We start from the raw sequence: 54,435 nt of genomic DNA, 5'->3' as shown, positions 1-54,435 counted from the left end.
CGAAGGCCATACGTCGACGGACACGTTGTTTGCGCGCCGCACGGATGTCAGTTCCTGGGAAGCGTACGCGACCGCGTTTCACAGCGCATGGCGCTGGAATAAAAATGGTACCCCCAAGGGGACTCGAACCCCTGTTTCTGCCGTGAGAGGGCAGCGTCCTAGACCGCTAGACGATGGGGGCGCCGGCAGGTCGTTGGTAACGAGGCCGGTGTCTAACCCCTGCCTTGGGGGATTGCAAGCCCGTCGAACGGAAATTTGTCGACTTTTTTGCCGGCTGCCCGGGGACCGCGAGGAAGAGCCCGGGCGAAGCCGCGCGGATCCGCCATTTCCGCCCCGCCCTTGCCGCGTGGCAGCGCCTCGAAAGAAGGCCGCAACGGCAGTGGATAACCCGGGAAAACACCCCGGTGTCATTTGGCGTGGCGTTCGGGGCGACGCGCGCCCCGAACCGGAATCGCATCGTCGCCTAGCGCGAGACGAAGGTTGTCTCGCCGAGCACCTGTCCGGTGGCCGGATCGAGGTAAACGAGGCGGGCAGCCTCGCCGCGCTTGACCAGAAGCACCATGCGTCCGTCCTGCATGGCGAGCCCCTCGACGCGCTCGTCCTTGTCGAGAACGATGGTTGCCGCTATACCGGCGCCGTCCGGACGTGCGCCGCCCTCATTCAGCTTGTAGAGGATCGCGGCGAACACCGCGACGAAGCCGAGCCCCATCACGAGGCTCGAAATGGCGAGCAGACGCTTGAGCTTGGCCTGCAATCTCTGCGCCGCCGGATCGAGCGGCGGTTCTTTGTCGCGATCGTCGTCCAGGTCCGGGTGTGTCATGTCGATATCCATTGAAGAAGAAAGCCCGAACGCCGGGCGGAGCGAGATCACGGTCGGGGCCGACGAGGCCGGAGGCCGTCTCGATGCCTGTCTTGCCCGCCATGTGGAGGATCTGAGCCGCAGCCGCATCCAGTCCCTCATCCGCGCGGGCCAGGTCGGCGTCGACGGGCGGACCATAGTCGAGCCAAAATACCGGGTCAACGCGGGCGAAACACTGGTTCTGGAGCTTCCCGCGCCCGAGCCGGCGGAGCCCGAAGCCGAAGACATCCCGCTTTCCGTCGTCTTCGAGGACGAGCACCTGATCGTCATCGACAAGCCCGCCGGGCTGGTCGTTCATCCCGGTCCGGGCAACTGGGCCGGCACGCTGGTCAACGCGCTGCTGTTCCACTGCGGTGACAGCCTGTCCGGCATCGGCGGCGTGAAGCGGCCGGGCATCGTCCACCGCATCGACAAGGACACCAGCGGCCTGCTCGTCGTCGCCAAGACCGACGCGGCGCACAAGGTGCTGTCGGCGCAATTCGCCGACCACGGCCGCACTGGCCCGCTGGAGCGGGAATACACCGCCCTCGTCTGGGGCGCGCCCTCGCGCCTGAAGGGGACAGTGGAGGCCAATCTCGCCCGCTCCTCGGCCAATCGGCAGAAGATCGCCGTCGTCGGCGCCAACTCCGGACGCAACGCAATTACCCACTGGCAGGTCCGCGAACGCTTCGGCGCGCCGGACGCGCCGCCTCTGGCCTCGCTGCTCGCCTGCCGGCTGGAAACCGGCCGGACCCACCAGATCCGCGTCCACATGGCCCACATCGGCCACCCGCTGATCGGCGACCAGGACTATGGCGCGCATTTCCGCACCAAGTCGGCACGCCTGCCCGAGGATATCCGCGCGACCGTCGATGCCTTCCCCCGGCAGGCGCTTCACGCCGGCCTGCTCGCCTTCGCTCATCCCGAGACCGGCGAGACGCTTCGCTTCGAGAGCCCGCTGCCCGACGATCTGGCGACCCTCCTCGCTGCAATTCGGGCAATTCCCGCGACATAATTTCGAAATTCAGGCCGTGTTTTTGTCGCTTTCATCCCTATATTGGGAGACCGGCGCGCCGACAGGGCGCCGGTTTTCGGATGCCCGACGAGGGCACCTTTCGCCGCGAAACAACGCGACCGACGGTGCCGGAGGGATCGTCAGGCCCTGACGCAGGCACTTCGCTCCCGGGGAGGGAGGAAGCCGCAATCGCGTGGGCCGAAGCAAGGAAGGGGTGCAGTCATGGCCCAGAACATTCCGGCCCTGAGTTCCGGAGAAGGCGGCCTGAGCCGCTATCTCGACGAGATCCGTCGGTTCCCGATGCTGGAACCGCAAGAAGAATACATGCTCGCCAAGCGCTACAAGGAGCATGACGACCCGGCCGCGGCCGAGCGTCTGGTGACGTCGCATCTGCGTCTCGTCGCCAAGATCGCCATGGGATATCGCGGCTACGGCCTGCCGATTTCCGAGGTCGTATCGGAGGGCAACGTCGGCCTGATGCAGGCGGTCAAGCGCTTCGAGCCCGACAAGGGCTTTCGCCTCGCGACCTACGCCATGTGGTGGATCAAGGCCTCGATCCAGGAGTACATCCTGCGCTCCTGGTCGCTGGTGAAGATGGGTACGACCGCCAACCAGAAGCGCCTGTTCTTCAACCTTCGCCGCCTCAAGGGCAAGCTGCAGGCGCTCGAGGAGGGTGACCTGAAGCCGGAGCAGGTCTCTGAAATCGCGACGAAACTTGGCGTCAGCGAGAAGGAGGTCATCTCGATGAACCGGCGCCTGGCCGGCGACGCCTCGCTCAATGCCCCGATCCGCGCCGAGGCCGACAGCGGCGAATGGCAGGACTGGCTCGTCGACGAGAGCGACAACCAGGAAAAGATCGTTGCCGAACAGGAAGAACTCGGCCAGCGCCGCAAGATGTTGGGAGAGGCGCTAGACGTCCTCAACGAGCGCGAGCGGCGGATCTTCGAGGCCCGCCGCCTCTCGGAAGACCCGATGACGCTGGAGGACCTTTCCACCGAGTTCGGCGTCAGCCGCGAGCGCGTCCGCCAGATCGAGGTTCGCGCCTTCGAAAAGGTGCAAAAGGCCGTGCAGAAGAGCGCCCGGGAGCTGGATCGGCGCCCGGCCGAGCTTGCCGCGCCGAGCTGAGCGCGCCGAACCGGGCAACGCGACAGCAAGCCGGCTTGCCGCCGGCATGCCCCGTCGCGCCAGGCCGCCACGCCAGGCGCGCGAGCGGGCCTGCTTGCGTGGCCCGCAACCATTGCCTACCCTGAAGCCGCCGACGGGGAGCCCTCCGGCCGGAGTGCGGGAAGGCCTTGGAACCGGCCGGGGGAAACATGCGGATCACGCGGCGCAAGCGGCTTCTGATCGGCCTCGTGGCCGGCTTCTTCCTCGTCTTCGTCACCGGACTGCGCGCCTTTGATCCGGGCTTCGTCACCTCCATCCGCCTGCTCGGCTTCGACGGTTACCAGCGCCTGTGGCCGCGCGCCGAGGCCGACTATCCGGTGCGCATCGTCGACATAGACGAGAAGAGCCTGGCGAAGTTCGGCCAGTGGCCCTGGCGCCGCGACAGGCTTGGCGAACTGACCACCGCCCTTGCCGGAATGGGGGCCGCGTCCATCGCCTATGACGTGATCTTCGCCGAGCCCGACCGCCTGTCACCGCACCGCTATCTGCCGGAGCTGACCCGCGAGGGCGCGACCGGCACGGAACTTCCCGATGCCCTCGCCAAAAGCCTGCCCGACACGGACGAGGTCTTTGCCAGGGCGATTGCCGGTGCCCCCGTCGTTCTCGGCTATGCGGTCCTGTCCGGCGACGGCGGCTCGACGCCCGCGCTCAAGGCCGGCACCGCCTTTGCCGGCAGCGACCCGACCGACGCACTGCCCGCCTTCGCATCGACCCTGACGAGCCTGCCCGTGCTCGAGGCGGCAGCGGCCGGCAACGGCGCGGTGAGCCTGTCTGCCCGCGACACCGAGGGCATCGTGCGCCGGGTGCCGATGCTCTTCACCGACGGAACCAGGGTCTACCCGAGCCTGGCCATGGAGGCCCTCAGGGTGGCGCAGGGGGCGAGCGGCTTCATCGTGCGCACCTCCGACGCCAGCGGCGAGATCGGCGTCGGGCCCCCGAAGGTCACCGACATCAAGGTCGGAGACTTCCCCTTTCCGACAACGGAACGCGGTGAATTCTGGGTCTATTTCAACGCCGACCGCGCCGACCGCTACGTCTCGGCCGCCGATGTGCTCGATCCGCAAAAGCGCGCCGCAATCGCACCGCTCATCGAGGGGCGGATCATTCTCGTCGGCACCTCCTCGGTCGGGCTCTACGATATCCGCGCCACACCGCTCGGCGAGCTGGTGCCGGGTGTCTCGATCCACGCCCAGGCGCTGGAGCAGATCCTCTCCGGCGATTTCCTGTCCCGGCCCGACTGGGCCGATGGGGCCGAGATCATCGCCACTTTCCTGCTCGGCCTTGCGGTGATCGGCCTCGTGCTCGCCTTCGGCGCGATCTGGGCGGCGGCCATCGGCGGTATCCTCGCTGCGATCCTCTACGGCGGCGCCATCCATTTCTTCAGGAACCAGGGCCTGCTGCTCGACCCGATCTATCCGACCGCCGTCAATCTCTTCGTCGTCTACGCGGCGGCGACCGCCCTGCTCTACTTCCTGACAGAGCGGGAGAAGCGCTTCGTGCGCGCCGCCTTCGGCCAGTATCTCGCGCCCGAGATGGTCAAGCGGCTGGAAGCCTCGCCAGACGGGCTGAAGCTCGGCGGCGAGATGCGCGACATGACGATCCTGTTCATGGACGTGCGCGGCTTCACACCGATTTCCGAACAGCTCACGCCGACCGACCTCGTCGCTTTTCTCAACGCGCTGCTCTCGCCCCTGTCGGAAGAGATCCAGCAACGCGAGGGCACCATCGACAAATACATCGGCGACAGCATCATGGCGTTCTGGAACGCTCCCATGGACGTGGCCGACCATGCCCGCCTGGCCTGCCGCACCGCGCTCGACATGGTGCGCACCGTCGACAGGCTCAACGAAGCCGACGCCTTCCACTTCCGCGCCCGCGGACTTGCAACCCAGACGGTCAGGATCGGCGTCGGCCTCAACACCGGCGAGGCCTGCGTCGGCAACATGGGCTCCGACCGCCGTTTCAACTATTCGGTGATCGGCGATGCGGTGAACGTGGCGGCGCGGATCGAATCGAGCTGCAAGGCGGTGGGCGCCGACTGCGTCGTGTCCGAGGACACCGCCCGCGCCGCCGCCGACTTCGCCTTCCTGGAGGCGGGCGCGATCCCGCTGAAGGGAAAGACCACGCCGATCAAGCTTTTCGCCCTGGTTGGCGACGCCGACCACGCGGCGACCGAGGCCTTCCGGACGCTGGCCGACGCGCATGCCAGGCTCGTCGACGCCATCGACGCGAACGACGTGGCACGGGCCCTTGCCGGACTGGCCAGCTGCCGCGCCCTCGCCCCGGCGGCGCTTCACGACTTCTACGACCGCTTCGCCGAGCGCATCGACGCGATGGCCGTCGCCGCGCCGGCGTGAACCGCTCCACGAGCGCGAGGAGACCATGCAGACAACCGCCCTCACCGCTGCCGTCTATCTCGGTGCGGCACTTGCCGAAATCGCCGGATGCTTCGCCTTCTGGGCATGGCTCAGGCTCGACAAGCCGGCGTGGTGGCTGGTGCCCGGCTGCCTGTCGCTTGCCCTCTTCGCCTTCCTGCTGACGCTCGTGGAAAGCTCCGCCGCCGGCCGGGCGTTCGCCGCCTACGGCGGCGTCTATATCGCCAGTTCGCTGGTCTGGATGTGGGCCGTGGAGGGCATCCGCCCGGACCGCTGGGACGCTGCCGGGGCCGCCCTGTGCGTTCTCGGTGCAGCGGTCATTCTCGCCGCGCCAAGAACGCCTGTCTGAGGTTTGCGACCTAGCCGCGCGGAGGGCGACCGCCGCTGCCGAGAGGCGAAGGCAAGTGCACGACCGTCGAGCACGACAAGGCCGAGCAGCAACAGCGCCATGCCCGCCACCTGCGGCATCTCGAGGCGTTCGCCCAGAACCGAAATGCCGATGAGACAGGCCGAAACCGGAATGAGCAGGGTGACGAGCGAGGCGTTGGTCGCGCCCGCGTCCATCAGCAGGCGGAAGTAGATCAGATAGGCCAGTGCGGTGCAGGCGACGCCGAGGGCGATCACGCAGACCCATGCGACGAGGCCCGTCGCCGCCGGATCCCACGACATCGTTTCCGCTGCCCCCCAACTCAGCGCGCCCGTGCCCTGCAGCACGGCGAGCGGCAGCATCAGCAGGCTGGAGCCGGTGAGCTGACCGGCGGCGGAAACCAGCACCGGCATGCCCCGGAAGACCCGCGCGAAGGAGGCGGCGAAGGCGTAGGAGAGCGCCGCGCCCAGGCACAGCGCCTCCGCCCATAGCGGCGCCCCGCTGAAGCCCTCAAGCACCGCGCCATCCATGCCGGGAAGAAGCAGCACCGCGACGCCGGCAAAGCCGAGAACGATCCCGGCCACACGGTGGGCAGCCAGCTTCTCCTGGCGAAAGAGCAGCGCGGCGACGAGCACGGTGAAGATCGGCGTGGTGGCGTTGAGGATCGAGGCGAGGCTCGCCGGCAGCACCGTCTGCCCCCAGAAGATCAGCGAGAAGGGAATGGCGTTGTTGAGAAGCCCCATCAGGCAGAAGGCGGCGAACAGGCGCGGCGTCACCGGAAAGCGGATACCGCGCACGATCAGCAGAAGGTGCAGGCACAGCGCGGCGAGGAACACCCGCAAGAAGGTCAGAACCAGCGGCGGGATCTCCGCCACCGCGTATTTGGCGACAGGAAAAGTCGCTCCCCAAACGACCGACAGGGTCAGCAGCAAAAGCCAGTTTCGCAGTGTCATGGAAGCATTTCCGGTCTTGGGGCGTCGCTCCGCCGATCTGCGCGCAAGCTACAGGGGCAGCAACCCGGCCGACGACCCGAAAGCCGAGCCCGGCGGCGGACGGCGAGTGTCCCGCCCCTGCAAACCAGCGACCGCGGCCCGGAAACGCTTGCCCGGCCGGCCGCCAGCGGCCAGTCTCCGGGGAACGTCCACGCGAATCGTCCTCCGCCATGCCTGACGTCCCTTCCCACACCCCGACAGACGCGGCCGGCGCGACACGGCCGCTGCTGACCCGCCTCGTGCCGCTGCTGGTGGCGGCCGCGCTGCTGCTTGGCGCCAATGGCGTCGCCATGACAGTGATCGCGGTGCGCGGCCGGCTGGGCGGGCTCTCCGACACGACCATCGGCGTCTTCGGCTCCGCCTATTACGCCGGCTTCATTCTCGGCGTGCTCGTCACGCCGCTGCTGATCCGCCGGGTCGGCCACATCCGCGTGTTCTCCGCCTTCGCCGCGATCAACGCCATCGCCATCCTGTCGCTGGCGGTGACGCCGGCCGGCGCGGCCTGGGCAGTGTCGCGCCTTGTCAGCGGCATCGCCTTCTGCGGCACCGCGATGGTGCTCGAAAGCTGGCTCAATGCGCTCGCCTCCAACGCCGAGCGCGGCCGCATTCTCAGCGTCTACCGGATCGTCGACCTCGGCGCGATCACCGGCGGCCAGTTCCTGCTGCCGGCCTTCGGCGGCGGCGGGCCGGAGATCATCGTGATGATCGGCCTGCTGTTTTGCGCCGCGCTCGTGCCCGTGTCGCTGGCGCGCGAGGGCAACCCGCCGGTTTCCGACACCACACGGATCAACTATCTCTCCATCTGGCGCATATCGCCGGTCGCCGCCGTCGGCTGCCTGACCATCGGCCTGACCAACGGCGCCTTCCGCACGGTCGGCCCTGTCTATGCGGAAGGCGTCGGCCTCGACACCGACGGCCTGGCGCTGCTGATCAGCCTGTGGGTGGTGGCGGGCGCCATCTTCCAGTACCCGCTCGGCTGGGCCTCGGACCGCATCGACCGGCGCTGGGTCTTGATGCTGGCAACCGTCGGCGCCGGCGTCTCCTGCCTGTTCCTGTCGGGCATGACCGCGCCGGCGGCGATCTTCCTCGGCGCCTTCCTGTTCGGCGGCTTCGCGCTGCCGCTCTATTCGCTCTCCGCCGCACACGCCAACGACCACGCGGGGCCGGGCCAGTTCGTCGAGCTGGCCGCCGGCCTCAGCATGTTCTTCGCCCTTGGCGCGATGGTCGGGCCGCTGCTGGCCTCGGCGGTGATGGACCGCTTCGGGCCCTCGGCGTTTTTCCTCTACACAGGCGGCCTGCACCTGTCCTTCGTCGCCTTCCTCGCCGCCCGGCTCTTCACCCGCGACGCCGTGCCGGCCAGCCAGCGCAAGCGCTTCGTCTGGCTGCTGCGCACCTCACCGGTGATCTTTCGCCTCGCGGGCGGCCAGAAGCCGGCAAAGCCGCGCAAGGACTGAGCTCGCACGCGCCAAAGCCCTGCAAATCTCGGTTTCGACCCACTAGAGGGCTCGTCAGGGCGCGAAAGCGTCGTTATAGTCCGTTCGCAACGCCCCGGTCAGAAAGCCGGGGTTTTTCGTGTGCGCGAGCGCCCGGCGCCGCCACACTCGAGTTCATCTTTTCAGGGAAGACATGCCATGGCCAATGTCGTCGTCGTCGGATCTCAGTGGGGAGACGAGGGGAAGGGCAAGATCGTTGACTGGCTTTCGGAGCAGGCCGACGTGGTCGTCCGTTTCCAGGGCGGGCACAATGCCGGCCACACGCTGGTGATCGACGGTGTCAGCTACAAGCTCTCCCTGCTTCCCTCCGGCGTCGTGCGCGGCAAGCTCTCGGTGATCGGCAACGGCGTCGTCATCGATCCGCATGCGCTGGTCGCCGAGATTGCCCGTCTGGCGGAACAGGGTGTCAACGTCTCGCCCGAAACGCTGGCGATCGCCGACAACGCCACACTGATCCTGTCGCTGCACCGCGAGCTCGACGCCCTGCGCGAGACGGCCGCCGCCGCCGGCACCAAGATCGGCACCACCAAGCGCGGCATCGGCCCTGCCTATGAGGACAAGGTCGGCCGCCGCTCGATCCGCATCATGGATCTCGCCAACCTGAAGACGCTTCCCGCCAAGATCGAGCGCCTGCTCACCCATCACAACGCCCTGCGCCGCGGCCTCGGCGAGCCGGAGATCGAGCCGGCGACGATCTACGCGGAGCTGGAGACGGTGGCCGACAAGGTGCTGCCGTTCATGAAGGCCGGCTGGGCGCTGCTCGACACCGCCCGCAAGGAAGGCAAGCGCATCCTGTTCGAGGGCGCGCAGGGCACCCTGCTCGACATCGATCACGGCACCTATCCCTTCGTCACCTCGTCCAACACCGTCTCCGGCCAGGCGGCGGCCGGCAGCGGCGTCGGCCCCAATGCCATCGGCTATGTGCTCGGCATCACCAAGGCCTACACCACCCGCGTCGGCGAAGGCCCCTTCCCGACCGAGCAGGACAATGAGGTCGGCAACTTCCTCGGCACCCGCGGCCACGAGTTCGGCACGGTGACGGGCCGCAAGCGCCGCTGCGGCTGGTTCGATGCGGTGCTGGTGCGCCAGTCCTGCTGCATCAACGGCATCAACGGCATCGCGCTGACAAAGCTCGACGTGCTCGACGGCCTCGACGAGATCAAGATCTGCGTCGCCTATGAGCTCGACGGCAAGCGCATCGACCACCTGCCCGCCTCCCAGGGCGCGCAGGCCCGCGTCAAGCCGATCTACGAGACGCTGCCGGGCTGGAAGGAATCGACGGAGGGCGCGCGCAGCTGGGCCGATCTTCCGGCGCAGGCGGTGAAATACGTGCGCCACGTCGAGGAACTCATTGGCGCGCCGGTCGCATTGCTCTCGACCTCGCCTGAACGGGATGACACAATCCTTGTTCAGAATCCGTTTCAGGATTAAGCGTTGAACTCCGTTCCGGCGCCGCGTGCGCCGGTTCCATATGCGGCGATCACGAGTTGAACACATGGCAGATTATTATCCGGTTTTGAAGAAAACCGTGGCCGCGCTCCCTGAAAACACGGGAGCGGCCCGGCGCGAGATCTATCAGCGCGCCCGCAAAGCCATCGTTGCCCAGCTCAAGGCCTACGATCCACCACTCTCGCCCTCGGATATCACCTCCGAGCAGCTTCGTCTGGAAGAGTGCATCCGTCGCGTGGAGGCAGAGGCCGCCCGCGACACGCTCGGTGGCTATTCGAGCGCAAGGCCGGCGACACCGACCCCACCGCCGACGACCGCGGCCCAGCCGGCGGAGCCTCAGCCCGCGCCGCCCCCCGCCGCGCCGCCGCCCGTCGCCGCCCCCCAGGTCGCCGCACCGCAGCCGCCTGAGCCTGCCGCACAGGCGCCTCAGCCAGCCGCGCCGCGCGCAGCCGCTGCACAGCCGACCGCATCGCCGCGCGCGCCGGAACGCGAAAAACCGGCGGACGCCGATGCGCCGGCCGTCACCGGCAACAAGCGCGTCCAGCCGGGAGCCGACAGCACGATTGCCGCCGGCAACGAGGGCCTGCGCGCCACGCCGCGCCGCGACGATCCCCAGCCGACGGCGCGTGACGACAACCGCAGGACGGACAAGCGCGAGCCGAGCCTTGCCGGACCCGCCGCCGGCACGGACACGCCACGCACCAGGGCGCGCGGCCGCAACAAGGACGAAAACGGTCTGGGAGCCGGCCGCCAGCCGGCTCTTGCGGGCTATGAGGGCCATATCCGGACCTCGCGTCTCCCCGGCATCCTCGGTGGCGTCGCCGTGGTCCTGCTGCTGGTCGGCGCGGCCGCCGTCGGCTACTCGCAGCGCGAGGCGGTGATGAACCTGTTCGCCGGTGGCGACAGCACGGACGGCTCCGACACGGCTTCCACCGGCACCCCCGCGGACACGCAGACACCCGGGCCGCAGGACGGCGGCACCAATGCCGACACCCCGCGCAAGAACGCCGCCCGCCTGCTGGAGAACGGCGAAACCGCGGTCGCCCCCGATGCCCGCAGCGTCTCCACCACGCGCATCACCCCGTCGACCCCCGAGGGCGTGACCAGCGCAGCACCGCAGGCGAGCCGCGACGTGACCTCGCAGGCAGCCGTCCCGACGGGCCAGGAGCAGCCGGCCACGGCCACCGAGGCCCCCGTGGCTCCGGCCGACCAGCAGGCACAGGCTGAAACCCCGGCCGTCCCGGAGACGCCGGCGGCAAGCGAGACACCGGCAGCCCCCGCGACGACGCCGGCACCGGCACCGGCGGCATCCGCCAACGCCGATCAGGCGACCGCCGTCGCACAGCGGGCCATTCTCTACGAAGAGGGCGCGCAGCCCGGCAGCGCCGGCCAGGCCTCCTCCGGCCAGACCATCTGGAACCTCTCCGAGGAAACCGTGGATGGCCGCAAGGAGACGGTGCTGAAGATCCGCGTGCAGGTGCCCGAGCGCAACATCGACGCCAACCTGACGCTGCACCCGAATCGCGACAGCTCCCTGCCGGCAAGCCACCTGCTGGAGATCCGCTTCAACCTGCCGCCCAATTTCGCCGGCGGCGGCGTCCAGGACGTGCCCGGCCTCGTCATGAAGCCGACCGAGGAAGCCCGTGGCGAGGCGCTGATCGGCGCATCGGCCAAGGTCGACACCGGCTATTTCTGGGTGGCGCTGTCCAACCTCCCCGACGAGGAGGAGCGCAATCTGTCGCTGCTGCGCGATCGGGGCTGGATCGACATTCCGATGCTCTATGAAAACGGCAAGCGCGCCATCCTGACCCTAGAAAAGGGCACGCCCGGCACCCGCGCCGTCGATCAGGCGATCGACGCCTGGAAGGCGGGCTGACGCCAGCCCCGGCGACACCCAGCGTTGCAGACGCGGACATGAAAAAGGCCGGATCGGGAAACCGATCCGGCCTTTCTCGTCAGGCGGGGAAGAAGCCTGAGGGATCAGAAACGCAGACGCTTGGCCTGCTTGACCTGCGGCAGGGCAACGAGCGTTTCGAGCACGGCAGCCGGCACCTCGCCATCGACCTCGACGAGGCAGATCGCGTCGCCGCCGGCACTCAGGCGCCCAAGGTTGAAGGTGGCGATGTTGACGCCGGCCTCGCCCAGCAGCGTGCCGAGCTGACCGATGAAGCCGGGCTTGTCCTCATTGGTGATGTAGAGCATGTGGTCGCCGAGTTCGGCCTCCATGTTGATGCCCTTCACCTGGATGACGCGCGGCTTGCCGTCGGCGAAGACGGTGCCGGCGACGGAGCGCTCCTGGCGCTCGGTCTTCACCGTCAGACGGATGTAGTTCTCATAGGCTCCGGCCTGGCCGCGACGCACCTCCTCGACCTGGATGCCGCGTTCGCGCGCGAGGATCGGGGCAGAGACCATGTTCACTGTCTGAAGCAGAGGTTGCAGCACACCGGTCAGCGCCGCCGAGGTCAGCGCCCTGACGTTCATCTCCGCCACTTCGCCCTCATACTCGAGGCGAATGCCGGTGATGCTGGTCTCCGTCACCTGCCCGGCGAAGGAGCCGAGCTGCTCGGCCAGCTTGACGAAGGGCGTCAGGCGCGGCGCTTCCTCGGCGGAGATAGAGGGCATGTTGAGCGCGTTGGAAACAGCGCCCTTGGTCAGGTAGTCCGACATCTGCTCGGCGACCTGCAGGGCGACGTTTTCCTGGGCCTCGGAGGTCGAGGCGCCCAGATGCGGCGTGCACACCAGGTTGGGCGCGCCGAAAAGCACATTCTCCGTCGCCGGCTCGTCGACGAAGACATCGACGCCGGCACCGCCGACCTGGCCACTGTCGAGACCGGCGCGCAGCGCCTGCTCGTTGACGAGCCCGCCACGGGCGCAATTGATGATGATGACGCCCTTGCGCATCTTCGCGATGGCTTCGGCATCGATGATATCGCGGGTCTTGTCGGTCAGCGGCGTGTGCAGGGAAATGACCTCCGCGCGCGCGAACAGCGTCTCCAGATCCACCTTCTCGACGCCGAGATCCAGCGCCCGCTCGTCGGAGAGGAACGGATCGAAGGCAATGACCCGCATCTTCAGGCCGATGGCCCGTTCGGCGACGATCGAGCCGATGTTGCCGCAGCCGATCACGCCAAGGGTCTTGGAAGTCAGCTCGACGCCCATGAACTTCGACTTCTCCCACTTGCCGGCCTGTGTGGAGGCATCGGCGCTGGGGATCTGTCGAGCAACCGCGAACATCATCGCGATGGCATGTTCGGCGGTGGTGATCGAGTTGCCGAAGGGCGTGTTCATGACGATCACGCCGCGGCTGCTGGCGGCCGGGATATCGACGTTGTCGACACCGATGCCGGCGCGACCGACGACCTTGAGATTGCCGGCAGCGGCCAGAAGCTTCTCTGTCACCTTGGTGGCCGACCGGATGGCCAGGCCATCATATTTGCCGATCACGGACAGGAGCCTGTCCTTGTCCTTGCCGAGATCGGGTTCATAGTCGACCTCGACGCCGCGCGACTTGAAAATGGCGACGGCAGCAGCCGAAAGCTTGTCGGAAATCAGGACCTTGGGAGCCATTGGAATTCTCCGTGCTATGCCTCTGCGGCTCCGGATCCGGCGCGCGATGCGCGCCGGAGGGCCGTGAGGGATCAGCGAAACGTGACGATGGAAACGGATCAGGCAGCCTGGCCGAGCGCGGAAAGCTCGGCCTCGAACGCCCAGTCGAGCCACGGCAGCAGGGCCGTGACATCGGAGGTTTCGACCGTCGCGCCACACCACACACGGAAGCCGCTCGGCGCATCGCGATAGGCGCCGATGTCGAGCGCCACGCCGGCCTTCTCGAGCGCGGAGGCCATCGCCTTGGCGAAGGCCGCCTGCTTGTCGTCAGGCAGAGCCGCAACACGCGGATCGACGATCTTGAGGCAGACGGAGGTGTTGGAGCGGATCGCCGGATCGGCGGCCAGGAAGTCGACCCAGCCGGTGCGCGCCACCCAGTCGGAGATGGCTCCGGCATTGGCGTCGGCACGCGCGATCAGAGCGCTCAGGCCGCCGATGTCGCGCGCCCACTTCAGCGCATCGAGATAGTCCTCGACACAGAGCATGGAGGGCGTGTTGATCGTTTCACCCTTGAAGATGCCCTCGATCAGCTTGCCGCCCTTGGTCATGCGGAAGATCTTCGGCATCGGCCAGGCCGGCGTGTAGCTCTCGAGTCGCTCGACGGCACGCGGGCTGAGGATGAGCATGCCATGCGCGCCCTCTCCGCCCAGCGCCTTCTGCCAGGAGAAGGTGACGACATCGAGCTTGGCGAAGTCGAGCGGCTGGGCGAAGGCCGCCGAGGTCGCATCGCAGATCGACAGCCCCTCGCGGTCGGCCGGGATCCAGTCCGCGTTCGGCACGCGCACGCCCGAGGTGGTGCCGTTCCAGGTGAAGATCACATCGCGGGAGAAATCTGGCTCGGCAAGGTCGACGATCTCACCATAGCCGGCCTCGAGGACGCGCACGTCGGAAAGCCGGAGCTGCTTGACGACGTCCGTCACCCAGCCGGAGCCGAAGCTCTCCCAGGCGAGCACGTCGACGCCGCGCGGGCCGAGAAGCGACCACATGGCCATTTCCATGGCGCCCGTGTCGGACGCCGGAACGATGCCGATGCGATAGTCCTGGGGAACCTGAAGCACCTCGCGGGTCAGCTCGATGGCTTCGGCAAGCTTCGACTTGCCGATCTTGGCGCGGTGCGACCGGCCAAGCGGAGCGTCATCGAGCGCCGCGGCGGACCAGCCGGGGCGCTTGGCGCAAGGTCCTGAGGAAAAACGGGGATTCTCCGGCGCGACGGCCGGCTTTGCATGCTCGCTCATATGCTATCCTCTCAGATAGATGCCCCTCGTTGGGGAGGGGTGTCCCACTGACGTGGATAGCCGAGCGCCCAGAAAACCGCAAGTCCCGCCTGATTTTACCATGCAGGATCTTGCAGGAAGCGGCGGAACGTGTCGCGAACAGCCCGGTCTGTGTGGCACAAAACTGGCACAGAGCGTTTCACTCTTGTTCCGCTTCCGTCATACTCACACGCAGCCGATTGCACTGTCCGCCAGTTCATAGAAAATAGCGGCATTATGGAGCAAAATCACCAGATTCGATGATGCACGTCATCTTTAATGATGTCTTTGATTTACGCAGCAGACAAACGTTTTTGCCAGATTTCCATCATCCGAAAAGCGGCATCCAGAGAAGAAACCTTGCCTAATACAGATATGCCGCCAAGACCCTGTCGCTGGTCAAGGTCATGCGCATGTCGGATACGGAAGCCAGGAACGCTTTCCGCAAGATCCGTTGGTCTGAAACCGATGGCGAGCCAGTTTGCCCGGAGTGCGGTTGCTGCGATTCCTACGACCTGAAAACCCGTCAGATTTATAAGTGCAAGGGCTGCAGCAGGCAGTACAGCATCACGTCTGGCACGATCTTTCACAGCCGCAAGCTGGCCGTGCGTGACATCCTCGCTGTTATCGCCGTTTTCATAAACGGTGCCAAGGGCTACAGCGCCCTTCAGCTCTCCCGCGACCTCACCGTTGATTACAAGACGGCATTCGTCATGCTGCACAAGGTTCGCGAAGCCATAAAGCTTGCGCGCGACGAAGGCGCACTGTCCGGCGACGTGGCCGTTGATGGCGCATACTTCGGCGGTTACGTGAAGCCTGCCAATGAAGCCAAGGGCCGCAAGGACCGCCGCTTGAAGGCGCACCAGTCCGGCAAGCGCCAGTCCGTTATCGTCGCCCTCGATGCCAACGGCCACACGCTGACGCATGTCGCCGTTACCGAAGCCGAAGGCGTTGCTTTCATCGCCGCGAACGTCCAGCACGGTTCAACCGTCCATGCTGACGAGGCCTCCCATTGGGACAAGCTGGCGGCGTACTTCCCGATGAAGCGCATCAATCACAAAGAGGCCTATTCGAAGGACGGCGCTTGCACTAATGCCGCCGAATCGTTCTTCTCGCGCCTGCGCCGCGCCGAAATCGGAACGCATCACAAGATCGCCGGTCGCTATCTTAACGCCTACTCTACAGAAATGGCTTGGCGCGAATACAGCCGCCGGGAATCGAACGGCACCCAGTTCACGATGGTCATGAGTGCCGTGGCGGTTGCGCCGAAGTCTGATCAGTGGCGTGGGTACTGGCAGCGCTGATATCCAGCGCCAGCCACCTCGCAAGCGCTGCCCTATACCGATCTTCTGCTTCGGCCTCGGTATCGCCAACAACGCCGATCTTGATTCTTTCCGTGGACGGAGAAACGGCTAGCCAGCCACCGCATTGTCTCCGAATCAAAGTTGGTGTAACCATTCCCATCCGCCTCCTTCGCCTAGATTGCGCGTTCAGATTAGCACAGTCAGAGCCATTTCTTTAATTAATTCAGTGTTTTGCAAATTTCTTATGATTTGTACGTACGCTTCCTTGAAAATTGGCGCGTTGCCGCGTACAGTCATTGTACGAAATTTGGAGGTACGCAATGCCCCTATCGCAAGACACGCCTGCGCCCTACGCCCCGACAACGGCAATCGTAAGCTTGCTCGAACGGAACCGTACGAAGGGTCTTCCATCGACCATCGACAAGGATGCGCTGTTGCGGATGGGAGTTTCAGAGAGTCTTGCCCCCAGAACTCTCCAAGCGCTTCAAACGCTTGATCTTGTTACAGAAAGTGGAGAGCACACCGAAATTTTGGAGCGACTTCGAGTTGCGCCGGAAGCTGAGTACAAGAATCAGATGGCAGAGTGGCTGAACGCTGCCTATGCAGATATTCTCCAGTACGCGAACCCGGCAGACGGTGACGAATCTTCTGTTCGCGATGCCTTTCGGCCGTACAGGCCGCAAAGTATGCAAGGCAGAATGCTAACGCTGTTTACGGGGTTGTATGGAGCCGCCGGCATTTGGCCCGAAGGCTCTCAGAAGGCTCGGGGAGAGCGTCCTAAGGCCAGCGTTCCCCGCACAGAGAAAAAGCAACGCACTCCGCCTCCGCCTCCGCCTCCGCCTCCGCCTCCGCCTCCGCCTCCGCCGCGCCTGCCGCAAAATGAGATGAGCGAAAAGGCCCTGGAGTACCGATTAGTCGACCTGATGGGCGAAGCCGCCGGGAATCCAGAAGTGATGACCTCTATTATCAATGTCATCACCTTCTTGAAAACAAAGGACGCGAATAAGGCCGCGTACACCGCCAATGGAAATAGCCTTACAGAGGAGGATGAATGATGGAGCCCATATGACGGCCGCTTCCTGATCTAACGGGGTCTGACCACCCGGTTAGTTTCAGCAGCCGCCACAGGGCGGTAGGGGTCGGGGCGCGAATGCCTCGGCTCCACACTGGTCCGAAAATGGTTTCGGATCAGAACTTGTGACCGTAGACGGACACAAATCAGCAATCCGACAATGATTCATCTGAGAATCTGCGTCAACCCCGTTCTCGGTCACGTCATGCAGCGAGGTTAATTGCATGAAAGACCGCAAGCTTACGCCGGAAATGGTTCCGGTGATTAAGCTGGCTCGTGTTATGGATTATAACTACGCGCGCATCGCGAGTTATTTCCAGATCAATCAGGGCCGCATTGCCGACGTGATGAAGGGGCGCAAATTCCCTGATATCCCGCCTGCAACACATCTGCCTACGGACTTCCCGGCGGCATAATCCCGAATCGGGGCGGCTTCATTGTCCGCCCCTTTTCAGTTTCCATAGCTTGTACGGCCCAAACTCGTCGTGATCTTCGGTCCAACCGCATTCCTCAATAAGACCCTACCCGACACATGTCTTTATGCAGGCCCCGATACGCTTCCTTATCGTCGTGTACGTTGTGACGTGCTTCCCGTTTTTCGGAGCGTTCTGAGCTGGAATTTTCCAATTATGATCCCTGCTCTGGGAGAAGGAGAGTTCCATGAAGAAGTCGAAGTTTTCGGAGGCGCAGATCGCTTTCATTCTGCGCCAGGCCGATGAAGGCACGTCGGTCGCTGCGGTGTGCCGAAAGGCGGGCCTCAGTGACGCGACCTTCTACAACTGGCGCAAGCGTTATGGCGGGCTGACGCCGTCGGAGGTCAAACGCCTGCGCCAGCTCGAGGACGAGAACACCCGGCTGAAGAAGATCGTCGCCGACCTGACGCTCGACAAGGCCATGCTGCAGGACGTCCTTTCAAAAAAGCTCTGAAGCCTGCTCGCCGCCGCCTTCTTGTCGATGAGGTTCGTGAGGACTGGAAGGTGTCGATCCGTCGCGCCTGCGCCTGTCTGAGGATCGATACCTCGCTTTATCACTACAAGTCGAAGCGTGGCGACCAGGCTGCCTTGAAGGCAAGGATCAAGGAGATCACGGCAACGCGGGTGCGCTACGGCTACCGGCGTGTCCATGTTCTGCTGCGTCGAGAAGGCTGGGCCGTGAATGCCAAGCGAATCTATAGGCTTTACAAGGAGATGGGACTGCAGATCCGCAACAAGACACCGAAGCGACGCGTCAAGGCGAAGCTGCGCGAAGACCGGGTGGAGGCTGTGCATTCCAACGATGTCTGGGCAATGGATTTCGTTCATGACCAGTTGGCGACGGGTCGCAAGATCCGCGTTCTGACCGTCGTCGATACCTTCTCACGGTTTTCGCCGGTGGTCGATCCGCGGTTCAGCTACCGGGGAGAAGATGTCGTGGCGACGCTGGAACGGACATGTCGGTTGGTCGGCTACCCGAAGACGATCCGGGTTGACCAGGGCTCCGAGTTCATCTCCCGTGACCTTGACCTGTGGGCCTATCAGCGTGGCGTCGATCTCGACTTCTCGCGTCCGGGCAAGCCCACGGACAATGCGTTCATCGAGTCCTTCAACGGCAAGTTCAGGACGGAGTGCCTCAATGCGCACTGGTTCCTGACGCTTGACGACGCCCGCTCGAAAATGGAGGAATGGCGTAAGGACTACAACAATGTCCGCCCGCACAGCGCAATCGGCAACAAGCCGCCGATATCGCTCATGAAAGGCTCATCGGCACCTTCCGCCGCCTGAGCCAGACACCCCGGAAGTTCCCGTTCGGGGCGATCCAAAGACGGGGTGCACGTCAGTCCAGCTAGACAGCTTATGCCCCCTTCAGCCATACCACTCTCCAGAATAATCCACGCTCTGGCTGAACAATCTCGACGCTATCCCCGGCGCCGCGGTTTCGCACCTAGGTAGCCGAATTGAGCCAGAGCCCAAGGTGGAAGCTCGGGTCCGTAGAGCACCACAAACAGGGCGTGCATGCTCGGATCCTCAGCCTGGAACCGACGAGTGGCAGTTCCAAGCTCTTCAGGTGTCCATGGCATATCGCTATCCATCCGCCTTCCTCGCCTCGAGGAGAAGAGAAGCTTCCTGAAACGCCATCTCAATCAGGAAACATAGCAACGCGTCACGTTCGTTTGTCGCCTGCCTCGCGAGTTGCAAGGCATCCACGACATACGCCAGTCGCCCCACGTTCTCGCTCGCCTCGTCAATCATGCCCCCCCCTTATCCCCGCCTACGCCACCCCATGGTATTTACAACCTGATACAACACAACCACGGGGGGAATGCTGACATGCAGTGCGATTTCATCGAGGCCAGTATCATCAGCCTGCGGCGACGGCTGAAGCTCGTCAGCACAACGAAGCAGGCAGACCGCTTGAGGCTACAGATTGCGAAGCTGGAAGCGGCATTGGAGATAGCCAGACTTCAACGGTCTGCTCCTCTCCGCCCTACCAATCTTGACGGGACGCCCGGCACTGCGGGATGCAGCTCAAGTCACCTTTCGCGAGATGGAATTTCTCAGACTCGGCATTGAAATCACTGAGCGTGGCAGCGGCGATCTCGCGCTTGCCTTGAGGCACGCCACAGTTAAAAATGGCAGCTGACGGCTTTAAAACTCTGGGGGGAGTTTAATGAATTTTCGCATCGGAATGGCGTGCGCTTGTCTCTTGGTTTCGATTGGCGGTTGCGCGAAGTCACCAGAATCGATTGCACCGGCTTACGTCTCACCGCTCCAGTACAGCCAACTCGACTGCAAGCAGCTCTCACAGGAGTCCGCTCGCATCGAACAGGCCCTTTCCCAGGTCTCCGAGCAACAGCGCAACGCCCGCACCAACGACACTGTAGGCGTTATCCTACTGGGCCTGCCTGTGAGCTCTTTATCCGGCGCCAACGTGTCTGATCAGGTCGCCCGAGTAAAAGGTGAACAGGAGACCCTCCGAAAGGTCATGATCGAGAAAAAGTGCACCAAACAGTAGGAAACCAACTCCGGCCACACGGTCATCAAAATGACGAAATTCGAATTATCGCAAGATAATTTATAATCATAAATTAATCTTGCGTATTTTTATTTAAAATCAGAGAATCAAACATGAAACATAAAATTGGACTACTTCAACGAATCTCAAATGAGATAGACTGGAGAGACTGGCGTGTCCAATGGGTTATCGGATCAATTTCCGGCGCAGTCGCAATAACTATACTTATATACTTTATATTACCAAGCGCATCAAATGCATCAACCTTCTGGGGCGCGGCTTTTGCTTCTTGGATAAGCGGACTTTTATTGACATTAGTGATTACACTCGTCGTGACCATCGCTCAGTTTGCACGCCCGGAAAGAGCTGTTTTTGAGGCAAGGGCACGAAATCTCCTTCGGGGCCAATCCGGACCACATATCGACTATATCATCCCAGAATTACAAAAGCTTCTCCAGCCATACTGCGAAAAATGCGTAAAAGATTTTGTCGTAACCGAGTATGACGAAGAAACGCGTATGTTTCGTGTAAACCAAACAACAAATAACTACTTAAGAAGCTATCTCAACGACATGCCCGTGCTGTTTACTACGAAACTTAGATATGAGAATGGCAACGCAGCACCTGATGGCAAGCATTCCTGCACGTTAACCTACCTGAAAGTTAGTGGCGAAGAAATCGGCACAGCAGAGGATTTTGATCATTCAGTAGAACGCGATTTTGAGATACGAGTTCTTCCGAATGAACCGTGTCACATAGAGCACCGATTTGTGGTTTGGGTCCGAGCCTGTGACGAACCCAATCGGCACGTAGGGTCGAGATACACCCGAGAGCTACAACTCTCTGTAACCAACCACCTGCCGTCTCAAAAATTGTCCGTAGCCCTGTACAAGGATGATAGCCTCGAGTCCCGGATCCCAGTTGGAATAGGAGAAACCGTTAGCATCGTTCACCTTTTGGACATGGTTCCAGGCCATTATGTCTATGACTTCCGCTTGGAACTTGATTGAGTTTCGAGAGTTATGATGGTATCGCTATGCTCGAAATAATAAGGAGACGCGACATGCGATTCGGAGATGAAATCGGATTTTAGTCGCAAAAGGCCCCATCCATACAAGGTTGGGGCCTTTGTGTTTGCGTCGGTGGCTATCGTAGTGCGAAAGCTCACTATCGTATTCCCCAGCCCTTAATCGTGCCTAGGATTCGATCCCAGTTGCTGACCATGGTGACAACGGTCAGCATGATGCCACCGCCCAACCACCACACGGTCCGGGCCAGCCACCCCCCGGTCTCGAGCTGCACCTGGCGCCGGTTGTAGTCCTCGACAGCCGGCTCCATCCGCTCCATGCGTTCGGCCAGCGACCGGATATCTCCGGCCGCCTGCAGTTGCTACCGCCTCATCTCCTCTAACGCTTTGTAGACCCCCTTTCTGCTCTTCGCCGAAGACTCCCGCTCGTTGCGGAACTCCGTCACCATGGTCTCGAATCCGCCAGCCAGCCGCCCGACGGTCATTGTCAGTTCGGTCACTGCCCTGCGGAGCGCCTCGATCTCCGCATCGCTCACCGTCTCGCCTCCCTCGCCGCGTCGTGCCAGGCGCACTCGCTCCGGGTATACACGCGCGCGCCGCATAGGCCAGCGATGGTGTCGTCGATTGCTTCCTGGTCGCCCGCCGTCAGCCCCCGCGCGCCAACGAGCGATGTACCGATGATCGCCCGCGCCGAGCGGCGCAGGTCATCGCGCGTTGCACTAGTTGTCTGCGTTGTTCCACACGCGCCCATGCTCAAGGCAAGCGCGGCGCAGAAGACGCGCCCTGTCAGCCTGTGATGCCAGATCATTGATTGCCGCCTCCGTCTCTCGCCATGCCTTTTCGCGCGCCGCTGCCCCGCCATGGTCGGCACCGCGCTGGTATTGCCGCTCGCCGTGCAGCCACAGCGCCCCGGCCCCGATCGTCGCAGCCGCCACCACCACGATCACGATCCGCCCGGCGGAGCTGGAGGCCAGCCCGCCGAACAATCCCTTGATGAGGGTGAGAGCCGCACCAATCACCGGCGCACCACCAGCGCCACCAGCGCCACCAGCGCCAGCACCAGGAGCACCATTCAGGCGACACCAAGCCACGCCAGCATCGGGCGGCAGAACGCGCCTGCGCCGGGCGCCTATCCGGGCGTGGTGCCATTCCCGCTTAGCAATGGATGCGCAAAATTCGACACAAGCAGCTCCGCTGCCTCGGTCACCGCTCCAGCCGCGATCGAATAGGACACTTTGACCGGCGTAATCTCGAAGCCGGAAAACACCTCACGGATCTCTGGCACGTCGTTGATCGAGACTATCCAGCGCCCTCTATAGGCCGCCAGGCAATCGCGAAGCCGTGCGAAGTCCGATCGCGAGAACATGTTTTTCCCGTAGTCGTCCTCACAGCCCCAATAGGGCGGATCGCAATAGAGCAGAGCATCGCTCCGATCGTACCTCGGGATAAATTCCTCGAATGGCAAGTTCTCTAGTACGGCCCCGGAAAGCCGCTCATGAACCGCCTCGAGGGTCGAACTCAGCGTTGAGAGATCAAACCGGCTCCCGGAGTCCAGCGAGACCCCAAAGTTCCTCCCCCTCACCTTGCCGCCGAACGCCGTGCGTTGCAGATACAAGAAGCGCGCCGCACGCTCGAGGTCGGTCAAGGTCGACGGATCGCACTTTGCCAGACGGTCGAATTCGCGACGGCTCGTAATCTGGAATTTCAGGCAGTCCATGAACTGCGGATAGTGGCGCTGGAGAATCCGAAACAGGTTCGCCACGTCGCCCGAATAGTCATTCACAACCTCACATTTTGGGACAACGGATCGACGCAAGAAAACGCCTCCCATCCCGACAAACGCTTCAGCGTAAATGCTGTGATCGATGCTATCGATCAGGCGAACGATACGCCGCGCGAGATTGCGCTTCCCGCCGATCCATGGCGCGACCGGCGATACAGGCTTGATCTGCATTTCGCCGAAAAGATTTGACTCCATATTGATTTCTCTGACTTATTCGCCCCGCCGCGATGGCAGAGATCGAGCCTTGTGCTCGATCGCGGGGACAACGTTAAGTCATGTTGCGTTGGGCCGGGTTGGTCTTGGTCGATTCGTCCCGGCTGACCGGAGCTTGCTCCGGTCTCCTCGCGTCAGCGGGAACGACGCACCTAGGTGCGTCGCCCCTTCCAGATCTCGAGAATTTCTCGAACCGCCTTGGCCGGGTCCTTGCTGGCCCGGATGATGTAGACGGCAATGTTGCGGCCGGTCATGGCGATGATGCCAGCCATGCCGTAGCCCCAGCTGCTGCTGGCGCCGAGCGTCTCGCGCACCGGCTCGCCGAAGACCAGAGCCGCGACAAAGCCGACGAAGAAGGTCATCAGCCGCTGGCGCAAGGTGAGGTCCTTCGGCAACGCCGCCCCGATCCCCGCGAAGATTGCGACGATCGCCAGCTTGGGCGTGGCATGGGCCCAGACCCAATCCAGAACCCGCATCACGGCCGCCATCCGCAGGCCCGGGCCCCATAGCTGTTGAGCTTCAGGATCTGGGATCGGGTGCCCGACGTCATCCGGTCGTCGACCGAGGGCCGGATCGGCGATGCGACGTCGCAAAAGTCACCTGTCGCCGTCGCGCAGCCACTCGCGGTACCTGCTATCAAGATCAGCAGCCCCAAGCGCATCCACCTCATTGTCCGTCTCCTTTCGCGAGCGCATCGCCTCAAGCCGTCCCCGCGCCTCGCGGGCGCGGGCATCGGCGCGCTCGGAGCGCCGGCCGGCGAGATAGGCCGACGCCACCGCAACCGCGATGGCGCCGACGAAGAGCGCCCAGCCCTTGAGCCGGGCGCCGAGTGTCATCAGCCAGGTCACACGCCCAGCTCCCGCGCCTGGCGCAGCCGCTCGCGGATGATCCAGGCGGCAAAGCCGGCGGCAACGACGATGATCAGCGCGGCAAGCCAGGTCTCGAGCCCGGCGAGCGCGGTGGCGGCCGTCGTCGCAAAGCCGGCGCAGGCGGACAGGTTCGTGGTGCTGGTGAGCTTCTTGCCGCCCATGTCGCGCTCCTGCGGGAACGCCGGCTTGATCGCATCGGCCGTGGCGGGTGTGCGAGCGGGCACGGGCTTGCCGCCCTTGCGCACCATGTCGACGACAGGCTGATACTCCGGCCCCGCGTCGAAGCACGGGCAGGCCTTGGCCACGCCAGGGAAGTCGCGGTGCCCCCGGACGCTGCGAATGCCGGGATAGGTCTCGGCAAGCTCGGCGACGAGCGACGCCAGCGCTTCACGCTGCGCCGGCGTCCGGGTGTCCTTCGGATCCAGGCGCCCGTCATTGGTGACGCCGCCGACGTAGCAGACACCGATGGCCCCGGTGTTGTGACCTGCCACATGGGCGCCAACCAGGCCGATCGGGCGACCCTTGTGGACGTTGCCCTCCAGGTCGATCACGAAGTGATAGCCAATGTCGCGCCAGCCGCGGTCCAGGTGCCACTTGCGGATGGTGTCGACGGAGACCGCCCGCCCCTCCGGCGTGGCGCTGCAGTGGATGACAATTGTGTGGATGGTGCGCATGGTCTGTCCTTTCCCGAACGCCCGCTCGTGCGGGCATAAAAAAACCGCCTCGAGGGCGGCATGCGTTGGTGGTGGTGTGGCGGCAGGTGTCGGTCGTCAGACCCAGGGGGCGGGCCGGGCGATGGTCGCGGGCGCCTGCTGCCCGGCGATCTTCGCCGCGATCAGCGCCTCGAGCTCGGCAACGTCGAGCCGTGCCGTGATCCAGTCGACGACCTGCGCCTGCGTCAGCGCGCCGAAGGCGGTGAAGTTCTCGGCATCCGGGCCTTCCAGCGCTTCCGCGCCATAGACCTCGGCGGCAAAGCCCGCCGTCTCGCCGCGCAGCCGCCAATGGATGACGCGCACCACGTCGGCCAGGCCCTCGGCCTCCGGCGCGGTCTCAAAAGCGGGGAATGTCCAGGAGTATGTGATGGTCATGAGTGGTCTCCTCACCAGGTTGAAAGCGCCGCACGCTTCCATGTGTCGGTCGCGGTGCAGACGTAGATGTGATCGTCATCCCAGGCGATCTGGCCGGCCGTGCCGGTGTCGCTGGCGGAAGCCGGGGTTTTCGGGGTGTTGATCTGGAGGCTGTCGTCGTTGACGACGAGCTTGGACGCGCCGGAGACCGAGGTGCCGATCAGCAGCGCCCCATTTTCGGTCATGCGAGACCGCTCCGAACCGTTCGTGTAGACCACGAACGGCCGCGCGCCCCCGGAATCGATAAAGGAGATCGTCGACGAGGCGCCCAGCTGCGAATACGTCGACCCGTTCGGATAGAGCGTCATCCGGACATCGTCGTCGCCCTGGGTATCGCGAAGAGAAAAGCCGGAAGCATCGAACTTGGCCAATTCGAGCCCACCGTCGGTGGAGGATGTCGCTCCAATCCGCATCGTGATCGCGTCAGCGCCACCTCCCGCGACAAGTGTCGTCGACGAATTCCCGACCACCACCTTCGCAATCCCGGAGCCACCCTTGATATTCAGGAACGCGGACGGAGACGCCGGCTTGATCAGGTTGTCGTTGCCATAAGCGGTTCCGACCGATGTCCCGACGAGCAGTGACGAGGAAGCGCGAGCGCTGCCGGTGACGTCGAGATCGTAAAGAGGGTTTGTCGTGCCGATAGCAAACCGGCCGGCCGTCGTGATGCGCGCCTTTTCCGAGCCATCGATCAGCATGAGGATCGCGGACGCCACCGTGGCATTCCCGGCGTCCGCACTCAGCCGCAACACGCCCGAGTTGGCGTCGATCTGAGAGTAGTCCGCGTCGTCTTGCAGGCGGATGCTCGGGTATGCCGACTTGATATGGAGATCGGCGGCGACGGCTTCGGTTCCAATCCCGACACGACCGGCATTGTCGATGAGAACCCGCGTGACACCGCCCGTCACCGCCGCGATCTGATCCGCCCCCGGGAAGAACAGCCCCGTGTTGTCATCGCCAGCCGGGGCCATCGCCGGCACCTCGGCACTCCCGCCCGCAAACAGCGTCTGCCCCTCGAAGCGGGCATCGGCAAACGTCGCGCTATCCAGCGCCAGCCCGGCCAGGGTGACTTCGCCGGTTGCTGCATCGATGCGCAGCACGTCGGCATAGTTGAGCTCGGTGCCATCGGGGCTTTTCTGGATGACGAAGTCATTCTCGCCCGGCGCCATGCCGATCCGCCACATCTCGGCGCCGCCCTGGTGCAGCCTTGTGAGTGCTGCGTCCGCGCCGCTGGCACGGTCCAGCGTCAGCATCTTCGAGGCATTGCCCGCGCTCAGCATCTCCCGATAGGCGCTGAGCAGAGTGTTCAGTTTGGACAGGATTTCAGCTTCGGTTGCCATGTTGGCCTCCTGGTAGGGGGCATAAAAAAACCGCCCGGGGGGCGGCGTGGAAAACGGCGGTAAGGACAGGGGCAGCGGCGCGGACAGGGGATCAGTTGAAGCCGCCGACGGTGAGGGCATAGTCGAGCGTGACCGCCGGGCTGATCAGACCGCCGCCAAAGAAGCCGCCCTGACCGGCGCGCCCGCGAATGCTGAGATCCTCAAACAGCATCAGCTTGCCGTCCTCGATGCGGATATCGACGCTCTGCCGGATCACCGGCCCAAGCCGGTATCCGTCGGCAGGAACCGGCATCCACTTGTGATAGACGACGAAGGTCCCGGCGAAGGTGAACCAGTCACGCTGCCACTGCCCGGCCGAACAGCGCACCATGCCGCTCGGCAGCGTCGCCCCCGGCGCCACGTTGCCCGCAGACAGCTGATAGCTGCGCAGGGTGCGCGAGCTGTCGAGGCTGGGGTTGGTGACCGAGGTCAGCACCAGCGAGCCGGCGTAGCGCTCGATCGAGAACAACAGCTGCTCGTCGCTGTCGAAGGTCTTGCGCTCACCGTTCCATGTGACCAGCCGTCCGTTCTTGAAGTAGACCGCCATCACACACCCACCACCAGCCCGGCCAGGTCCACATGCGTGGTGCGAACATCAGCCCAGCCAAGCCCGTTGATCCCGTAATCGAGATAGAGGTGGTGGTGCGATCCCAGATTGCCGGCAACATGCGGCGTCATCGCCCCCGAGACCGCGATCACGCCACGGTTGGCGCCGGCGTTGAGCCGCAGGTGGCTGTCCTTGTCGGTAAAGGCGCCACCGGCAAAGATCAGTTCCCTCGACGAGATTTTGAGCAGAATGGCCATGGCTACACCGGCAACGGGGTTTTGGTGATCCAGACCTCGCACTCAAGGTCATAGGCGAAGGTGTTGTAGTAGCTGCCTGGATAGTTCGGATCGGTGCTGACGCCGTAGACGCTGACGTCCGTCACCGTGACATGGGTGGCGTTGCAGCCGAGCGTCAGCAGCTTGAAGGCATAGGAGCCCGCGATCACATGGTCGGTCGATGGCAGCATCACCGTGCCGGAGAACGGCACCTCGCCCGTGGTCAGCGGCGGCGTTCCAGGCAGGTTCTGGCCAATCTGGTCGTTGTAGGGAACACCGCGATAGTTCTTGATCGTGCCGAAGATCATCGGCGTGTAGTCAAGCCCGTGGGCATGGACGTTGTGAACGATCTTGCCGTCCGCGCTGTAGGGGCCGGCCGACAGCGCGAGCCTGAAGCTCACCACCTCCTGGACGACGTCATATTTGAGCCGCGAGTGGAACAGCACACGGCTGAGATCGGCCAGCGGATCGGCCTCGATGCCGGGATCGCGCGGGCCCTTGTAGATCGCCACATGCCCGTCCGGCATGCCGCGCGTGATGATGCTCATGACACCTCCTCAGGCGTTCGGGATCAGAAGGTGTTCGGGATCAGGTCTCGAAGACAAACTCCGACGGGGCGCTCAGCTTGATCCAGCACTTGCCGTCATCAGACGTGATCGTGCCGCTGACGATCTTGTCGGCGGTCAGATTGGGGATGACGGCCGTGTCGATGTAGAGAACGCCGTCGACGATGATGAACGGCTTCTTGAAGGAGCCGTCCGCGCCGCGCTTGCCCAGCTGGAACTCGTCGACGTCAATCGACAGGGTCGACGTCGTCCCGCCGTCCAGCCTCTCCAATCCGGTGAGCACGATGCCGCCCGCCGGCCCGCCGCCAACGTCAACCGACACCCCCCACTGCGCCCTCATGCCGTCGACGGACTCCGCAAGCGTCGTCACCGCCGCCGTTGCCGTGCCGACCGTGGTCGACAGCTCCTCGACCGCCCGCGCCCGCGCCCCCTCCTCGCTCGCCACCAGCTCGACGACATTCGTGAAGGTCGCCCGCGTCGCCCCCGTCTCGCGCGCCAGCCGGTCGACACGCCGCCCCTCCGCCTCCTCGATCAGCGCAACCCGGTGCATCAGCTCATAGAGCGACGTCCTGAGATCGCCGATCGTGTCGCCGGCGCTCTTCACCCGCTCCCGCGTCGCGTCATAGAGACCGGTCGCGTTCAGCTCGGCCGAGGGCGGAATGCGCACCTCTTCCGGGGCGGCGGCCACCAGCTCGACGCGCCAGGGGCCGGGCAGTTCTCCGACCGCCTGCAGGCGCACGTACAGCGCCTCGCGCCGCACGCTTGCCGAGAAGGCCGGCACGCTGCCCTCATAGACCGGTGTCCAGGTCTCCCCGTCATAAGAGACCTGCCCCCGGAAGGAGACGGCGCCGGAAGGATGGCGGGCGGAGACCGTCAGCAGCGATTCCGTCACGCTGATTTCCCGGTGGACGCTCATCGCCTCGATCACCGGGGCACCCAGCGACGGCGGCAGATGGCCAGCCGGCGGCGCGTCGGGCACGCTCAATCCCTGATCGGCCACATGCACCGAAGGATCGTCGATGACGAGCTCGATCTGCGCCCCCGTCCCGTCCGGCACCATGGCGACGACAATCCCGCGGAACACCTGGTCGACCCCCTCGCCCGCAAGCCACGTCGGGGCCTCGTCGCCAGTGTCCACGAGGTGTTCGTCGATCGCCCCGTGCGCGAGCTCCGCCGCCGCGCGGTCCGCCGCATCCAGCGTGACGACCGTGCCGCCCGCCGTCCCGCTGCCCGGCTCCCATGTGATCCTGACCGGCCCCCACTCGCCCCCATCCTTGCGCCGCAGCCGCAGATAGGTGTTCTCAGGGTCGCTCGATGGCTCGTGTGAGAGGGTGAGCGTCTCACCGGCATGGGCAAGCACCGTGCCCGCCTCGCCCCAGGTCTGGGGCATTTCCGACTGGACAAGCACCAGGTCGCCGCGCTTCAGGAGCCGGCCTTCGAGCTCCGTGCGGAAGGTGAGTTTCACACGACGGAAGAAGTTGTCGGCGGCCAGGAAGATCCCCTCCCGCCACGCCTGCTCCCGGCTCGTCGGCCCGATCAGCCGCACCCGCGCCGGCGCTTGCGAGGTCGATTGCGCGATCGTGCAGCGCACCTCCGCCGTCTTCCAGCTGGTGCGGTCCATGTATTCGACAATCACGTCATCCGCCGCGTCCGAACGCTGCAGCGCGTAGTCGACCTCCAGCGAACCGCGCAGGATATTGCGGTCGGTGAACACCTGCGAGGCAAGACCGCGCGGCTCGTCGCGCACAAGGCTCACCTTGTCGCCGATAAACTGGACGCTCGCCCGCCCGGCCCCCAGCACCGTGTTGATCGCCTCAAAGCGCGTGGTGCGCGTGTCAAAGACACCGTCGAAGTGATCCCCCCTTGCCGACCAGAGCGCGTCATAGGCGGCAAACGTCGCCAGATCGAGCCGCGCCTCGGCAAGCCCTGCGCCATAGACCGCGTTGCGGGCGATATCGACCGCAGCCCAGGCGATCGAGCGCGTCGGCTGCTCTTCCCAGCCCTCCCCCGTCCACACCGGCAGAATGCGCGTCTGCACAATCGAGAAGGACCGCGAGGACTGCGAGGTCAGCTGCTCGTTCGCGCGCACCCGCACCGCCATGGTCGAGAGATCGGCAAAGGACTGCGGCCCGTCGAGATAGGCGCGCAGGCCCGCCCATTCGGCCCGGTCAAAAATCCGGTCATCCGCCGACCACGCATTGAGGCGCTGCGCCCGCACCTCATAGCGCCCCGGCGCCACATCAAGCGCATGGGTGAAGCGCTGCGGTGTGGCCGTCGTCAGCGTGATCGTCTCCTCGGCAAGCTCCCCCCAGCTGCCATCGCCCACCGGCGCGCCCAGCCCGTCGATGGCGCGATATTCAAAGCGCAGATGCACGCTCGCCCCCGCCTGCGAGCCGTCGTCATTGAGCCGGTAGCAGCCCTCCGGCAACACCACGTCGACCGCCAGCCGATGCGCCGTCTCTCCGGCGGGAACGGCTGCAAACGGCCCGACCCACGCGGCATCCGCCAGCACCTGCGATCCCACCTCGCCCGAGGTCTCCACCTGCACGGGGAACAATTCGACCTGTTCGCCGGGGTCATAGAAGGCGATTTCCAGATCCTCGATCGCGCCCGTGTAGCCGCCAACGTCGGTCCACACGACGGTCTCGCCGATGCGCACCTGGGAGACGTCCGCGCGCCCCAGCCCCCGCCCGAACAGCAGGTGCAGATACTGGTCGTTGCCGGCAAACTCCTGATACGGGTCCGACACATAGTCCGGCACCATCACATGCTCGCCGTAGTGCACCGGGATCGGGGCGAAGAGCCGCGCCTGGTTGCCGGCGGCCGAGGCCGTGTAGGTCGGCGAGGCCTGCAGCTGTTCCGCCGCCGTTGCCGCCGGCTTTGGCGCCAGCAGCGTGTTGATCAGGATGCCGCCACCGGCAAGGATGGCGCTGCCGATGGCGCCGGCCACCAGCGCATTCCCGCCAAACCCGAGCGCCCCGGCAAGCGCCCCGCCCGCCCAGGGCGCGAAGGCCGCCAGGGCGATCATGGCCACCAGCCCCAGCACCGACTTGCCATCGTCACCGCCGCGCGGCAGCACGATCACCGCCACCTGGTCGGACGGCAGAGGCACGCAGCCCCAATCAGCGCGCAGCACCGGCACGCCGTTGAGCTCGACGATGAAGGCGACCGAGGCCGGCGGGCCAAAGGCCTCGACGAGTTCGCCGACCGTCGCGCCCGGCCGCACGGGCAGGACGCCAGGCACGAGAGGCGTGGGGACAAGAGCAGTGGGAACGGGCGTCATGCCCGCTACGGACAGGCTCTCTCCAGATAGGCTCTCTCCAGACAGGCAATCATGCGCCATCCTGCAAACTCCAGTTGGACAAGGCTGTCGAAGCTGACCGCCGGCCGCGCGGCGTGGATCACGCCCCGGTCGCAGGGCAGCGGCCCCAGCTCCAGGTAACAGCCGATGTGGATCGGAACGTCGCGCCGCCCCAGCAGCACGGCGCAGCCATGACGGGGTGCGGCAATGCGCTGCCAGCGCCGACGCTCGGGGGTGGTGGTGAAGGCGCGGGCTCTCGCCCGCACGCTCATCTCGGCGATGTCGACCTCAGGCAGATCGACGTCGAAGAGGATCTTCTGCACGTCCCGGAACAGGCCCCAGCAGTGGAAGCCCGGCCGCCGGTCGCGGTCGTCATAGGGCGCCCCCACCAACGCCTGCAGCGCGGCGAGGTGCGCCGGATCGACCGGCGTCACGACAGGGTCGGGAACGCGTCGCGGGTGTAGAGCCGGCCCGGGAACAGCCGGTCCGGCCAGTCGTTCAGACGCGCCGTCGCCGTCGCCCGGGTCGAAGTCACCTTCACATTGGCAAGCTCGATCCCGTCGAGCCGCTGCTGCGGGCCGGCAAGCCCGGCGATGTACTCGCGCCAGGTGACGACAATCGGCGCGCGCACCCGCACCGCCGCCTGCAGATGGCAGTGGATCTGCGACGACACATTGTCGATCCAGAACGACACCGACGGCACCTGCCCCTCCTCGCTCGAGGGCGGCGTGAAGCCGAAGGGCATGGCGATGAACCGCGCCACCTCCCCCGCCCCCATCGGCGCGTCCTCCTCAAGCAGAAGATCCTGATCGACCCCGTCGGCGACAAAGCGCAGCGCAATCGGCGCCCCGTCCTCCAGGAACGCCGGGTGCCGCAGCTCCACCGTGCCCAGCATCACGTCGCTCGTGGTCGAGGCATAGGCCTCCCGGATCGCCTGTGTGCGCCGGATCGTCTGCGTGTGAATGTCGGTCAAAGCTCCACCTCCAGCGTAAAAGCCACCATCAGGGATCGCCCCTGCTGGCGCGTCGTGAACTTCTCCTCGCCCGCAAGCTTCACCGTGCGGGTCGCGGCCGCGTTGCCCTCCCACACCGGCATGGTGAAGCGGCGCGTGCCCTTCGCCAGATCCTCGGCGACGAAGGCGTCGAAAGCTGCGAACTCCGCCGCGCTCATGCGCAGCTCCATGGCGAGCATCCGGTATTGCAGCGTGCCGCGCGGCCGGTCGCGCGTGTTGCCCGCCTCGAACTCGCTCGACACCGGCTTGTTGAACGGCCGCGAGATCCGGAACGAGCCGCGTTGCGGCGCGCTCGGAACGCCCGCCGGCCAGTCGGGAAGGCTCATGTGATCCCCCTCACGCGATCCCCTTTGCCCGGTTGAGGCCAAAGGTCTTGCCGATGGCGCCGCGCAGCGGCCCGCCCTCCTGGACGCTCTTTGCCAGCGCCCGCTCCAGCGGCTTGATGATCACGTCGAGCTGCGGCGCCCCGCCCGGGCCCCGGGTTTCGCGTGTCTCGGCCGTGTGGCCGGGCGGCGTGAGGATGTTGACCACCGGTGCGGCACTCGTCGTCGAGCGGGCCGCGCCCATGGTCCCCAGTGCCCGCAGCGTCTCCACAAGGTTGCCCTGCATCGCCCGCGTCATGACGTATTCGTCCTCGAGCGCGATCACCGGCCGCTCGCCCGGTCCCAACCCGCCGCCACCGTGGAAGCGCGTCGCCCCGGCAAACACCGACGCCGGCACACTGCGCGTGGCTCCCGCCGCACCGACCATGCCGCCGCCGTGGCGAACAGACGCCATCAGGTTGAGCGGCGCACCACCGCCCCCTGAGCCCCCACCGCCAAACAGCCCGCCGACCAGCGAGCCGATCGCCCCGAAGATCCCACCGCCACCGCCCAGCATCGAGCGGAACTGGTTGTTGACGAAGTCCCGCGCGATCTGGCGCGCCAGCCCCTGCAGCGCATCGCCCAGGTTCTTCGCCTCGAAGATCGCATCGGTCAGACTGTCGGCGATCCCCTCGCCGGCCCGCTCCATGGTCTCGGCAAAACCCTTGCCCGCCCGCTCGGCCAGCGTGATCCGCGCGGCAAACGCCTCCGCCCCGGCCCCGTTTTGGGCAATCTCCTCGATCTTCCGCAGCGCTGCTTCCGTGTCCTCGGCCGCGGAGAGATAGTCGCGCATGGCGATGACGCGTGCCTGCTCAGCCATCTCCGCCCCCTTGCCCGGTGCGGCCCGGTCGAAGGTCCCCGCCCCTTCCAGCTCGGCAATGCGCTCAAGCCGCGCGGCCAGGTCCTCGGCCGGGGTGCGCGCCGCCTCGATCAGCCGCGTCACCTCCCGCAGCATCTCCTCGCTCGCCTTGTCCTTCGACGAAGACGTCGCCTTCTTCGCCAGCGCCTGGAAGTCCTTTTCCGCCTTGATCCGGGCAAGGCCCGCCTGCTCGCCCGTCAGCAGTCCGACCGTCTCGAGACGCGCGATCTCCGCCAGGGCCGTTGCCCGCTTTTCCTCGATCGTCAGGATCGACTTGCGGATCGCCGCCGCGCGCGCCTCCTCCGCCTTCGTCGGTCCCGGGAGCCCGCCGCCCGTGCCCGCGTCAGCCGTGGTCCGCGCAAGCGTCTTGCGCGCCTCCAAGACAGCGCTCATGCGATCAAGCTCGGCGTCGATCTCGGCAATCTCGCGCCGCGTCACACCGTCCATAAGCCCGCCGAGCGTCGCAATGCCGCCAGCCTCAATGTCCTTCAGGAGCTGCGCGCGCCGCGCTGCCAACGCCTCGACACGCCCCTCCAGCGTCGCCGAGCTCCAGTTCTCGAGATCGCGGAACAGGTCCGACAAAACCCGCGCCGCCTTCGCCATCTCCGCGAAGAACTCCAGCGTCGAGATCAGCACCGGCGCCAGATCGACAAACGCCTGTTTCAGGTTGAGATCGATCACCCGCGCCGCGATGCCGAAGCGGTTTTCCATCTCCTCCGCGTTCTTCAGAACCCGCTCTTCCACCACCACGCCAAGGCTCTTCGCCCGCGCAATCAGATCGTCGAAGCTCTCGTTCGTGTCGGCGAGAATGCGCACCATGTCGACATTGCGCTGGCCGAAGGCCGCCGCCGTCAGCGCCGCGCGCTCCTCCGCACTGTCCAGATCCTTGACCGCGCCTGCCAGCAGGCGAAGCCGCTCCTCACCCGAGCTTGCTGCCAGGAACTGTTCAAGCAGCGCCGGATTGGTCTGTTTCAGCTTCGAATAGAGCGTGCCGGTCGCAGTCGCCGCCTCGCCCGAGCGCGTCACGAAGGTCTGCAGCGCCACATTGAGGGAGCCTTGCGCAATCCCCTGTTCGTCCGCCGCCAGTTGCAGCGACTGGAAGAGATCGGAGGAGAGACCCAGCGTGCGCGCCCGCTTCGACAGCGCGTCGAACTCCCGCACCGCATCACGCGAGACGGACAAAGCCTTGGTGAAGGCAAGCGCCAGCGCGCCAATGCCAATGGCCGCCGCCGTGCCCGCCGGCCCCAGCGCCATCAGCGCCGTGCCCGCCGGCCCGGCCGAACTCGCAAACCCGCTCATCCGGGTTTTCAGCTCGCCAACACCCGCATCAACCGCCTTGAGACCGGCCCGCGCCGGCTTGCTCGCCTTCTGGATCCGGCCAAGCGCTGCCTGCCCCTCGGCACCGAACTTCTTCAGCTCCCGCTCGACCGTCTTGCCGTCAAGCGCGACGAGCCGGATGCCAACCTGATTGCGTTTGCTCATGTCTCGTCTCCGCCGCTTGCCGCCAGCCCGCCAAGCACCCCCGCCTCGATCGAGGCAAGACAGCTGGCGAGAAGATGCGGATCACCGCCACCGGCAAGCCGCTGGCGCAGCTCCACCGCCGACAGTCCCGTGATCTGTCCGCTGTAAGGATCGCGCTGCCAGCACCCGGCCCCCGAGGCGGCGCGAAGCACCTCCCCGCCCTCGCCGGTATGCGGGCGCTCGGCGTTGAACGGACACCGCCCGCCGCAGTCCTGTTTGTCGGGAGAGGTCTCCCGGCAGCCCTCGCAGTAGCTTGCGCCGCCCCGGCCTATCCAGTCGCCGAGGCGGCGAAGACGTTTCCCTCGGCGTGCTCCAGCCGCACCGCCGAATACGCCTCCCGCTCGAACGCTTCCTTCATGCCTGGATGCAGCAGGAACAGCCCGATCGAGCGCCGGTCGAGCGGCAGGACCTCGCCCGCCTCATCCGCAACGCCCTCCCACCCCTCGACCAGCCGCTCCATGAGCAGCGCCGAGGTCAGATAGGCCGAGAGCCCCAGCAGGCTTTCCAGATCCCCCGTCTCCGGCACGATGTCCTCAAGCCCGAAGTCGGCGAGCGCCTCGGGCGCGGTGATCAGCGGCGCCAGCACCCGCGCCGCCTCGCCTTGCGCCTGCTCCACATCGATCGAGGTGGCCGGACGCATGGTGAGCGTCACGCCCGGCGCAACCTCGCGCGGGCGCATGGTGCGGTCGATCTTCGCAAGCCGGATCATGCGTAGGCCTCCACACCGTTGGTGACACTGACGCTCAGCATGGCCGCCGCCTCCCCCTGTTCGGCGCGCCAGTTGAGCTCCGCCTGCAACCCGCCCGGTCCCGAGATCGGCGCGAACGCCCCCTTCTCGAAGCGGACGGCGGGCAGCGTGAACACCACCTTCGAGGTGGCCGAACTTGCGAACTCCAGCTCCATCGCCACCGGATCGCCGGCCGTCATCAGATCGAAGTAGGTCTCATCGACATAGCGCAGCCGCATCGAGCCGCTGGCGGTCGCGTCCTGGTCGAGCAGATAGCCCGACGCATAGGGCGTGCCGTTGAGCGACTGGTCCTCTTCCGGGTTGTTGGCATAGGTGAAGGAGCCGCCAAGCACATGCGCTGCCTGCACGCCGTTGATGCGCAGCAACCCTTGCGCCGCCGACAGAGGCGCACGGGCGAGGGTCGCCGCCGGCGCGCCGCCCACACTTGCCGCCGTCTTCTCCTGGTTGCGCCCGACAATCGACACCGTCGCCTGGCGGAAGCCCGCCGCCCGCGTCCAGTCGAAGGAGAGCGAGGACGCCAGACACCCCAGCGACTGGAAGAAGGCAGCGCCTGCCCGCTTCTCGAACTCCAGCGTTCGGTAAGGAAGCACCTCCTTGCCGGAGGCAAAGACATGGGTGTAGGGCCCCGCCCCGCTCGTTTCCGCCGCCCCCAGCAGCATCGTCAGCCAATAGGGGATGTGATTGACGTCGAGCGGCACCCCCACGTCGCCCGACAGCGAGGCAAGCCCCGGCGCCGGCGCGCTCTGGTCGCGGTTGTTCTGGCGCGGCCGACCAAGCAGCGGATCGACCTCGAAGGGCGCCGCCTCCGCCAGGCTTTCCGAATAGAACGGCGTGCGCGTGTAGTCGCCACCGGCAAGCGTGTCGAAGCTCGCCTGATCGCCAAAAAGAAGGTTCGCGGTCTTGCCGCGCGGGCTGGCTGCAGTGGGCATGAGGATCTCCTGATTTCCCTCAGTGGCCGGGCACGATCCCGGCAATGGCAAGGTCCCGGGGCGTCGCGCGCCGCGCGGCCCCGGAGGTTTCCAGATCGGCCGCCCGCTCAAGCGCAAGGCCGATCACCTGCCCGCGCGACCCGAGCTCGTCCCGGTCCTCGAGCAAAACGACAAACAGGCGGGAAGGCACAGGCGCGCCCTCGCCCGCCCGCGCGGAACGTCGACGTGAAGTCATGGCAATGTCCCTGGTTGATTGGCCCAGATCTGGCAGTCAGATCAGATCGGGCGCTCGGCAATGAACTCGGCCGAGAGCGTCAGCGTCGCGCCCTTGATGTTGGGCACCCCCGTCTCGGCAAGATTGTCCCGCTGAAGGTCGGTGATCTCCCACACCGACACGGACCCGGCCAGCGTCGGATCCGCCTCGATCGCGTCCTGATACGCATCGACAATCGCGGCAAGGGCCGCCCGGCGGCCGGCATCCTCCGGCGCCCGCACCACGATCTCGACCAGCGCCGACTGGCGCAGCTCATAGGCGTAGTCACCGCCAAGCGTCTCGCCGATGCGCTCAAGATCGCCGTCGACGAAGTTCGACCAGGCGCTCGCGCCGCCGGTCACCTCCTCCAGCGCGCTGTCCAGCGTCTCGTTGCGCCGCAGCTCCGGCACATCGGCTGCCCCCGACACTGCCGCCCCCGACACTCCGGCAAGCGCCGCGTGCATCGCCTCCAGCACCCCGTCACTGACCATCCGACAGCCCTCCCACGATCCGGCTCGTGATGACCTCCGGCGCAAGCCGCGCCAGCGCCCGCTCGACGCTGTCGACATCAAGGCGCGGGCGCAGCCGCACGCTCTTGACGGCGATATACATCAGCAGCGGCTCATCCTTGATCCGGCCCTTGCCGGTGACCTGCCGCGAGCCGCCGCGCTTGCCGCGACCTCGCCGGAACCCCTTGTCTGCAACGAGATACAGCACCCGCCCGCCAGATCCGGGAGCCGGAATGGGCCTCAGGACGTCCCCGAACTCCTCGACGAACTCGTCAAGGGACATCCGTTTGCGGCGCGCGCCACGCCGACGGGACAGCGGGGCAAGGTCCGTCGGGATGGCCAGTCGCGCGCTCGCCGACCGGGCTTTTGGCCGGATGGTCCCGCCATCGCTGAATGCCCGCACGATGTGCGGCGCATTGCTCCAGATCACCCCCGCCGGCTCGAAGGTCACCACCCGCCCCGGCGGATAGACCCGGTTCCGCCAGGTCTTCGCCAGCCGCTCGCCAAGTCCGGTCTGGGTCATCTGCTGGCGCAGCCGCGTCTTGCCCAGATCCGTCAGCGCCTCCATGCCGCCGCGAATACCCCGCGCCACCGCCGCCCGCTCCGCCTCAAGCGTCTTTTGCAGGTTGCCCACCAGCGCAAGCTTCACATCCGCCATCCGACATCCACCTTGCACGACCAGACCAGCCGGTAGCGGTCGGCAAGGCGAGGCCGGCCGACGACATGCCAGGATTGCCCGTCGGCGGCGAACTCCCCGCCGGATACCGGCGTAAGGTCCGAGGCCAGAACACGGATCATCGGCTTTCGGCCGAGAGGCCCGTGCTCGGAAAACGCTATTGCGTCCTCGCCGTCCTCGACCAGGCGGAAGCGGACAGCGACGGCCGCCTCCCCCGGAGGCGTATAGGTGCCGGCGGTGCCAAACTCCGCCATGATCGCCTCGGCGACCTCGAGCGCCAGTTCGCGGCTCATGTCACACCCCGAGCTGACCGCTGGCCGACGTGCCGGCATCAAGCGCGGCAGCGCGCTCGTCAGCCGTAATGTCATAGCCAAGAGCCCGTTCCAGCGCGGACATGGACGGCAGGCCGGTGAGGGTAAAATCCTCCTCCGGGTCGAGCCCCTCGATCGCGGCGCAGATCGCCTTGATCAGCCCGTCCCCCTTCGGCTTGCGCGGGGGCGTGACCGTTGCCACCGCCTGCTCGGGCGGCAGTTCGCGGTACCGCAAGCGCATCTCTTCCGCCGTTTCCGCGTCCATCGGGACAGGAACTCCCGGCGCGTAGGTGTCCGCCCCCATCACCACGGTGACCGGCAGGCGCAAAGTGACTTTCTTGCCCTTCGACATGACAGAACCTTTCATGGGCCGGGACGCGACGCGCGCGCCCCGGCAGACAACCGGAAACGGAGCGCTCAGCGCACCATGATGAAGGCGGACCCATTGGCGTCCGACGGCACCGGCAGCGGCGCCGCCTGCGTCATCAGGAAGGTGATCGACGGATCCTCCTGATCCCACATCTTCGGGAAGCGGGACATCGCACGCAGCGCCCGATTGTCGCGGATCGCGCCGTAGGTCATCATCCCGTCGTGCGCCTGCGGCGCGAGCAGCCCGCAGCCGAAGGACGGGAAGAAGTCGAGCGTGTTGCCCTCATCGTCCTCGTATTTCTGGGTGTACTGCCAGAGGTCGAACATGCCGATGGACCCGAGATAGGCGGCCACCATGTCCTGCGCGCCCGTCGCCACCGGCCCCAACTCCATGGTTCCCGTCGCCTGACGACGATTGTCGAGCACCTCACGCACATCCGCGTCGCCCTGGAAGATCTCCGCAGCTTCCGCGCCCAGGATCACCTGCGTTGCCGAGGCTCCCGACGCCACCGCAACCTCGGTCGCCCAGGCGCGAAGCGTGGCAAGCGGCTTGACGCCCGCCTCGCCCCAGCGCGCGGCGGCGAGAAGCTGCTTGGTCAGGCCCGGGTCGCGCCCGAAGTCCACCTCCTGCTCCGGATAGTCCTCGCCGGAGACGATCACCTTGCCGGTCTGGATGATCTGCGAGCACATCCACTCCTCGCGCCGGGTAATCTCCTTGTCCTGGTCGTCGATCTTCTGGATCGTGTTGCGCTGGAACCGCTCTTCCGGCTCCAGCTCCCCGGCGAAGCGCTCGCCCTCGAGCCGCACGAAGTTCTCGTCAGGCGTGATCTCGTCCTTCGGCTTCACATACGCCGGCTCGAAGGTGGTGACCTGACGGCCACGCGCCGCCCGCGCCTTGCCGGGCACCCGAGGACTGACAAAGGGCGCCAGCTTGCGACGCATCTTCAGCTTGTCGAAGGCGATCTCCGGCGTGGTGAACTGGATCTCGGTGCCGAAGAACCGGTCCTTCAGCCAGGCTGTCGGCCGATCGAGCGTGTCGAGCACCTTGATCAGCGCGGTCGTGGAATAGAGACGATCCATGATCGTGTTTCCTTGTGTGTGATTGTGAACGGCCGCGCCGGCCGGCGCGGTGAAGGGTCAGGCGCGGGTGCGCACCGCAAGAGGCAGGCCGGCAACACGCCAGGCCGCCTCGACGCTGTCCGCGTCATGGCCCGCCCCGAAGGTGAGACGGTCGGCGGCGAACTCGCCGGAGAACAGAGCGGGTCCGTCCACGTCGCCGCCGCTGGCGTCGACGTCTTCGGCCAGAACCGGCCCGGGAGCTTCCGACCCGTCGGCCGAGGCGGAAAGCGACAGCGTGTATTTGTCGCCCGCAGTGATGCGCCCGAGCACAGTGCCGCGAACGTAGGCGCCGCCCGTGATCGTCACCGTGCGCTTGAGCTGCGGAAGGTCGCCGGCGATCAGGCCGCCGGGCTGGTAGTCCACCTTGGCCATGATGGCCTCCATTTTTCAGGGATTGGGATAGGAAAGAAGGCGCGGGAGACCGCTCTCCCGCAGCCGTTTCAGCGACGCCGCGCGGCCCGCTGCTTGGCGCGCTGCTCAGCCGCAGCAACCAGCGACTGGTCATGGGTGGCAAGCCTGGGACCGCTGGCGGAAGAGCCGCTTGCCTCCTGGCCGGGGTTGCGGTCGCGCCCCTCCATCGCCTTCGCCAGCCCGCCAGTGCGCGGCGCGGACTTCAGCAGGGCAATCGCCCGTTTCTGGGTGATCGAGCCACGCGCCACATCCCTGGCAAGGCTGGTGGCCAGCTTCTCGCGCCCCTTGGCTTCCGCCGAGGACATGACGCTGATCGCGGCCAGAGCGGTCGCCGAGCTCTCCTCGTCCTCCCCCTCTTCCTCATCACCGTCGCCACCACCGTCGCCACTGTCCTCTTCCCCGGCCGCTGGCGCGCCGGTGTCCTCCTCGTCCTCGCCGTCGCCTGCCGCGCCTTCGGTCTCCTCCTCCTCGACCTCCTCCGCATCGCTCGCGCGCGAATGCGGGCCTTTCGACGAGCCAAAGAGATGGGCCAAGCGTCGCTGCTTGCTCATGTCGCCAGTCCTTTCATGTTGATTTGAAGCGTTCAGGCCGCTGCGGCCTGCTCCAGGATCCGCGCGAACGCCGCGTCCGGCGGAAGAATGCCGTCGATCAATCCAAGATCGAGGGCCTTGCGGATGCCGACCGGGCCGTCATAGAGACGCGCCTCGGTGGCAAGCACATCATCACGCGTCATGCCGCGCCCGGCGGCAACGTGTTCGGCAAAGAGGTCGCGATAGGCATCGACCGTCTCCTGCCAATCCGCTTCGACCTCTTGCCCAAGCGGGCCGTAGGGCGAGCCGGCGGTTTTCCAGGCGCCGGACTTCACCGCCGTCATGGCGATGCCGGCCTTCTCGAGGTACTTCGAGATATCCATGTGCAGGCGATAGACACCGATCGAGCCGACAGCCGAGGTCACCGGTGCCGAGATCCCGGCCTTGCAGGAGCTGGCCAGGGCAAAGGCGGCGCTCGCGCACAGGCTTTCGACAACCGCAAACAGCGGGATTTCGTCCGCCACACCGCGCAGCCACTCCACCAGCTCGAAGCACCCGGACACCAGTCCGCCCGGACTGTTGACCGCAAGCGCAATGGCACGGATCTCCGGATCACGGCGCGCCGTCTCGACCGCGAGCCGCAGGCAGTTGTAGCCCGTCACCCATTCCGCCCCGTGAAACGGCAGATAGTCGACGAGATAGCCGCGCACTCCGATAACCGCGAGCGGCCCAACAGCCTCATAAAGCCGCCCGCCGCCTTCCTCATCGATCCACACCGCTCCCTTGACGGGAGCGGGACCAGCCGCCAGCCGGTGCAGGCACTCGACAAAGCCGGCCTCGACACCATCGGCGAGAGCGACGTGCCTCTGGGTTCCAAGCGTGATCATGCCGCCTGCTCTCCTTGCTGGTCGCCCTGGCGCGCCGGTTCGTCCGTCGGCGCCGTCACGCTCATGTCAGTGCCCGGCGCTCCCAGACCGAGCCGTTGCCGGTCGTCCTGTTCTCGCTTGAGCTGGGCGAGGTTGGTTTCGTAGTCGCCGCCCTGCTCCGCGCTTTCGCGCTCGAGCGTCGAGATCTGCGCATTCATCCGCAGGACCGCAGCCTGGGCCTCCTTCACCGGATCGATGTAGCCGCGTGCCGGACCGATCCACTCCGACCGCAGCCATGCCGCAGGTGCGGCATAGAAATCCGCCGCGCCCTCCGGCACCTCGATCTCGCCAAGATCCAGCGCCTCCTCGAGCCACGCGTAGTAGATCAGGTTCGCGGCCGACCAGGTGAGGAGCGCCCGCAGGCGGGCCACCCCGCGCCAGACCTCGTTGAGCGCCGCACGGGCGGACGAATAATTGACCTTCGACCAGTCCATCGAGAGCTGCTCGTAGGTGATCCCGAGCGCCGCCGCGAAGGCCTGCAGGAAGGCGGCCTGGAACGCCGGGTAGCCGGCCGTCTGTCGCGGCTGGGTGTTGAGGTCGAGCCGATCGCTGGGAAACAGTGTGATGAACCTGTTCCCGTCCATGGCGCCGGCGGACTGCTCGTAGAAATTCGCCCGCTGTTCGTTGAAGGAGCGCCAGTCACCCGCCCCGCCGCCCGCAACGGACTCGCCCAGGCGTTCGGCCGCATAGTCGGCGCCAAGCTGGGTGTAGATCGCGCCCACGATCGTGGCGTTGATCGCGGCCGTCTTCACCTCCGATTCCGAATAGCGCGACAGCATCTTCGACTTCACCAGCGTCGGGACCAGACGCGACACACCGCGCGTCTGGCCCGGCCGCTTCTTGTCGAAGACATGCAGCACCTTGGGGCGCTGCGCGAAGCCGAGGTCATCCCAGCGCGGGATACGCTCCCACGTCGCCGACTTGCCGCGCGTGAAGACGTCCCCCGGATGCGCGCGCCGCACATGATAGGCGATCGGCTCGCCGTCCTCGTCGCGCTCCACGCCCCCGGCAAGGCGATCGTCATCGAGCCGGTTGTGGGGATTGGAGAGCCGGTCGGCGTCAATGACCTGCATCGCGGTCGCATATGCCCAGCCCGGCCGCTCCTTCCACCTCATCACGCACAGGGCCTCACCCGTCGTGACGAACTCGCGCGCGATCAGCCCCATGATGCCGGCGAACGGCAACATGCGCTCCGCATCGCACCGGAAGGTCGGGTCTTCCGCATAGCCGCGCCACTTCGACTGGATCTGCCGACCGAGCTCTTGAGCCGCCTCCTCGCTGATCCCGAGCGCGAGCGCATCGGGCTTGGCATTGAGGCGGAACGTGCCTCCGACCAGCATGTCGACCTGCTTGTCGATGCCGGACGAAACCCACCCCTCGTTCCGCTCCAGATCACGTATGCGCGCGACCGACGTGTCGCGAGCATCCAGCCAGGACGCATCGGCAGAGGTGAGCGCCGGGTGCCAGCCCGAAAGCGCCTGCGACGGGCCGGCGCTCGCATAGGGATGCGATGCCGTGGCGCTCGCGCCGGTGGCATCGCCGGCCTTCACACGAATACGGGGTTTGACGGTGACCATGTTACCCCCCGAAACGCGGATAGATCGGACCAAGGCCCGACGGCTGGCCCGTCAATCGCGAGAGCTGCAGGCGCAGGCGCGCCAGCTCCTGATTGATCTCCTCGAGCGAGCCGAGTTGATAGGTCACGCTCTGGCCCTCCGAGGAGGCGGACACCCGCCCGCGACCAAGCAGCCGGGAGCGCTTCGCGGCCTCAAGGTCCGCGATTGCAGCTTCGATCTCTTCGCGTGTCATGGGTTACCTGTTGTTGAGCCGTGCCAGGGCATCGAGGCCGAAACGGTCTTCGGCCTTTCGAGCCGGGCGCTCTGCCGGCTTGTCCTCGGTTGAAGGCGTCTCGTCGCCGTCTTCCCGGACGTGCCGGACGACGGCAGGTGTCACGGTCGACGGAGCTTCCGGCCCGAACAGATCACGCCCCGTCTGGACAAGGCCGTTGATGTAGTCGGCGCGTTCTTGCCACTGCTCATCCCCCCACGCCCAAAGCCCGGCAAAGTGCGTCAGGGCCCAGGCGTAGACGCGACAGTCGAGCCAGTGGTTGGGGCCGCGAGGTTTCCACATCCGCGTCGGCCCGCGCTTCGTCTTCTCCACCGCGACATACTCGGAGACCAGGTGGCGGAAGTAGTCATTCTCCGCGTTGGCCGGGAAGTGGCAGTAGCCAAGAGGCCAATCGGAACCACCTTCCTTCGGCAAGCGGGACAGGAGCGTCATGAGCGTGGACTTGATGCCCCAGCCGCCCACAAGCCAAACGCGCGCGCCATACTTCTTGGCCTTGCCGGCCGACAGCCCGGTCTTCTTGACCTCGGCATTTTGCGCTCGGTCAATCGGCAGGCGCGACCAACCGTCGACACCCTTGAGGTTCAGCGCGTTTGGCCGTCGCCGTGTCCAGGCATAGACCGCATCGGAGTGGTAACCGCAGTCCACCCCGATCAGGTCATCATGGAGCACGGCACCCGAGGCATGACGACATCCCTGATCGGCAACCTGGTCGAGCTTCGGCCAGGCCCCGTCATTGGCGACTGACGTATCGCCCGGCAGGAACCCGTGATCGATTGCCCAACTGCGCTTGTTCGGCCCCCAGCCGACCCGCTCCCAATAGATGCCGGTCTGCTGGATATCGGCGGTAAGCGTCACATAGAGCACTTCAGCGGGCGCCTGCCCCCGCTGCCAGTCTGCCTCGCGACGCGCGGCAAGCGTTTCCCAAGGAGGGGCATCGCCCTTGGCCTCGTAGGCATGACCGAGCGAGGTGTTCTGAAACGGCTTCAGCTTTTCGGGATCATCGCCCGCCTCGTCTTCAAGACGGGCAAGCTCGTCCCACATCTCGAAGGCAGCCATGAAGCCGGTGAAGTGATAGCCGGCCCGGGTCACCCCAAGCGCCCGATTGCGCCACCACTCGGCCTCCTCCACCGAAATGCAGGACAGCGGAACCTCGCCATGTTCGTCGGCGATCGTAGGAACCCACCGGGCTCCGTTCTCCTCTGCCATGAACGCGCGCTTGTCGGCCTCGAAGTGCTCGGTCTTGCAGGAGGAGCAAACCACATGCGCACGGTAGGGCGGCGACTTCTGACGCTGCACGTCAGACCAGTCCCAATCATTCAGCATGCCGCAGCACTTGCACACCATGTAGTAGCGGCGCTTGTCGCTGCGCTCATACTTCGCGTCGATATTTTCTCCCTTGATCGTCGGCGTCGAAACGTCGAGCGACTTAGACAGGCCGAACTTCTTGAAGGTCTTCAGCCGCTGTTCCGACAACCAGTCGGGATTGCCTTCCTTGTCCGCATTGTCCGTCCAGGCGGAGGTGTCGTCGCGCACCATGTACCTGATCGAATGCTGGCGAAGGGATGCGGCGGAATTGGCGCCGCCAAACAGCAGGAAGCCCCCGCGAAACCGTAGCCGCTTCGACGTGGACCCCTTTCCGGATCGATCCTTGACCGGAAGTACCACGCCGCCCTTGTCCGGGTTCAGAACGTCGCTGGCTTCAATCGTCGCCGAAAGCTTCTCGTCCTTCCAGTCCATCGCGGCCTGAATGGTCGCCTGGATGTACATGGCCGGCCCGGCGGCCTTGTGCATGATGTAGCCGAGCCAGTTCTCCGCGAGAGCCGAGCCGCCGGATTGCGCGCTCTTGATGATCGCAACCTCCGGAATCGGATCATCCGGCGACAGGCGGTCCATGGGCTCGGTCAGGTAAGGTGCCGTGTCATTGCGCCACGGCCCCGGGACGGCGGAGTCCTCGGACACGAGGCGATGCGCTTCCGCCCACTCGGACACCCGCATGTGCTGATCCGGGCGCAGCCCTTCCGCCGCAGCAACCGAGAGACCGGAAAGGTTCGCAGCGAGAAGCGCCTCGGAACGCGCCTCAATCTCCCTCGTCGCCATCATGATCAGCCTCGTCCATCACGACGGCTTCCGCCTCGGAGGCGCTGCCACTGTCGTCCTCGAGCTCACGGGCAACGCTGGCAAGAGCCCCCCGGATCTCTTCGGCCAGCATCACCCTGATTGCTCGTGCATCGGGCGCCGCTGCCAGACGCTCCGCACAGACCGCCGGCAAGCTCAGCATGCGGTCACGGATCCGGCGCGAAACATCGAAGAGCTTTGCGTCGGCCTGGTCCTTGCGAACGAGATTGCCGATGCGCTCCAGGTAGTCGAGACGCGCATTCTCCGCATCGAAGGCCGCCTTGCGGGCTTTCGACGCATTGTAGGTTCCACGGTTGTCTTGCGGTTCAAGCGGATCGGCCTCCTCGGCGCCGGAGGGCACGGAGGTAGGCGCGACACGTTCGGGAAGGCGCGTGATCTGGGCGGGATTCCGCAGCGACTGCGCCGGGTCGGTCATGTCCCGGACGAGTCGGGTGTAAGCCGCCGCGTTTATCATCCGCGACCGGCCCTGCTGGCGCACCTGCAGGAGGCCGTCTGAGACATAGCGGGCAACGCGCTTTGACACCGCTTGCTTCGAGACGCCCGTCATGCGGGCCAACTCGACCATGGAGACCCAGACGTCCGCCTCCGGTGTGTCCAGCATGTCAACGCCCATGGTCAACCTCTGTCACCTTGAACCGTCAACCCGGTCAACCAAGTCAACCCTGCGAAAATCAGGTCCATCTGGCGAAGTCTTGCGCTAAGGCCGCCCGTATTGAGTTGAGCGCCAGGAAGGACCCGCCGGCTAAAGGGCACAAAAAAGCCCGGCTCGGGTGTGCCGGGCCGGGTGATGAAGCCAGAAGAACATCAAGCAATAAGAATCCTTCGCGCCACTTCCGCATATCCTGCGTCTTCAGTGGCCGGGCCCGCCTCCTAGGTCGCTCCCGGCATTGCCGAGGCCCTGAGGGATCAGACGAGTCATCCTGCCAGAATGATTATGCGCGCTTTCGAACACTGTCAACGCCGACGCGGACCTGACGCACGCCACCCAAGACTTCAACATCCGCCTTCAAGCGTTCCTTACGCGCCTCATACGCGCTTACGACCGTTTCAATTCCACTGAACGGGCCGGCAACGATCCGGATCTTGTCGCCAATCGCGAAGGACACCGGAGCGCGACGCTTGCCTGTCGCAGCCTCTCGTTCATAGCTGACTACTCTCAGCAAATCAGCCGCCGGCACCCTCAGCGGCGCGCCGTCTTCGGCGAAAGACACCAGCCCCTCGACGCCATCGCACTCCCGCACGGCGGCAAGCGTCTGCCCACGGGCCTCATCGATCCCCGCGAACAGATAGCGGACAAACATCGCCCGCTCGACCTCGACCCGCTTCTTGCTGCGATAGTGCACGCGCACCTCCCTCAGCATCGGGCGATACCCCGCCACACCGAGGGCCCGGAGCCCTGCCAGTGCCCGCGCCTCGCATTTCGGGTTGGCCCAGATCAGATACCAGTCCAGCGCGTTGAGCGCCTGGTGAGTGTGAAAGTCCGCCATCATCGCCGCCTCGCTCGCCATTGCCATTGCCTCGCCGCCTTGGTCCATGTGGTCCATGTTGGTCCAGTCAAGAAAACAAGGAATATGGACCGCATTCCGCTTGTCTTCTCAGTCGCTTAGCCTTTCGGCCCATGTGGTCCACGCAGTTTCCGCCCCGAGGGAGAACAGGCCCGAAGGGGTGAAAGCGCTTTCGCGCTTTCGCGCTCACGCGCGCACGGGGCTCGATTTTACGTGGACCATGTGGACCACATGGACCAGCCCTTGATTTTATTATGTTTTCCCGGTCCACCCTTGGCCCGCTGGTCCACGCTCCGCATGGACCGCACACCGGCGGAGACCGTTCTCCCCCTCTCATCCTGCGCTCTCCGGGGCCGGGTTTTCGGGGTGGAAGCCGTCGTCGGGCCAGTCAACGGCCTGCCCGACCGCCTGTTCGAACATGACCCGCGCCTCGATCAGATCGGGAAACACATAGGCCCGCTTGCGGCCCGCGATATCGCGTGGCCGTGTCTCCTGAATTGTCGGAATGAGCTTCTTGAGCGCGCGGCCGAACTGGTTCATTTCCGCTCGTCGCTTCACGCCCACCTTGTCGGCAACCGTCAAATATTCGTCGTAGAGCTGCTGGCGCACGACGTAGCCATCCGGTTGCCAGGACGTGTCCGCCCGCAACAGGCACCCCTCGTGGAGACGTTCGTAGAAGAAGCTGTCGACGCTATCGAGCGAGCGGAGCTTCTGCTCCAGCAGCGCTCCCGTGCGCGGGATCCGCCTCAGATTCACCGTGGAAAGGTCGAAGGCCAGAAGATCCGCCAGCAGCGCTTCGCGCCCGCCGTTGTCGAGCTCGGCGAACATCTCCTCGAAGTAGCCGTGGTTCTCCTTCACCGTCGGAGCGACGTCGAGCACGCAATAGCGCCGCTCATCCTTGCCGGCCGGCACGACCCAGTCCTCATTCGAGGTCATGAGAACGCGCACATAGTTGTCGAGCCGGAAGGGATCGACACCTTTGCTCTCGATCATCTGCGTCGAGGACGTGATGAGCCCCTTGAGCCGCCCTTCGGCGACCTTGTCACCGGCCCAAACAGCCTCCTCCGCCTGCAACAGCAGACAGGCGGACATATGCGCGTTGAACTGCCCGGTGATGTAGCGCGGATCGTCCACCTGGAAGTAGTGAGCGGAAATCAGTGAGCCCATGACCTCACCGAGAACCGACTTGCCGGTGCCCATGAGGCCGCGAACGACAATCGCCGTTCCCATGCGCTCTCGCGGCCGCTGCACCATGTGCGCGAACCAGCCGAACACCCAGCGGAACAGATCCTCGTCACCCCGGCAGATGTTGGTCAGGATATGGTCACGAAAGATCGTATAGCCGCCCGGCTTCGCCTTCGGCTTCACCGAGAAGCCACGCCAAAGGTTCAGATAGCCCTTCGTGCCCTTGGCCTTGTCCGGACTTGGAAAGAACTCGATCCCGTCGAACTGGCGTCGGTCCCGGTCCCCCTCCCATCGCTTGGCCCAGGTGATCGTCTTGATCTTGCCATCGGCGCCGACAACCTGCGTCGGTCGGTTGGACAGCAGGACACGAAACGAATCGAGTTGGACAATGCGCAGCCGATCCTCGATCGGCGCGTCGGGCTTCTCGCGCACCATCACGGCCTTGGAACCGATCAGCACGAGCGCCCATTCCTTGTTGATGCGCTCGACCGAAAAGCCCCAGTCCTGTGCCTGTGTCGCGCTACCCGGCGCAACCTCGTCCTCATCGTCGAGGGTGTCGTCGGCGAGGCTGGGTTGCTGTGCGGTGGCTATGATTTCTCGGATCTGCGCCGTGCGCGATCCGCCCTGCTCTCCCCCGGGCGTGGTTTCGCGTCCGGGCTCGCCCGTTTGATCTTTCTCGCTCACGCCACCCCCCGCAGCACAGTGTTGAAGTCCGCGCCCTCGGGTGCGAAGGCGGGGCGGATTGTCCGCTCGTCACGTGCCCACCTGCGGGCCGCGCGCGCGTGCACCAGGTCGGCGGTGAACCGGTCGGAGTCGCCATCGCCAAGGGTCAGGATCTCCCGCACGCAGTCCGGCGGCATGGGCGCGGCCGGATCGCCCGCGGGCATGCCGCCCGGCACGGTCTGTGCCCGCCCGCTGCGGGTCTTGAGCTCTGGATGCGCCACGCGGTCCGCCGCACGGCCGCCCAGGTGCTGCAGGTCGATGGAGGACCAATAGGCCGTGCGCTCGAACGCCGGCGTTCCAAGCTCCGCCACGGCGACGGAAAGCACGGTCTCGATCCCCTCCCCCACCACCAGCCGGTCAAACCGCGCCGGCGTGATGAGGCGGATCCACCCGCGCCGCTTGCTGCCCCGGATCTTCTTCGCCGGCAGGGCCTCGCCTGACTGCGGATCGGCCAGATCGACCTTCTCGCCCGGCCGCATGGGCAGGAACCAGGTCATGTGCACACCGGCAAACCGGTCATCGTCGTCGGTGATCGGCGCCAGCATGGCCGGGCCGTGATGCAACACGAAGGGCGCGGGCTTTTTCCGGCCCGGCTCGGTGCGCTGGTGCCAGTAGTCGAGCCCATCCACATGGCGCAGCCGCACCCGGTCGAGCACCGGGCTAAGCCCCCGCCCCGCCAGATAGTCGGCCGCTTCCGTGCCGTCGAGGTGCCGACCCGAGCGCCAGAACTCATAGGCCTTGGCGCGCTCGCGTTCACGCCAGGCGTTTTCCTCGGCCGCGCGTTGCGCCTCGTCGCGGGCGCGCTGCTCGGCCGCGCGCCGCACCGCCTCATGGTCCACCGTGCCGGCGCGCCCGTCCGGTGCATCCTCGCCGGTGAGCACCCGGCAGGCCTCGCGGAAGTCGCAATGGAGCACAAGCTCCGCGAGCGCGATTACGTCGCCACCCGCCCCGCAACCCCGGCAATTGAACACCTGCTTGCGGGTGTTGATGGCAAAACGGTCGCTGCCGCCACAGTCCGGACAGGGTCCGACCATCTCGCCCGTGCCGCGCAGCGTCAGTCCCCGAGCGCGGGCAAACGTGCCGATCTCGACCGCCCGCGCCCTGTCCACCCATGCCCGAAACTCCGGATTGTCCCGCATGACCGCCTCGATCTCCTGCCAGGTCTCCCGCGCGGCTACCGCCCGCGCCACGATGGTGTCCGCCAGCCCGCCAAGGGCGAACGCGCTCATTCCGACAACCTCATGAGGTTCCAGACATCGGCTTCGGAAACGCCGAACTCCCTGGCAACGCCAAGCGTGCCGAGCGGGTGCATAATCACGAGACGGCGAACCGCCCGTGCGGCCGCGACATGCACCGACAATCCCCTCATGCCGCCGCCCTCCCGAAGAAGCGCGCCGGAGCCGGAGCGGTCACCGCGTCGAACAAGTGCCAGGCGCAATTGTCCTTGCCGGTCATTCCCGTTCCCTCGATCCAGCAAAGGCGGCCAACGGAGACGACACGCGAAAGCAAGGGCTGGAAGGGTGCGGACTGCGAGGTGTGGATCCAGTCGGCATCGAACAGCAGCCACGTCGGCGCCAGCACGGCGAACCGGACGATCATCCGGTGCAGCACGGCGCGCGACCATGGCGGGTTGGTGATGATGCAATCCGCCCCGGCAAGGTCCGGACGCTGGAGCGTCAACGCGTCCCGCGTTTCGATCCAGCCGTCACCGGGCGCCAGATCGTAGGCGGCGGCACAGGTCAGCCCGGCCCGCTCAAGCTGGCGCACCAGATCGCCCGCCCCCGCGCAGGGCTCGCAGAAGCTCCGCACCCCGCCGAGATGTGGCAGGAGCGGCACAACCGCACGCGGGTCGAAGGTGCGGTAAAAGTCCTTGTCGACACGCTCGAAGGTGCTGCGCTTGCCCATCACGCGGCCATCCCATTGCGCGTGGGCGCAATCTCTGGTCGGATGTCGGCGTTGATTAAACCGTTTTGGAACAGCGCTTCATGGCCGAAGACACCCCTCCCACGCACGCCCCAGAGCCGCCCGCGCGGGACACCTCGCTGAAAGCCCCCGAGGCCTTGGTCTGGGGGGGCTTTCTGGGCATTGCCGCTGTCGGCCTTGTGGCGCTCGCCACCTCCGGCGCGGAGATCTGGACGCGCGACTATTGGGGCGGAAACCGCTCGGAAATCCTGCGGAACCTTGGGCTTCTCACGCTCGCGGTTCCCGCGCTCTGGCTTGCCTGGCGCAGGACGAACACTGCCAGCCGACAAGCTGAAACCGCGAACCGTCAACAACGGGTGGCAGAGCGCGGCTTGAACGTGGATCGCTACCAGAAAGGTGCCCTGATGCTGGAGAGTAAAGAGCTCTCGGTGCGCATCGCCGGCATCTATGGCTTGCGCGAACTGGCGATCAGCGATCCGGAAGAGAGCTACATCATCGTCCAGTCGCTGCTCTTCGCCTTCATCCGGGAGAAGTCCAGGGAACGCGCGCTCAAACAGCCCGAAGCCGCAGACGAAGCAGAGGGTGCCGCCGAGGAGCACAAAGCCTCCGAGAACCTCGGCCCGGATGTCCAGGAAGCCTTGACCGCCGCCACAGCCCTGCCGAAAGCAATCCCGGGCGGTCGCCAATTGGAAGCAGAGGCTAAGTGGTCCCCCAGCCTCGCAAGTGCCAATCTGTCCGGCGTTCGCCTCGTCGGCGCCACTCTCCCCGGCGCGAACCTTGCCCAGACCAATCTGTCCGACGCGTTCCTTGCCAAGATCAATCTGTCCGGCGCGGACCTTTACGGTGCCAATCTGTCCGGCGCGCGCCTCTTCAACGCCAATCTGTCCCGCGCGAGACTTGCCCGGGCCAATCTGTCCGACGCAGGCCTTGACGGCGCCAATCTGTCCGGCGCGAGACTTGCTTGGGCCAATCTGTCCGACGCGGGCCTTGCCGAGACTAATCTGTCCGGCGCAAGACTTCGTCGCGCCAATCTGTCCGGCGCGGACCTTTACCGTGCCAATCTGTCCGGCGCGAGACTTCGTCGCGCCAATCTGTCCGGCGCGGACCTTGCCGAGGCCAATCTGTCCGGCGCGGACCTTGCCGAGGCCAATCTGTCGACGGCCGACCTCGAAGACGTTCTGATCGACGAACACACCAAGCTCACCGCCATCTGGGCATGGACGGACCGCCCTCCGAAGAACATGCCCCCGGAGATTGAGACCGCGATCAAATACCGCGATCCGGCCGAGCGCAAAGACGACGACTGACAGCATCACGCCACCCTCCCCTCGTCCGCCGCGAAGAGGTCGTCTCCGCTCTTTGCCCGCCGTGCGGGCCGAGCCGCCGGCTCACCGCGCCGGCATTTGATCGTTGAGGACAACCGCCCGAACGCTTCCACTTGGGCGCAACGCCGCGCCAGTTCCCGGCTTGCCAAATCGAGATGCCGCTGCAGGCGAACGTTCCGCCGCGCGAGATCCAGCACCTCGAGCCGTGCCCGCAGTTTCTCGAACGCGAGTGCCGCTTCCAGAAAACGCACATAGGCGCCTTGATCATCCGGCCGGCGCTCATGTTGCGCCCGGCGCCGGTCGAGATCCCGAGCCGCCGCATCCAGTTGCGCGCGCATGACCTCAATGTTTTCAGATAGTTTCAGAGGGGTGATCACGTGAAACACCCCCTCTCCGCCACCGGGCGCACGTATTCCGCCGGCCTCCGGTCGTCGGGCCGCATCAGCTCGAACGGGTTCAGATCGCACCACACGCACAGCTTCAGCAGCGCCACGAGCCCCACCTCATGCCCGGTGGAAGCACGGCTGATCGTGGCGCGCGAAAGCCGCACCTCGTCGGCCACCTGCTGCAGCGTGAGCCCGCGCAGGCGGATTTCGGCGGCAAGCGCCCGCCCGAAGCTGGTCCAGTCCAGCGCCTGCGGGCGGGTCAGCACATGGGCATAGTCACGGTTCACGCCGGAGCCCTCCCCGACAGAGAGAGCGCGCGCTGCTTGTGCCGGTATACCCAAGTGTAGCGGCCGACCTGCTCTTCGGTCATGTACTCGCCAAACCATTTCAGGAAATGGCGCCGCACCCCTTCGATCGCATCCCAATGCACCGGCACGCTTTCCGCGCGACGACGCAACTCCCAACGGCCCGGCAACGCGTCCTTGGACACATGCCAGAGCTCCCAACCGTCTTCGACATGATCGACGACCTCACGGCCGCGCATGATGGGCTCACCACTCACGCCGCCGCCCTCCCGTTGCTCCGCGCACGGGTAAACAGCCGCCCGTCCCGCGCCGCCGCCACCGCCGCCGCCCGGGTCAGGTCGCCGAGCGTGAGCTCCAGCCACGCCGCGATCTCCAGCACCGCCGCGTCGGAGATGAACCGCCCCGCGCGAAAATCCTCCAGCACGCCCGGCGCGTCGGTCATGTCACGCCCGGCATGGTCGGCACCCTGCACGAACAGCCCCAGCACCAGCCGCGCGTGTTTGCGCTCCTGAGGGGTAAACCGGCCCGCGCTCATGCCCGGCACCCCGCCAGCACGGCGGCGACGATCGCCAGCGCCAGAACACACATGATCAGCCCCGCCAGCCGCGAACGGTCCGCCGCGGCGTCCAGCCTGTGCGTCCGCTCGGTCGTCCACCCGGCCAGCGGGCCGCATCCGCCCCGCGCGCTCATGTCCGTACCTCGTGCAGGCTGGCCCCGGCCGCAGCGCGGTCCGTCGCCATGAGCCCATGCAGCTTGCGGATGAGCGCCTGGATGTTGCGCACATCGTCATCGGAAAGATGCTGGTCCGAGAGGTCCTGAACGGTCTGGCCAAGGGCGGCCAGAACACCGGAAAACCCCGGCCCGCTGGCCGGCGTCCGCTCCACCAGGTCGCACCCCGCCTTGTCCGCCAGCCATTCGGCCAGCTCCCGGATGCCGAAAACCTGCGTCAGCATGCCGGCGCGCAAAAGCGAAAGCTCCACGCCCTCCATGTCCGGATCGCTGGCCTTGTAGATCAGCGACTGAGAACAGCCGAGCGTCGCGGCCGCCGCCGCGATGCCCTTTTCTCCGGAGACCCGCTGGATTTCCTCCAGCGCACGGTCGATGGCGTCATGCACGGAGCCGAACGCCCGCCTCTTGAGCAGCGTCATGCAGTCCTCCAATCAGGCTGAGACCTTGGAAATGAGAAATTGCGGAACCCATGCGACTGTGCCCGTGCCGGCCCGCCAGCCGGCAGCGGCGCTCCGCACCGCCTCGCGGGGCGCCAGCCACAAGCCGCCAAAGGGGCCGGCCCGCGCGCGAAACGCCAAAACGTGCGGGCCGGCGGGTGCGCTCGGACTAAGCATCCGCCGGTCAGAGGAGACATTTGAAAGGGCAGAAACACAGAGGCTCATGACACCGCCTCGCGCATTTTCTCCAGGACCCGCTGGCGTACTGATGATCTTGGTTCACGCCCCTTCCTAAGCTGAAACACAAAGCGCGGATCGTTCACCATTTCTCGACCAAATCGGGTAGCCGTCCACTCACGCACGGCGATGAACCGCTCAACAGACTTGATGAA

The 54,435-nt window shown here is 65.7% G+C and carries 62 protein-coding genes, 1 tRNA gene and 1 pseudogene (1 of these 64 only partly in view); 14 read left to right on the top strand and 50 right to left on the bottom strand.

Annotation, left to right across the window (positions count from 1 at the left end; translation table 11 throughout):
• Positions 1–105 precede the first annotated feature (105 nt).
• Both ACSLUQ_RS18945 and ACSLUQ_RS18940 read right to left on the bottom strand, forming a co-directional pair.
• Positions 106–181, bottom strand: a tRNA-Glu gene (locus ACSLUQ_RS18945).
• A gap of 282 nt (positions 182–463) precedes the next feature.
• The gene (locus ACSLUQ_RS18940; RefSeq protein WP_417773045.1) at positions 464–820 is read right to left on the bottom strand and encodes a hypothetical protein; all 357 of its coding nucleotides are present in this window, start codon (positions 818–820) and stop codon (positions 464–466) included.
• Here ACSLUQ_RS18940 and ACSLUQ_RS18935 point away from each other — a divergent pair.
• From ACSLUQ_RS18935 to ACSLUQ_RS18920, 4 genes are all read left to right on the top strand, one after another.
• The gene (locus ACSLUQ_RS18935) at positions 819–1,853 is read left to right on the top strand and encodes an RluA family pseudouridine synthase (RefSeq protein ID WP_417773044.1); all 1,035 of its coding nucleotides are present in this window, start codon (positions 819–821) and stop codon (positions 1,851–1,853) included. The genes ACSLUQ_RS18940 and ACSLUQ_RS18935 overlap by 2 nt on opposite strands.
• A 222-nt stretch (positions 1,854–2,075) precedes the next feature.
• Positions 2,076–2,978, top strand: coding sequence for an RNA polymerase sigma factor RpoH (gene rpoH / locus ACSLUQ_RS18930; protein WP_417773043.1), 903 nt, complete (start codon positions 2,076–2,078; stop codon positions 2,976–2,978).
• A gap of 188 nt (positions 2,979–3,166) precedes the next feature.
• Positions 3,167–5,374: a CHASE2 domain-containing protein gene (locus ACSLUQ_RS18925; RefSeq protein ID WP_461809418.1), complete on the top strand. Its 2,208-nt coding sequence runs from the start codon at positions 3,167–3,169 to the stop codon at positions 5,372–5,374.
• Positions 5,375–5,399: 25 nt separating this feature from the next.
• The gene (locus ACSLUQ_RS18920; protein ID WP_417773041.1) at positions 5,400–5,741 is read left to right on the top strand and encodes a YnfA family protein; all 342 of its coding nucleotides are present in this window, start codon (positions 5,400–5,402) and stop codon (positions 5,739–5,741) included.
• An 83-nt stretch (positions 5,742–5,824) separates the two neighbouring features.
• On the opposite strand, the pseudogene ACSLUQ_RS18915 reads toward ACSLUQ_RS18920, so the two are convergent.
• A pseudogene (locus tag ACSLUQ_RS18915) lies at positions 5,825–6,712 on the bottom strand (DMT family transporter); the annotation flags it as partial.
• A 209-nt stretch (positions 6,713–6,921) separates the two neighbouring features.
• On the opposite strand from ACSLUQ_RS18915, the gene ACSLUQ_RS18910 reads away from it, so the two are divergent.
• The 3 genes from ACSLUQ_RS18910 to ACSLUQ_RS18900 all read left to right on the top strand — a co-directional run bounded on the left by ACSLUQ_RS18910 (position 6,922) and on the right by ACSLUQ_RS18900 (position 11,569).
• Entirely contained in the window at positions 6,922–8,205 is a 1,284-nt protein-coding gene (locus ACSLUQ_RS18910; protein ID WP_461809417.1) for an MFS transporter, read from the top strand.
• 177 nt (positions 8,206–8,382) lie between these two features.
• Positions 8,383–9,675: an adenylosuccinate synthase gene (locus tag ACSLUQ_RS18905; RefSeq protein ID WP_461809416.1), complete on the top strand. Its 1,293-nt coding sequence runs from the start codon at positions 8,383–8,385 to the stop codon at positions 9,673–9,675.
• 64 nt (positions 9,676–9,739) lie between these two features.
• On the top strand, positions 9,740–11,569 hold the full coding sequence (locus tag ACSLUQ_RS18900) for a hypothetical protein (protein WP_461809415.1): 1,830 nt from the start codon (positions 9,740–9,742) through the stop codon (positions 11,567–11,569).
• Positions 11,570–11,673: 104 nt separating this feature from the next.
• Here the strand turns inward: ACSLUQ_RS18900 and serA are convergent, their stop codons facing one another.
• Both serA and ACSLUQ_RS18890 read right to left on the bottom strand, forming a co-directional pair.
• Complete coding sequence (gene serA, locus ACSLUQ_RS18895; RefSeq protein WP_417773036.1) at positions 11,674–13,260, bottom strand: phosphoglycerate dehydrogenase; 1,587 nt, start codon at positions 13,258–13,260, stop codon at positions 11,674–11,676.
• Positions 13,261–13,358: 98 nt separating this feature from the next.
• Positions 13,359–14,534, bottom strand: coding sequence for a phosphoserine transaminase (locus ACSLUQ_RS18890; RefSeq protein WP_461809414.1), 1,176 nt, complete (start codon positions 14,532–14,534; stop codon positions 13,359–13,361).
• 425 nt (positions 14,535–14,959) lie between these two features.
• Here ACSLUQ_RS18890 and ACSLUQ_RS18885 point away from each other — a divergent pair, with 425 nt between their 5' ends.
• The 4 genes from ACSLUQ_RS18885 (at position 14,960) to ACSLUQ_RS18870 (ending at position 18,688) form a co-directional block, all read left to right on the top strand.
• Positions 14,960–15,856, top strand: a complete 897-nt coding sequence (locus ACSLUQ_RS18885; RefSeq protein WP_461809413.1) for an IS1595 family transposase — start codon at positions 14,960–14,962, stop codon at positions 15,854–15,856.
• 320 nt (positions 15,857–16,176) lie between these two features.
• Positions 16,177–16,911 (top strand): DUF5343 domain-containing protein, encoded by a 735-nt coding sequence (locus tag ACSLUQ_RS18880; RefSeq protein ID WP_461809412.1) that lies wholly within the window; start codon positions 16,177–16,179, stop codon positions 16,909–16,911.
• Between the two features lie 241 nt (positions 16,912–17,152).
• Positions 17,153–17,344, top strand: coding sequence for a hypothetical protein (locus ACSLUQ_RS18875; RefSeq protein ID WP_461809411.1), 192 nt, complete (start codon positions 17,153–17,155; stop codon positions 17,342–17,344).
• Between the two features lie 244 nt (positions 17,345–17,588).
• A protein-coding gene (locus tag ACSLUQ_RS18870) for an IS3 family transposase (protein WP_461809410.1) occupies positions 17,589–18,688 on the top strand; the annotation gives its coding sequence in 2 pieces (ribosomal slippage) (positions 17,589–17,850 and positions 17,850–18,688; 1,101 coding nt in all).
• Positions 18,689–18,988: 300 nt separating this feature from the next.
• Here ACSLUQ_RS18870 and ACSLUQ_RS18865 read toward each other — a convergent pair.
• Positions 18,989–19,156: a hypothetical protein gene (locus ACSLUQ_RS18865; protein WP_461809409.1), complete on the bottom strand. Its 168-nt coding sequence runs from the start codon at positions 19,154–19,156 to the stop codon at positions 18,989–18,991.
• A gap of 418 nt (positions 19,157–19,574) precedes the next feature.
• Here ACSLUQ_RS18865 and ACSLUQ_RS18860 point away from each other — a divergent pair, with 418 nt between their 5' ends.
• Entirely contained in the window at positions 19,575–19,919 is a 345-nt protein-coding gene (locus tag ACSLUQ_RS18860; protein WP_461809408.1) for a hypothetical protein, read from the top strand.
• Positions 19,920–20,032: 113 nt separating this feature from the next.
• A complete protein-coding gene (locus ACSLUQ_RS18855; protein ID WP_461809407.1) occupies positions 20,033–20,929 on the top strand; it encodes a hypothetical protein in 897 nt (298 codons plus the stop codon).
• 379 nt (positions 20,930–21,308) lie between these two features.
• Here the strand turns inward: ACSLUQ_RS18855 and ACSLUQ_RS18850 are convergent, their stop codons facing one another.
• The 37 genes from ACSLUQ_RS18850 to ACSLUQ_RS18670 all read right to left on the bottom strand — a co-directional run bounded on the left by ACSLUQ_RS18850 (position 21,309) and on the right by ACSLUQ_RS18670 (position 50,843).
• Positions 21,309–21,482, bottom strand: coding sequence for a hypothetical protein (locus tag ACSLUQ_RS18850; protein ID WP_461809406.1), 174 nt, complete (start codon positions 21,480–21,482; stop codon positions 21,309–21,311).
• Positions 21,483–21,665: 183 nt separating this feature from the next.
• Positions 21,666–22,037, bottom strand: a complete 372-nt coding sequence (locus tag ACSLUQ_RS18845) for a hypothetical protein (RefSeq protein WP_461809405.1) — start codon at positions 22,035–22,037, stop codon at positions 21,666–21,668.
• A gap of 38 nt (positions 22,038–22,075) precedes the next feature.
• On the bottom strand, positions 22,076–22,924 hold the full coding sequence (locus ACSLUQ_RS18840) for a DNA adenine methylase (protein WP_461809404.1): 849 nt from the start codon (positions 22,922–22,924) through the stop codon (positions 22,076–22,078).
• 170 nt (positions 22,925–23,094) lie between these two features.
• Positions 23,095–23,418 carry a hypothetical protein gene (locus ACSLUQ_RS18835; RefSeq protein WP_461809403.1) on the bottom strand — a complete coding sequence of 108 codons (324 nt, stop codon included), beginning with the start codon at positions 23,416–23,418 and terminating at the stop codon, positions 23,095–23,097.
• Between the two features lie 120 nt (positions 23,419–23,538).
• Entirely contained in the window at positions 23,539–23,790 is a 252-nt protein-coding gene (locus ACSLUQ_RS18830; RefSeq protein ID WP_461809402.1) for a hypothetical protein, read from the bottom strand.
• Positions 23,787–24,485 (bottom strand): N-acetylmuramoyl-L-alanine amidase, encoded by a 699-nt coding sequence (locus ACSLUQ_RS18825; RefSeq protein ID WP_461809401.1) that lies wholly within the window; start codon positions 24,483–24,485, stop codon positions 23,787–23,789. Before ACSLUQ_RS18825 ends, ACSLUQ_RS18830 begins: the two co-directional genes overlap by 4 nt.
• A 96-nt stretch (positions 24,486–24,581) precedes the next feature.
• Positions 24,582–24,899, bottom strand: coding sequence for a DUF7936 family protein (locus ACSLUQ_RS18820; protein ID WP_461809400.1), 318 nt, complete (start codon positions 24,897–24,899; stop codon positions 24,582–24,584).
• 11 nt (positions 24,900–24,910) lie between these two features.
• Positions 24,911–26,278, bottom strand: coding sequence for a hypothetical protein (locus ACSLUQ_RS18815; protein WP_461809399.1), 1,368 nt, complete (start codon positions 26,276–26,278; stop codon positions 24,911–24,913).
• Positions 26,279–26,369: 91 nt separating this feature from the next.
• On the bottom strand, positions 26,370–26,864 hold the full coding sequence (locus ACSLUQ_RS18810) for a hypothetical protein (RefSeq protein ID WP_461809398.1): 495 nt from the start codon (positions 26,862–26,864) through the stop codon (positions 26,370–26,372).
• Complete coding sequence (locus tag ACSLUQ_RS18805; protein ID WP_461809397.1) at positions 26,864–27,121, bottom strand: hypothetical protein; 258 nt, start codon at positions 27,119–27,121, stop codon at positions 26,864–26,866. Before ACSLUQ_RS18805 ends, ACSLUQ_RS18810 begins: the two co-directional genes overlap by 1 nt.
• 2 nt (positions 27,122–27,123) lie before the next feature.
• Positions 27,124–27,687: a hypothetical protein gene (locus ACSLUQ_RS18800; protein WP_461809396.1), complete on the bottom strand. Its 564-nt coding sequence runs from the start codon at positions 27,685–27,687 to the stop codon at positions 27,124–27,126.
• 40 nt (positions 27,688–27,727) lie between these two features.
• Positions 27,728–30,988: a host specificity factor TipJ family phage tail protein gene (locus ACSLUQ_RS18795; RefSeq protein ID WP_461809395.1), complete on the bottom strand. Its 3,261-nt coding sequence runs from the start codon at positions 30,986–30,988 to the stop codon at positions 27,728–27,730.
• Positions 30,989–30,993: 5 nt separating this feature from the next.
• Positions 30,994–31,440, bottom strand: a complete 447-nt coding sequence (locus ACSLUQ_RS18790; protein ID WP_461809394.1) for a hypothetical protein — start codon at positions 31,438–31,440, stop codon at positions 30,994–30,996.
• Positions 31,437–31,979: a DUF1833 family protein gene (locus tag ACSLUQ_RS18785; protein ID WP_461809393.1), complete on the bottom strand. Its 543-nt coding sequence runs from the start codon at positions 31,977–31,979 to the stop codon at positions 31,437–31,439. The genes ACSLUQ_RS18790 and ACSLUQ_RS18785 overlap by 4 nt, the downstream gene beginning before the upstream one ends.
• The gene (locus ACSLUQ_RS18780; RefSeq protein ID WP_461809392.1) at positions 31,976–32,344 is read right to left on the bottom strand and encodes a hypothetical protein; all 369 of its coding nucleotides are present in this window, start codon (positions 32,342–32,344) and stop codon (positions 31,976–31,978) included. Before ACSLUQ_RS18780 ends, ACSLUQ_RS18785 begins: the two co-directional genes overlap by 4 nt.
• Positions 32,345–32,354: 10 nt before the next feature.
• Positions 32,355–34,721, bottom strand: a complete 2,367-nt coding sequence (locus ACSLUQ_RS18775) for a hypothetical protein (protein ID WP_461809391.1) — start codon at positions 34,719–34,721, stop codon at positions 32,355–32,357.
• Positions 34,718–34,912 (bottom strand): hypothetical protein, encoded by a 195-nt coding sequence (locus tag ACSLUQ_RS18770; RefSeq protein ID WP_461809390.1) that lies wholly within the window; start codon positions 34,910–34,912, stop codon positions 34,718–34,720. Before ACSLUQ_RS18770 ends, ACSLUQ_RS18775 begins: the two co-directional genes overlap by 4 nt.
• Positions 34,913–35,028: 116 nt before the next feature.
• A complete protein-coding gene (locus ACSLUQ_RS18765; RefSeq protein WP_461809389.1) occupies positions 35,029–35,469 on the bottom strand; it encodes a hypothetical protein in 441 nt (146 codons plus the stop codon).
• Positions 35,466–36,437, bottom strand: coding sequence for a phage tail tube protein (locus ACSLUQ_RS18760; RefSeq protein WP_461809388.1), 972 nt, complete (start codon positions 36,435–36,437; stop codon positions 35,466–35,468). Before ACSLUQ_RS18760 ends, ACSLUQ_RS18765 begins: the two co-directional genes overlap by 4 nt.
• Positions 36,438–36,456: 19 nt before the next feature.
• Positions 36,457–36,672, bottom strand: coding sequence for a hypothetical protein (locus ACSLUQ_RS18755; protein WP_461809387.1), 216 nt, complete (start codon positions 36,670–36,672; stop codon positions 36,457–36,459).
• Positions 36,673–36,713: 41 nt separating this feature from the next.
• Entirely contained in the window at positions 36,714–37,181 is a 468-nt protein-coding gene (locus tag ACSLUQ_RS18750) for a hypothetical protein (RefSeq protein WP_461809386.1), read from the bottom strand.
• Complete coding sequence (locus ACSLUQ_RS18745) at positions 37,171–37,857, bottom strand: DUF6441 family protein (protein WP_461809385.1); 687 nt, start codon at positions 37,855–37,857, stop codon at positions 37,171–37,173. The genes ACSLUQ_RS18750 and ACSLUQ_RS18745 overlap by 11 nt, the downstream gene beginning before the upstream one ends.
• A complete protein-coding gene (locus ACSLUQ_RS18740; protein ID WP_461809384.1) occupies positions 37,845–38,168 on the bottom strand; it encodes a head-tail joining protein in 324 nt (107 codons plus the stop codon). Before ACSLUQ_RS18740 ends, ACSLUQ_RS18745 begins: the two co-directional genes overlap by 13 nt.
• Position 38,169: 1 nt before the next feature.
• Positions 38,170–38,538 carry a hypothetical protein gene (locus tag ACSLUQ_RS18735; RefSeq protein WP_461809383.1) on the bottom strand — a complete coding sequence of 123 codons (369 nt, stop codon included), beginning with the start codon at positions 38,536–38,538 and terminating at the stop codon, positions 38,170–38,172.
• 65 nt (positions 38,539–38,603) lie between these two features.
• A complete protein-coding gene (locus tag ACSLUQ_RS18730) occupies positions 38,604–39,635 on the bottom strand; it encodes a major capsid protein (RefSeq protein ID WP_461809382.1) in 1,032 nt (343 codons plus the stop codon).
• A 57-nt stretch (positions 39,636–39,692) separates the two neighbouring features.
• Positions 39,693–40,046: a head decoration protein gene (locus tag ACSLUQ_RS18725; protein WP_461809381.1), complete on the bottom strand. Its 354-nt coding sequence runs from the start codon at positions 40,044–40,046 to the stop codon at positions 39,693–39,695.
• A 68-nt stretch (positions 40,047–40,114) separates the two neighbouring features.
• Positions 40,115–40,636 (bottom strand): hypothetical protein, encoded by a 522-nt coding sequence (locus tag ACSLUQ_RS18720; protein ID WP_461809380.1) that lies wholly within the window; start codon positions 40,634–40,636, stop codon positions 40,115–40,117.
• A gap of 32 nt (positions 40,637–40,668) precedes the next feature.
• Positions 40,669–41,502, bottom strand: a complete 834-nt coding sequence (locus tag ACSLUQ_RS18715) for a S49 family peptidase (protein ID WP_461809379.1) — start codon at positions 41,500–41,502, stop codon at positions 40,669–40,671.
• A complete protein-coding gene (locus ACSLUQ_RS18710) occupies positions 41,499–43,118 on the bottom strand; it encodes a phage portal protein (protein WP_461809378.1) in 1,620 nt (539 codons plus the stop codon). The genes ACSLUQ_RS18715 and ACSLUQ_RS18710 overlap by 4 nt, the downstream gene beginning before the upstream one ends.
• Position 43,119: 1 nt before the next feature.
• Complete coding sequence (locus ACSLUQ_RS18705) at positions 43,120–43,350, bottom strand: hypothetical protein (protein WP_461809377.1); 231 nt, start codon at positions 43,348–43,350, stop codon at positions 43,120–43,122.
• Between the two features lie 3 nt (positions 43,351–43,353).
• Positions 43,354–45,489, bottom strand: a complete 2,136-nt coding sequence (locus ACSLUQ_RS18700; RefSeq protein ID WP_461809376.1) for a terminase gpA endonuclease subunit — start codon at positions 45,487–45,489, stop codon at positions 43,354–43,356.
• The gene (locus ACSLUQ_RS18695; RefSeq protein WP_461809375.1) at positions 45,467–46,138 is read right to left on the bottom strand and encodes a MarR family transcriptional regulator; all 672 of its coding nucleotides are present in this window, start codon (positions 46,136–46,138) and stop codon (positions 45,467–45,469) included. Before ACSLUQ_RS18695 ends, ACSLUQ_RS18700 begins: the two co-directional genes overlap by 23 nt.
• Before the next feature lie 319 nt (positions 46,139–46,457).
• A complete protein-coding gene (nusG, locus tag ACSLUQ_RS18690) occupies positions 46,458–47,069 on the bottom strand; it encodes a transcription termination/antitermination protein NusG (RefSeq protein WP_461809374.1) in 612 nt (203 codons plus the stop codon).
• A 294-nt stretch (positions 47,070–47,363) separates the two neighbouring features.
• Positions 47,364–48,899 (bottom strand): DUF5906 domain-containing protein, encoded by a 1,536-nt coding sequence (locus ACSLUQ_RS18685; RefSeq protein WP_461809373.1) that lies wholly within the window; start codon positions 48,897–48,899, stop codon positions 47,364–47,366.
• Entirely contained in the window at positions 48,896–50,167 is a 1,272-nt protein-coding gene (locus tag ACSLUQ_RS18680; protein ID WP_461809372.1) for a DUF7146 domain-containing protein, read from the bottom strand. The genes ACSLUQ_RS18685 and ACSLUQ_RS18680 overlap by 4 nt, the downstream gene beginning before the upstream one ends.
• Positions 50,164–50,307: a hypothetical protein gene (locus ACSLUQ_RS18675; RefSeq protein WP_461809371.1), complete on the bottom strand. Its 144-nt coding sequence runs from the start codon at positions 50,305–50,307 to the stop codon at positions 50,164–50,166. Before ACSLUQ_RS18675 ends, ACSLUQ_RS18680 begins: the two co-directional genes overlap by 4 nt.
• Positions 50,304–50,843 carry a hypothetical protein gene (locus tag ACSLUQ_RS18670; protein ID WP_461809370.1) on the bottom strand — a complete coding sequence of 180 codons (540 nt, stop codon included), beginning with the start codon at positions 50,841–50,843 and terminating at the stop codon, positions 50,304–50,306. The genes ACSLUQ_RS18675 and ACSLUQ_RS18670 overlap by 4 nt, the downstream gene beginning before the upstream one ends.
• An 80-nt stretch (positions 50,844–50,923) precedes the next feature.
• Between ACSLUQ_RS18670 and ACSLUQ_RS18665 the strand changes: the two genes are divergently transcribed.
• Complete coding sequence (locus ACSLUQ_RS18665) at positions 50,924–52,168, top strand: pentapeptide repeat-containing protein (RefSeq protein WP_461809369.1); 1,245 nt, start codon at positions 50,924–50,926, stop codon at positions 52,166–52,168.
• 5 nt (positions 52,169–52,173) lie between these two features.
• Here ACSLUQ_RS18665 and ACSLUQ_RS18660 read toward each other — a convergent pair whose 3' ends face one another.
• The 7 genes from ACSLUQ_RS18660 to ACSLUQ_RS18630 all read right to left on the bottom strand — a co-directional run.
• Entirely contained in the window at positions 52,174–52,572 is a 399-nt protein-coding gene (locus ACSLUQ_RS18660) for a hypothetical protein (protein ID WP_461809368.1), read from the bottom strand.
• A complete protein-coding gene (locus ACSLUQ_RS18655) occupies positions 52,560–52,859 on the bottom strand; it encodes a helix-turn-helix domain-containing protein (RefSeq protein WP_461809367.1) in 300 nt (99 codons plus the stop codon). The genes ACSLUQ_RS18660 and ACSLUQ_RS18655 overlap by 13 nt, the downstream gene beginning before the upstream one ends.
• Positions 52,856–53,134 (bottom strand): hypothetical protein, encoded by a 279-nt coding sequence (locus ACSLUQ_RS18650; protein ID WP_461809366.1) that lies wholly within the window; start codon positions 53,132–53,134, stop codon positions 52,856–52,858. The genes ACSLUQ_RS18655 and ACSLUQ_RS18650 overlap by 4 nt, the downstream gene beginning before the upstream one ends.
• Positions 53,131–53,412, bottom strand: a complete 282-nt coding sequence (locus ACSLUQ_RS18645; RefSeq protein ID WP_461809365.1) for a hypothetical protein — start codon at positions 53,410–53,412, stop codon at positions 53,131–53,133. The genes ACSLUQ_RS18650 and ACSLUQ_RS18645 overlap by 4 nt, the downstream gene beginning before the upstream one ends.
• On the bottom strand, positions 53,409–53,567 hold the full coding sequence (locus ACSLUQ_RS18640; RefSeq protein ID WP_461809364.1) for a hypothetical protein: 159 nt from the start codon (positions 53,565–53,567) through the stop codon (positions 53,409–53,411). Before ACSLUQ_RS18640 ends, ACSLUQ_RS18645 begins: the two co-directional genes overlap by 4 nt.
• Positions 53,564–54,025: a hypothetical protein gene (locus ACSLUQ_RS18635; protein WP_461809363.1), complete on the bottom strand. Its 462-nt coding sequence runs from the start codon at positions 54,023–54,025 to the stop codon at positions 53,564–53,566. The genes ACSLUQ_RS18640 and ACSLUQ_RS18635 overlap by 4 nt, the downstream gene beginning before the upstream one ends.
• Positions 54,026–54,264: 239 nt before the next feature.
• Positions 54,265–54,435, bottom strand: partial view of a hypothetical protein gene (locus ACSLUQ_RS18630; protein WP_461809362.1) — the 3' portion only. It continues 18 nt past the right edge of the window; only the last 171 of its 189 coding nucleotides appear in the window; its start codon lies off the right edge, out of view; its stop codon occupies positions 54,265–54,267.

The organism is Stappia sp. ICDLI1TA098 (assembly GCF_054880955.1).
Note: the sequence above shows the minus strand (reverse complement) of the source record. Positions and strands in the feature narration are given on the sequence as shown.

Coding starts and splice junctions, on each gene's coding strand:
- ACSLUQ_RS18800 (WP_461809396.1), bottom strand. CDS start 27,687: ATGAGCATCATCACGCGCGGCATGCCGGACGGGCATGTGGCGATCTAC.
- ACSLUQ_RS18645 (WP_461809365.1), bottom strand. CDS start 53,412: ATGAGCGCGGGCCGGTTTACCCCTCAGGAGCGCAAACACGCGCGGCTG.
- ACSLUQ_RS18795 (WP_461809395.1), bottom strand. CDS start 30,988: ATGACGCCCGTTCCCACTGCTCTTGTCCCCACGCCTCTCGTGCCTGGC.
- ACSLUQ_RS18705 (WP_461809377.1), bottom strand. CDS start 43,350: ATGACACGCGAAGAGATCGAAGCTGCAATCGCGGACCTTGAGGCCGCG.
- ACSLUQ_RS18920 (WP_417773041.1), top strand. CDS start 5,400: ATGCAGACAACCGCCCTCACCGCTGCCGTCTATCTCGGTGCGGCACTT.
- ACSLUQ_RS18735 (WP_461809383.1), bottom strand. CDS start 38,538: ATGTCGAAGGGCAAGAAAGTCACTTTGCGCCTGCCGGTCACCGTGGTG.
- ACSLUQ_RS18865 (WP_461809409.1), bottom strand. CDS start 19,156: ATGATTGACGAGGCGAGCGAGAACGTGGGGCGACTGGCGTATGTCGTG.
- ACSLUQ_RS18670 (WP_461809370.1), bottom strand. CDS start 50,843: ATGGGCAAGCGCAGCACCTTCGAGCGTGTCGACAAGGACTTTTACCGC.
- ACSLUQ_RS18855 (WP_461809407.1), top strand. CDS start 20,033: ATGAAACATAAAATTGGACTACTTCAACGAATCTCAAATGAGATAGAC.
- ACSLUQ_RS18935 (WP_417773044.1), top strand. CDS start 819: ATGTCGATATCCATTGAAGAAGAAAGCCCGAACGCCGGGCGGAGCGAG.
- rpoH (WP_417773043.1), top strand. CDS start 2,076: ATGGCCCAGAACATTCCGGCCCTGAGTTCCGGAGAAGGCGGCCTGAGC.
- ACSLUQ_RS18635 (WP_461809363.1), bottom strand. CDS start 54,025: ATGACGCTGCTCAAGAGGCGGGCGTTCGGCTCCGTGCATGACGCCATC.
- ACSLUQ_RS18675 (WP_461809371.1), bottom strand. CDS start 50,307: ATGAGGGGATTGTCGGTGCATGTCGCGGCCGCACGGGCGGTTCGCCGT.
- ACSLUQ_RS18745 (WP_461809385.1), bottom strand. CDS start 37,857: ATGGCGGATGTGAAGCTTGCGCTGGTGGGCAACCTGCAAAAGACGCTT.
- ACSLUQ_RS18760 (WP_461809388.1), bottom strand. CDS start 36,437: ATGCCCACTGCAGCCAGCCCGCGCGGCAAGACCGCGAACCTTCTTTTT.
- ACSLUQ_RS18740 (WP_461809384.1), bottom strand. CDS start 38,168: ATGAGCCGCGAACTGGCGCTCGAGGTCGCCGAGGCGATCATGGCGGAG.
- ACSLUQ_RS18840 (WP_461809404.1), bottom strand. CDS start 22,924: ATGGAGTCAAATCTTTTCGGCGAAATGCAGATCAAGCCTGTATCGCCG.
- ACSLUQ_RS18885 (WP_461809413.1), top strand. CDS start 14,960: ATGCGCATGTCGGATACGGAAGCCAGGAACGCTTTCCGCAAGATCCGT.
- ACSLUQ_RS18925 (WP_461809418.1), top strand. CDS start 3,167: ATGCGGATCACGCGGCGCAAGCGGCTTCTGATCGGCCTCGTGGCCGGC.
- ACSLUQ_RS18720 (WP_461809380.1), bottom strand. CDS start 40,636: ATGAGCAAGCAGCGACGCTTGGCCCATCTCTTTGGCTCGTCGAAAGGC.
- ACSLUQ_RS18810 (WP_461809398.1), bottom strand. CDS start 26,864: ATGGCGGTCTACTTCAAGAACGGACGGCTGGTCACATGGAACGGTGAG.
- ACSLUQ_RS18880 (WP_461809412.1), top strand. CDS start 16,177: ATGCCCCTATCGCAAGACACGCCTGCGCCCTACGCCCCGACAACGGCA.
- ACSLUQ_RS18820 (WP_461809400.1), bottom strand. CDS start 24,899: ATGACCATCACATACTCCTGGACATTCCCCGCTTTTGAGACCGCGCCG.
- nusG (WP_461809374.1), bottom strand. CDS start 47,069: ATGGACCACATGGACCAAGGCGGCGAGGCAATGGCAATGGCGAGCGAG.
- ACSLUQ_RS18680 (WP_461809372.1), bottom strand. CDS start 50,167: ATGAGCGCGTTCGCCCTTGGCGGGCTGGCGGACACCATCGTGGCGCGG.
- ACSLUQ_RS18875 (WP_461809411.1), top strand. CDS start 17,153: ATGAAAGACCGCAAGCTTACGCCGGAAATGGTTCCGGTGATTAAGCTG.
- ACSLUQ_RS18775 (WP_461809391.1), bottom strand. CDS start 34,721: ATGAGCAAACGCAATCAGGTTGGCATCCGGCTCGTCGCGCTTGACGGC.
- ACSLUQ_RS18730 (WP_461809382.1), bottom strand. CDS start 39,635: ATGGATCGTCTCTATTCCACGACCGCGCTGATCAAGGTGCTCGACACG.
- ACSLUQ_RS18695 (WP_461809375.1), bottom strand. CDS start 46,138: ATGGGCGTTGACATGCTGGACACACCGGAGGCGGACGTCTGGGTCTCC.
- ACSLUQ_RS18860 (WP_461809408.1), top strand. CDS start 19,575: ATGAATTTTCGCATCGGAATGGCGTGCGCTTGTCTCTTGGTTTCGATT.
- ACSLUQ_RS18710 (WP_461809378.1), bottom strand. CDS start 43,118: ATGGTCACCGTCAAACCCCGTATTCGTGTGAAGGCCGGCGATGCCACC.
- ACSLUQ_RS18755 (WP_461809387.1), bottom strand. CDS start 36,672: ATGACTTCACGTCGACGTTCCGCGCGGGCGGGCGAGGGCGCGCCTGTG.
- ACSLUQ_RS18905 (WP_461809416.1), top strand. CDS start 8,383: ATGGCCAATGTCGTCGTCGTCGGATCTCAGTGGGGAGACGAGGGGAAG.
- ACSLUQ_RS18665 (WP_461809369.1), top strand. CDS start 50,924: ATGGCCGAAGACACCCCTCCCACGCACGCCCCAGAGCCGCCCGCGCGG.
- ACSLUQ_RS18835 (WP_461809403.1), bottom strand. CDS start 23,418: ATGCGGGTTCTGGATTGGGTCTGGGCCCATGCCACGCCCAAGCTGGCG.
- ACSLUQ_RS18940 (WP_417773045.1), bottom strand. CDS start 820: ATGACACACCCGGACCTGGACGACGATCGCGACAAAGAACCGCCGCTC.
- ACSLUQ_RS18725 (WP_461809381.1), bottom strand. CDS start 40,046: ATGGCCAAGGTGGACTACCAGCCCGGCGGCCTGATCGCCGGCGACCTT.
- ACSLUQ_RS18805 (WP_461809397.1), bottom strand. CDS start 27,121: ATGGCCATTCTGCTCAAAATCTCGTCGAGGGAACTGATCTTTGCCGGT.
- ACSLUQ_RS18780 (WP_461809392.1), bottom strand. CDS start 32,344: ATGAGCCTTCCCGACTGGCCGGCGGGCGTTCCGAGCGCGCCGCAACGC.
- serA (WP_417773036.1), bottom strand. CDS start 13,260: ATGGCTCCCAAGGTCCTGATTTCCGACAAGCTTTCGGCTGCTGCCGTC.
- ACSLUQ_RS18765 (WP_461809389.1), bottom strand. CDS start 35,469: ATGATCCGGCTTGCGAAGATCGACCGCACCATGCGCCCGCGCGAGGTT.
- ACSLUQ_RS18910 (WP_461809417.1), top strand. CDS start 6,922: ATGCCTGACGTCCCTTCCCACACCCCGACAGACGCGGCCGGCGCGACA.
- ACSLUQ_RS18815 (WP_461809399.1), bottom strand. CDS start 26,278: ATGGCAACCGAAGCTGAAATCCTGTCCAAACTGAACACTCTGCTCAGC.
- ACSLUQ_RS18825 (WP_461809401.1), bottom strand. CDS start 24,485: ATGCGCACCATCCACACAATTGTCATCCACTGCAGCGCCACGCCGGAG.
- ACSLUQ_RS18715 (WP_461809379.1), bottom strand. CDS start 41,502: ATGATCACGCTTGGAACCCAGAGGCACGTCGCTCTCGCCGATGGTGTC.
- ACSLUQ_RS18900 (WP_461809415.1), top strand. CDS start 9,740: ATGGCAGATTATTATCCGGTTTTGAAGAAAACCGTGGCCGCGCTCCCT.
- ACSLUQ_RS18700 (WP_461809376.1), bottom strand. CDS start 45,489: ATGATGGCGACGAGGGAGATTGAGGCGCGTTCCGAGGCGCTTCTCGCT.
- ACSLUQ_RS18750 (WP_461809386.1), bottom strand. CDS start 37,181: ATGGTCAGTGACGGGGTGCTGGAGGCGATGCACGCGGCGCTTGCCGGA.
- ACSLUQ_RS18640 (WP_461809364.1), bottom strand. CDS start 53,567: ATGAGCGCGCGGGGCGGATGCGGCCCGCTGGCCGGGTGGACGACCGAG.
- ACSLUQ_RS18890 (WP_461809414.1), bottom strand. CDS start 14,534: ATGAGCGAGCATGCAAAGCCGGCCGTCGCGCCGGAGAATCCCCGTTTT.